Source organism: Nonomuraea zeae (assembly GCF_005889725.1).
Lineage (GTDB): Bacteria > Actinomycetota > Actinomycetes > Streptosporangiales > Streptosporangiaceae > Nonomuraea > Nonomuraea zeae.
Window position 1 is genome coordinate 1 of sequence record NZ_VCKX01000033.1, and the last position, 55,926, is coordinate 55,926.

The window sequence follows — 55,926 nt, forward strand, 5'->3', positions numbered from 1 at the left end:
GCATTGTGCCGGGCGGGGCCGTGGGGCCGAGGGACGCGGCGGAGCGGCAGGTGGTCCGCGTGCTCGCCGGGCTGCTCGGCCGCGAGCCGTCCGTCACCGAGATCGTCGCCGGACCTGTCGCAGGACCCGGCACCGAGCCCGCCGCAGGACCCGGCACCGAGTCCGCCATCGGACCCGGCACCGAGTCCGCCATCGGACCCGGCACCGAGTCCGCCGCCGGGCCTGGCGTCGAACGCTTCGCCGGGGAGGCAAGCACCGATGTGGTGCCTGTCGCGTTGGACCTGCTCGGGCGGGAGCTGGGCGTGCCGGTGCCGCCGCAGGCGCTCACCGCCGCACCCGCATCCGGATACGAGCCCGAGCCCAGGCACCAGCACCAGAACCAGCACCAGCACCAGCACCAGCACCAGATCAGCGTGGCGCGGATCGCGGATGCCGTCAGGTCGGTGGACGAGACGGCGGCCCGGCGCGGCATCGTCCGCCCGCTGAACGCCGTCACCGAAGGCACCCCGCTCTTCCTGGCGCATCCCGCGGGCGGCACCACCGGCGTCTACAGCCTGCTGGCCGCCCGCCTCCCCATCCCCGTCTTCGGCCTCGAACGCCTGGACGGCACCGCCGGAATCCCCGAGCGGGCCGAACGCTACGCCGAGGCCGTCAAGGACGTCTGGGAAGGCCCGTACCGGCTGGGCGGCTGGTCGTTCGGCGGCATCCTGGCCTTCGAGCTCGCGCACCGGCTGGACGGCGTGGAGCTGTTGGCGATGATCGACTCCGGGCTGCCCGACCGCGTGCCCGAGCCGGTGCGGCGGGAGGTCCACGCCCGCCGGTACGCGGACTTCGCGGCCTACCTTCGCGAGACCTACGGCGCCGCGGTCCGGCTGGAGGAGGCCGAGCTGGCCGGGCTGGGTGAGGAGGCCCAGCTCGACCTCGTACGCGCCCGGATCACGGAGTCGGGCGTCCTGAGCGAGCTGAGCCCGGCGATCGTCCGCCACCAGCTCGCCTCCCACGAGGACACCAGGGCCATCGAACGCTACGACCCGGCCCCGTACCACGGCAGGGTCGTGCTCTACCGGTCCACCGAGGCCACCCCCTGGGCGGTGGCGGATGCCCGCTACGCGCACGAGAACGACCCGGCCAGAGGCTTCGGGCCGTACAGCAGCCGTCTGGAGATCGTCGAGATCCCCGGATCGCATCACCTCAACCTGCTCGATCCCCCATACATCGAGGTCATCGCCGAGCACCTGAAGGGACTGCTATGACGCTGGCACAGGCCGTGGTGGCAGGCGCGGAACGCGCCGAGCTGGAGCACCTGGACGTGCCCTCGACCTACCGGGCCGCGCACCTCCGCAAGGAGGAGGTGGGGACGTTCGACCAGCACGACGCCGACAAGGACGTGCGCAGGACCATACACGTCGGCGAGGTGCCGATGCCGGAGCTGGCCGTGGACGAGGTGCTCGTCGCGGTGATGGCCAGCGCGATCAACTTCAACACGGTCTGGTCGGCGATGTTCGAGCCGATCCCGACGTTCGCGTTCCTGGAGCGGTTCGGGCGGGTGGATCCCCGGCACGACCTCCCGGCGCACGTGCTCGGCTCGGACGCCGCGGGCGTGATCGTCCGGACCGGAGCCGCGGTACGCAGGTGGCGGGTCGGCGACCGGGTGGTCACCAGCCCCGCCTACATCGACGGCGAGGATCCCGTGACCCAGCATGACGGCATGCTGGCGGCCGATCTGCGGGCCTGGGGCTTCGAGACGAACTTCGGCGGCCTGGCCGACTTCGCCGTGGTCAAGGCCACCCAGCTGCTCCCCAAGCCCAGGCACCTGAGCTGGGAGGAGGCGGCCTGCAACATGCTGTGCGCCTCGACGGCGTACCGGATGCTGGTCGGGGAGCGCGGCGCGCGGATGAAGCAGGGCGACGTGGTGCTGCTGTGGGGCGCGACGGGCGGCCTCGGCGGGTACGGCGTCCAGCTCGTCAAGAACGGCGGCGGCATCCCCGTCGGCGTCGTCAGCTCCCAGGACAAGGCCGAGCTGCTGCGCGAGATGGGCTGCGCGCACGTCGTGGACCGCTCGCAGTTCGACGACCTGACCGACGAGAAGTCCTGGCGCAGGCTGGGCGCCGAGGTGCGGCGGCAGGTGGGCGAGGACCCGGCCATCGTGTTCGAGCACACGGGCAGGGAGACGTTCGGCGCGTCGGTATATGTCGCCAAAAGGGGTGGCTCGGTGGTCACCTGCGGCTCATCCTCCGGGTACGCCCACGAGTACGACAACAGGCACCTGTGGATGAAGCTCAAGCGGATCATCGGCTCCCACGGTGCGAACTATCAGGAATGCCACGAGGTGAACCGCCTCATTTCGCTCGGCCTGGTCCACCCCACGCTCTCGACCGTTTACCCGCTGGCGCAGACGGGCGATGCGGCCCGGGCCGTGCAGCTCAACCAGCACGTCGGCAAGGTCGGAGTGCTGGCCCTGGCACCCGGGGAGCACCTCGGCATCGAGGACCACGAGCTGCGCGCGCGCATCGGGGAAGAGCGCCTCGGTCTCTTCCGCCCGCGATGAGGCACGCAGCGAAAGCGCGGTCCCGACCGGGGTGAGGGTCGGGTCGAGGTGAGGGCCCGGTCAGGGGTGAGGGTCGGGTCGAGATGAGGGTTGCGGGTTCGGATCAGGACAGGAGCCGCATTTCGATAGTTTGAGGGCGACCGACACCTGCGACAGAAGGGAACGGCACGTGTCCGACGATGCCGGCCTTCAGGCCCTCCGCGAAGCGGCGCGCCTATCCCCGGACAACCTCCCGCTCCGGCAGCACCTGGCCGGGCAGCTCCTGGCCAAGGGCTACCTGGCCGAAGCGGAGGCCGAATACCGGGCCGCGCTCATGCTCGCGCCCAAGGACCCCGGCATCACGGCGGGGCTGGCGGAGGCGTTCGTCCGGCAGAGCGCCTACGGTGCGGCGCTGGCGGCGCTCGAACCGCTTCTGGCCGAGCCCGGCTACCCGCCCGCGCTCGGCGTGCTGGCGGCTCGGGCGCTGCTCGGCGAGGGCGACATGGCGCGGGCGGGCTACCGCTACCACGAGGCGATCTCCCGCGACCCGTCCGTGGCCGACGCCGGCCTCGCCGCCCGCCTGTCGGCCCCGGCCGCACCCTCCTACGCCGCTCCTTCGTACGCGACTCCCGCCTACAACGCGCCCGCCGCGCCCGTGACGCAGTACGGCGCGCCGGGTCCCGTGGCCGCTGCGCCCGGGCACGGGAGCAGCGCCGAGGTGGAGCGCTCGAAGCTGTCCTTCGCGGACGTGGCCGGCATGGAGGCGGTCAAGGAGGCCCTGCGCATCAAGCTCCTGCTGCCGATCCAGCAGCCCGAGCTGTACGCCGCGTTCGGCAAGCGCGCGGGCGGCGGCGTCCTGCTGTACGGCCCCCCGGGAGCGGGCAAGACCCACCTGGCCAGGGCGGCGGCCGGCGAGCTCGGCGCGTCGTTCGTCAACGTGGGCCTGGCCGACATCCTCGACATGTACATCGGATCGAGCGAGCGCAACCTGCGCGCCACGTTCGACCTGGCCCGCCGCCACCGGCCGTGCGTGCTGTTCTTCGACGAGGTGGACGCGCTGGCCGCGCGCCGCTCCGACATGCGCCAGGCGCACACGCGGCAGCTGGTCAACCAGTTCCTGGCCGAGCTCGACGGCGTGGACCAGCACGCCAATGAGGGCGTGCTGGTGCTGGCCGCCACGAACGCCCCCTGGTACGTGGACGTCGCCTTCCGCCGCCCGGGACGGTTCGACCAGCCGGTGTTCGTACCGCCGCCCGACCCCGCGGCGCGGGCCGCCATCCTGCGCATCCTGTGCAGGGACAAGCCCCTGTCCGAGATGGACTTCGACGCGGTGGCCCGGATCACCGACCACTTCGTCGGCGCGGACCTCAAGGGCGTCGTGGACCGGGCGGTGGAGGCCAAGCTGCAGCAGTCGATCAGCGCGGGCCGCGCGATCCCGCTGTCCACCCCGGACCTGCTGGCCGCGGCCCAGAGCGTGCGGCCCACCGCCGTGCGCGAGTGGATGGCCACCGCGCGCAACTACGTCATGCACGCCAACGACTCCGGGGCGTGGGACGAGCTGCTGCCCTGGGTCAAGGGCAAATGGTGACCGTAGCCGACCCCGTGCAGCGGGCGCGGACGCTGCTGCAGCTGCGCCGGCCCGCCGAGGCCGAGCGGGAGTTGCGCGGCGTGCTCGTGCAGGAGCCCGAGCACACCACCGCGCACTCCTTCCTGGCCCTCGCCCTCGTCCAGCAGGGCAACGTGGCCGAGGCCGTCGCGGAGGCGCACGAGGCGGTACGGCTGGCGCCCGACCAGTGGTTCCCCCACTACGCGGCCGGCCAGGTGTACTACCGCGCCCGCCGCCCCGACGAGGCGATGGCCGCCATCGGCGCCTCGCTCCACCTCCAGCCCGAGTACGCGCCCACCTGGGAGCTGCTGGCCCGCGCGCACATGCTGAAGGGCGAATGGCACCGGATGGCCGACGCGGCGCGGCGCGGGCTGAGCATCGATCCGCAGGACTCCGACCTGGTGAGCCTGCTGGCCATGGCGCTGACCGAGCTCGGGGACGCCGGGCAGGCCCAGGCCGCCGCCGCGCACGCCGTACAGCTCGATCCGGAGAGCGCCACCGCGCACGTCGTCTACGGGCGGGCGGCGCTGGCCTTCGGCGACCCCCGGCGGGCCGCGGACGCCTTCCGCGAGGCGCTGCGCCTCGACCCCGGCTTCGGCCAGGCCAGGGATCTCCTCGTGGCGGCGCTGAAGCAGCGCAACCCGGTCCACCGCAGGCTCCTGCGGCTGCGGCGCGGCTATCGCGGGGGCTGGCGGCTGGTGTTCCTGCTGCCCGCGGTGCCGCCGCTCATCGTGGTCTTCGTCCTCATCGCGGTGCTGCACTGGGCGGCCTGGGTCGCCGAGGCGTGGACCACGCTCAGGCTGGCCAGGACCAAGGCCACCAGCCTGCTGTTCGAGGGCGTGGAGGCCCGCGTGGCCATGCTGTCCTGCGGGCTGGCGCTCGCGGGGGCGGCGGTGCTCGCGCTGGGCGTGGCGCTCGGGCAGGAGGCGCTCGGGACCGCGGGCGTGGCCGTCATGGCCCTGGTCACCGCCGTGCAGGAGGCCGCGCACACCGGCTCGGCCCGCGGGCGCGCGATCCTGTACGGCTGGGCGGTCCTGCTCGGCCTGGCCGCCGTCACGTCGGTGATCGTCGCGGTGCCGCCCGTGGCGCTGCTCAGCGTGTACGCCGGGCTGGCCACGATCTGGGTCGCGGCCGGCGTACGACGGCTCACCGGCACCCCGGCGTAGCGGCAGAGCGGCAGCGGCCGGTCGGACGCGCCAGGCGCGCTCAGACGTGCCGGCGTGAGCGGCCGGTCGGACGCGCCAGGCGCGCTCAGACGTGCCGGCGTGAGCGGCCGGTCAGAGCAGGGTGCCGCCCGTCACCTCGAACTTGGCCAGGGCCTCGTCGATCCTGGCCAGCGTGTCGGGGTGCAGGGTGAGGTCGGCGGCGGCCAGGTTCTCCTCGATGTGGGCGGGGGTGCGGCTGCCGGGGATGGCCACCACGTGCTCGTCCTGATGCAGGAGCCAGGCCAGGGCGAGCTGCGCGGGGGAGATGCCCAGCCGGGTGGCCAGGTCCCTGATCGGGGCATAGCGGTCGTTGTTGCTGGACAGGTTCTCCGCCGAGAAGCGCGGGGCGTTGTGGCGGAAGTCGCCGTCGGGCAGGCTCCGCACCGTGCCGGTCAGGAAGCCGTTGCCCAGCGGGCTCCACGCCACGAGGCCGACGCCAAGCTCGCGCGCGGCCGCCAGCAGCTCGGCGTCCACCGGCCGCCACATCGACCACTCGTTCTGCACGGCCGCCACGGGGTGGACGGCGTGTGCCGCCCGCAGCTGGGCGGCCGTCACGTTGGACAGGCCGATGTGCCTGACCAGGCCGTCGCGCACCAGCTCCGCCATGGCGCCGGCGGTGTCCTCGATCGGCACGCCGGGGTCGGGATAGTGGACGTAGTAGAGGTCGATCACGTCGGTGCCCAGGTTGCGCAGGCTGCGTTCCGCGTAGCGGCGGACCAGGCGGGGCTCGGCGTTCACGCGGAGCTCGTTGAAGGCGTAGCCGACCGGGTGCGACCTGCTCGGCTCTTCCTCGGGGATCGCCAGGCCGAACTTGGTCGCGACCACTACCTCGTCCCTGCGGCCCTTGATCGCACGGCCCACGAGGCGCTCGTTGTGCCCGTCCACCCCGTAGGCGTCACTGGTGTCGATGTGGGTCGCGCCCGCGTCCAGCGCCGTCTTGAGCGCCGCCTCCGCGCGGGTGTCGTCAATGTCGCCGTACACACCGGGTGAGAGCACCATGGCGCCGAAACCGATGGCCGGGACCTGCAAGCTGCCGAGATCGCGTGTCGTCATGGCGACGATCCTGCCGCCGGGGTGGTCCGGGCGTCCAAGACCCTTTGCTATAACCAGTGGCTATGGACGTTCATCTGCGGGAGCTGCGCTACTTCGTCGCGGTGGCCGACGAGCTCAACGTGACGCGCGCCGCCGAGCGGCTGTTCGTCTCCCAGCCCGCGCTGTCCAAGCAGCTCAGGGTGCTGGAGCGGCAGGTCGGGTTCCGGCTGTTCGAGCGGGTGCACAGCGGGGTGGCGCTCACCAGGCAGGGCGCGAAGCTGCTCCCGATCGCCCGCGACCTGCTCGAACGGTGGGGCGCCGGCGTGGAGGTGGCGCGCGCCGCGGTGCCGAAGGGGACGCTGGTGATCGGGATGCAGACCGCCGTGGGGCGCGGGCTGCAGCAGGCCGCCCTGCGCCGATTCCGGGCGAAGATGCCGGGGTGGGAGGTGTCGTTGCGGCTGGTCGGCTGGGACGATCCCAGCGGCGGGCTGAGCGACGGGACCTCCGACGTGGCGTTCATCTGGCTGCCGGTGCCGCCGGGGCTGCACACGTACGTGCTGGCCACCGAGAGCAGGGGAGTGGCCATGCCGGACGGCCATCCGCTGGCGGAGCTGGCGGAGGTGCCGTTCGAGGCGCTGCGCGACGAGCCGTTCATCGCCCTGCCGGCCTCGGCCGGGCCGTTGCGTGACTACTGGCTCGGGCGTGACGCCCGTGACGACGACCCGATCGTGGGAGTCACCGCCAACACGCCGGAGGAGGTGTTCGAGGCCGTGACCAGCGGGCTCGGCGTGGTGCTCGTCGCCGAGGGGAACGCCACGCTGTACAACAGGCCGGGAATGATCTATCGGCCCGTTACGGGGCTCCCTCCCGGGGAACTGGCCATTGCCTGGCGCGAAGGTGATGTAAGCCCACAAGTCGTGGCATTCATCGACGCGTTGCGACGAGTGACCACTAAGGTCTGACGCGATATCGGACCCAGCAGAAGGGCGACACATGAGCGACTACGCCATCACCTTCGACCTGATCGACGCCGACAAGGACGGCCGGATCTCCGCCGTCGAGCTCGTCCGGCTCATGGAGGTGCTCGGCCAGCCGGTGACGCTGGAGACCGCGCAGGAAGGGGTGCACAAGCTCGACAAGGACGGCGACGGTCTCATCGACATCGAGGAGTTGGCCGCCTTCCTCCAGAAGTGACAATAAACAAGCACTTGCTACACAATCTCTTGTTGCCTGGGTCACAATGGCGGCAGGAGGGACGATGGCCAACAAGAGTGAAAACAGCGAAAGCCGTACACCCGCGGACATCGTACGAACGCTCAGATCGGGCATCGGCCGGGTCTCGAAAGAGGTGATCGAGGAGATCCAGACCCGGATCCCCGAATACGCCCGTCCGTCGGACGAGCTCTACATCAAGGTCGTCAGGACCGCGGTCGAGCAGGCCATCGAGGGCTTCCTCGACCGCATCGAGCACCCGGGCGCCCCCTGGGACCCGGAGCCGTTCCGGATGATCGGCAAGGGCGAGGCGGCGGAGGGCCGCAACCTGGAGCCGCTCCAGACGGCGATGCGGCTCGGCGCCCGGGTCGGCTGGCGGCGGCTGACGGAGATCGCCGGCCCGCTCGGTCTGTGCCCGCAGTCCTTGTACGACCTGGGTGAGGCGATCTTCGTCTACCTCGACCAGCTCGCCGACGCGGCGGCCGAGGGCTTCGAGGAGGCCAGGGCGCACGCCGCGGGCGAGATGGAGCGCCGCCGCAACCGCCTGCTCGACCTGCTGCTCAGCCGACCGCCCGCCGGCGCCGAGGCCATCGCCGACCTGGCCAAGGCGGCCGGCTGGCGGCTGCCGAGGACCGTGGCGTGCGTGGCGCTGGACGACCAGCACGGCACCCGCCGCGCCCCCGCGCTGCCGCCCGACGTGCTCATGGGCATGGGGCGGCCCGCGCCCTGCCTGCTGGTGCCCGACCCGAACGGGCCCGGCCAGGGCCCGATGCTCGACCACGCCCTGCGCGGCTACCGCGCCGCCATCGGGCCCCCCGTGCCCCTGGCCGCGGCCGCGACCTCGCTGCGGTGGGCGTGCGAGGCGCTGGACCTGTCCGGGCGCGGCGTCCTGCCCCGGGGGCTGCTGCGGTGCGCGGACCATCTGGCGACGCTGGTGGTGTTCAAGGACGAGGAACTGGTCAGCGCGCTCGCCGAGGTCCGGCTCGCGCCGCTGTCCCACCTGCGGCCCACCCAGCAGGACCGGCTGGCGGAGACGCTGCTGGCCTGGTTGCGGCACGGGCGGGGGGCGGGCGAGGTGGCCGCCAGGCTGCACGTCCATCCGCAGACCGTGCGCTACCGGCTGCGGCAGCTCGAAGAGCTGTACGGCGACCAGCTCGCCGACCCGGACATCCGCTTCGAGCTGGAGATCGCCCTCAGAGCCAGGCAGGCGGCCGGCGCCGCCCTCCGAGCCTGAGCGGGTGTAGGAGCCGGGCCCGGCACCACGCCCGGCCGGCGGCCAGGATCGACCGGTGATCCGTAGCATGTGTGGACGAATCTTGACAGGAGGTCCCCCGTGCCGACCCCGATCATCCTGGACTGCGATCCGGGACACGACGACGTCTTCGCGATCTGGCTGGCCGCCGGGCACCCGGAGATCGACCTGCGGGCCATCACCACCGTCGGCGGCAACGGGCAGCTCGGCCAGACCACCTACAACGCCAGGGTGGTGACCGAGCTGGCCGGGATCACCGGGGTGCCAATCTCTCCCGGCGCCGACGGCCCGCTGCTGCGCGGGCTGACGCCGGCCGGCGGGGTCCACGGTGAGAACGCGCTCGGCGGCCCCGAGCTGCCCGTGCCGTCCCTGGCGGCCGACCCGCGGACCGCGATCGAGCTGATCAGGGACACGCTCGATCGGGCGGAGCAGGAGGTGACGATCGTCGCCACCGGGCCGCTGACGAACATCGCGATGTTCGTCCGGGCCCATCCCGACCGGCTGTCCCGGGTCAGGGAGGTCGTCTGGATGGGCGGGTCCACGGAGCGGGGCAACATCACGCCGTACGCCGAGTTCAATTCCTGGTCCGATCCCGAGGCGGCGGCCATCGTGCTCGCGTCCGGGCTGCCGTTCACGATGATCGGGCTGAACGTGACCCACCAGGCCCTCGCCACGCCCGACGTCCTGGCCCGGATCGGCGCGATCGGCAACCGGACGGCCGCCTTCGGGGTGGAGCTGCTGAGCTTCCTCAACGCGGCGTACGACAAGGACCAGGGCATGCCGGCGGGGCCGCTGCACGACCCGGTGGCGGTGGCCCTGGTCGCCGTGCCCGGCGTGGTGACGACCGTGCGGACCAGGCTCGACATCGAGCTGCACGGCACGGAGACCGCGGGCGCGACCAGCGTCGACCTGCTCGGCAACCTGAAGCGCCCGCCGAACGCGGACGTGGGCACCGGGATCGACGTCCCGGAGTTCTGGCGGATGATCGAGGCCGCCATCCGCACGCTGGCCTGACGGGCCCGCGCCTGAGGGGACGAATCCCGGGTAGCGGGGGCGGATGCGACTGACGTACACCTCCGACGTCTGGTACAAGAACGCCGTCGTCTATTGCCTCGACGTGGAAACCTTCAAGGACGGCAACGGTGACGGCGTAGGCGACTTCCGCGGGCTGACCCAGGAGATCGACTACCTTGCGGGGCTCGGGGTGACCTGCCTCTGGCTCATGCCGTTCTTCCCGACTCCCAACAAGGACGACGGATACGACATCACTGACTTCTACTCCATCGATCCGCGATTGGGGACGCTGGGCGACTTCGTGGAGTTCATGCGGACCGCCAGCGACCGGGGGCTCCGGGTGATCGCCGACCTGGTCGTCAACCACACCTCCGACCAGCACCCCTGGTTCAAGGAGTCGCGGTCGGGCCGCGACTCGCCGCGCCGCGACTGGTACGTCTGGTCCGACACCCCCGAGCCCGACGATCCCAAGCAGGTCGTCTTCCCCGACAAGGAGGACAGCGTCTGGGAGTACGACGAGGGCTCCGGCCAGTACTACCTGCACAGCTTCTACCGGCACCAGCCGGACCTGAACGTCGGCAACCCCGAGGTCAGGGACGAGATCGCGCGCATACTCGGCTTCTGGATGGAGCTGGGCCTGTCGGGGTTCCGGGTGGACGCGGTGCCGTTCCTCATCGAGAACGTCAACCCGCAACTGGCGAACCCGCACGAGTTCCTGGCCGACCTGCGGGCGTTCATGACGCGGCGCAAGGGCGGGTCGATCCTGCTCGGCGAGGTGAACCTCCCGTACAAGGACCTGGTGCGGTACTTCGGCGACGGCCTGGGCGACCAGATCACCATGTGCTTCGACTTCATCGGCATGCAGCGCGCGTGGCTGTCGATGGCCCGCAGCGACGCGGGCCCGCTCGCCTCCGCGCTGCGCGAGCGGCCCGAGCCGCCGAAGGACTGCCAGTGGGCCATGTTCCTGCGCAACCACGACGAGCTCACCCTCGACAAGCTCACGAAGGCCGAGCAGAAGGAGATCTTCGCGGCGTTCGGCCCGAGCAAGGACATGCAGATCTACGACCGGGGCCTGCGCCGCCGCCTGCCGAGCATGCTCGGCGGCGACCTGCGGCGGATCAAGATGGCCTACAGCCTGCTGTTCTCGCTGCCGGGCACGCCCGTGATCTTCTACGGCGAGGAGATCGGCATGGGCGAGAACCTCGACGAGGAGGGCCGCATGGCGGTCCGCATCCCGATGCAGTGGTCGAAGGACGGCGGGTTCAGCCAGGCCGAGCCGGTGCGCGAGGTCCCCGAGGGCTCCTTCGCCCCCGACCGGGTGAACGTCGCGGACCAGAAGCGGGACACGAGCTCGCTGCTGCGCTGGTTCCAGCTGCTGATCGAGCGGTACCGGGAGTGCCCTGAGCTGGCGTGGGGCGAGTACACGGTGCTGGACACCGGCCACCCGGCGGTCATCGCCCACCGCTCCGACGCCGACGGCGCCACGGTCGTGGTCGCGCACAACCTCTGCGACACGGCCCAGGACGTGGAGCTGAAGCTGGCGGGGCTGGAGCGCTACCGGCTCACGGACCTGCTGGTGGACGGCACGGTCGACGTGTCGGCTGACGGCGTGGTGCAGCTGCCGATGGGCCCGCACGGCTGCCGGTGGCTGCGCGCCGCGCCCCCGGAGATCGCCCCGGAGGACGCCTCGGTCAAGGCGCGGTAGCCGCACCGGCGGCGGACCCGGCCGCGGCCCCGGTTCCAAGCTCCGCGGCGGCGGGCGGCCAGGCGTGCATGGCCAGGGTGGCGATCTGGAGCAGCTCGCCGTAGCCGGCGCCGTCGCGAGACTGCGTCGACATGCCCTGGATCACCGAGGCGAAGAAGGCGGCCAGCCCCTCAGTGTCGGTGCCGGCCGCCAGCCGCCCGGCCGCGACGTCGTCGTCGATCCGCCGCTTGATCGCCGCCTTCGCCGCCAGCCTGAACCCGCGCAGCAGCTCTTCCACCTCGGCGGACTCGGGTCCGCAGTTCACCGCGGCCGTGATGATCAGGCAGCCGGGCGGGTGGTCGCCGTTGGCGTACTCGGCCGCCGACTCGCGCAGCACCCGTTCGACCGCCTGCCGGCCGGTGGGCTCCTCCGCGAGCGCCCGCGTGGTGAAGGCGCCGTAGGTCTCCTGGTAGAGGTGCACGGCCTCCTCGAACAGCCGCCGCTTGTCCCCGAACGCGGCGTACAGGCTGGGGGGCTTGATCCCCATCGCGGCGGTGAGCTCGGCGATCGAGGTCGTCTCGTAGCCGTGCCGCCAGAACGCCCGCAGCGCGCTCTCCAGCGCCGTGTCCCGGTCGAACGATCGCTGTCTGGCCATGCGCCCATTCTATAGCGATCGCTATGCTACTGTTTTCTGTATCGATCGCTAAAGAAAGGGCATCGAGATGAAGACAGCTCTTGTCACGGGTGCGAGCAGGGGGATCGGCCGCTCCATCGCGCTGCGCCTGGCCGGCGACGGCTTCCGGGTGGCCGTCAGCTACGCCAGGGACGAGGTCGCGGCCAAGGAGGTCGTGCGGCTCATCGAGGAGGGCGGCGGCAGCGCGTTCGCGATCCGGGCCGATCTGGGCGCGCAGGAGGACGTGCGCCGGCTGGCCGAGCGGATCGGCGATGAGACGGCCACGCTGGACGTGCTGGTGAACAACGCGGGCATCGGCATGTCGAAGCCCCTCGCGGAGGAGACGCAGGAGGGGTTCGACCGGATCTTCGCGGTCAACGTCAGAGGGCTGTTCTTCCTCACCCAGCAGGTGCTGCCGCTGATCCCGGACGGCGGCAGGATCGTCAACATCACCTCCGGCGTGGCCCGCATCGCCTTCCCCGAAGGCATCGCGTACGCGATGACCAAGGGCGCCGTGCAGGTGTTCACCCTGGCGCTGGCCAAGGAGCTGGGCCCGCGCGGCATCACGGTCAACAACGTCGCCCCGGGGATCATCGACACCGACGTCAACGCGGCCTGGCTGCGCGACCCCGGCGCGGCGGCGTACGCGGCCAGCAGGCACGCGCTCAACCGCATCGGCCACGTGGACGAGATCGCCGCCGCGGTCGCGTTCACCGCCTCGCCCGGCGCGAGCTTCATCACCGGCACCACCATCGACGCCACCGGCGGCGGCAACCTCTAGGAGCACTGAGACATGCCCACGGTCACCCACGGCACGGGCGCCGTCCACTACCACCGGGCGGGCAGCGGCCCCGGCCTGGTCATGGTGCACGGCACCGGCGGCGACGCCGTCACCAACTACGCCCACATCGTGCCCGGTCTCGCCGACCTCCGCACCGTCATCACCCCCGACTACGCTGGCAGCGGCCTGAGCGCCGACCCCGGCGGTGACCTCACGCTCGACCTGCTCGCCGGCCAGGTCGCGGCCACCTTCGACGGCCCGTCCGACCTCGTCGGCTTCTCCCTGGGCGCGGCCGTGGCCGTGGCGATCGCCGCCGAGCGCCCCGAGCTGGTCAGGCGCCTGGTCCTGATCGGCGGCTGGACGCACGCCGAGGACAGCCGGCTGCTGCTCGGCCTGCGGACCTGGGCCAGGCTGGCGGCCACCGACCCGGAGAGCTTCGCCGCGTACGGGCCGCTGGTGGCGTTCAGTCCGGGATTCGTGAGCGCGGCGGGGACCGAGGCCCTGATGGCCGGCGACCCGCCGCCCGGCACGCTGCGCCAGATCGAGCTGGACCTGCGGGTCGATCTCCGGGACCTGCTGCCCAAGGTCACCGCGCCCACGCTGGTCGTCGGCAGCACCCAGGACTACCTGATCCCCGTCGAGCACTCCCGGGCCCTGCACGCGGCGCTGCCGGGCAGCGAGTACGCCGAGATCGACAGCGGCCACGTGGTCCTGCACGAACGCCCGGCCGAGATCACGGCGCTGATCCGGGACTTCATCAGCAGGGGAGATTCGTAATCAACGAGTAATTTGTCCCGATTACCCTCCTGGCTCATGCAGACCAAGAAGCTCGCACTCACCGGGGCAGCCGCGCTGTGCGCGCTGGCCCTGGTGGCGCCCCCCGCGCAGGCCGGTGCCGGATCGGTCGCCGCACCGGCCCCCAAGCCGGTCACCGTCACGGTCATGGGCACGTCCGACCTGCACAGCAACGCCCTGAACTGGGACTACTTCAAGGACACCGCCTACGCCGACAGCGCGGGCAACAGCGTCGGCCTGGCCAAGGTGTCCTCGCTGGTCAGCCAGATCAGGGCGGAGCGCGGGGCGGATCACACGCTGCTGTTCGACTCGGGTGACACCATCCAGGGCACCCCGCTGGCCTACTACTACGCCAAGGTGGAGCCGATCACCCAGACCGGGCAGATCCACCCGATGGCCAAGGCCATGAACGCCATCGGATACGACGCCGTGACCCTGGGCAACCACGAGTTCAACTACGGTCTGCCGCTGCTGGCCACCTGGATCAAGCAGATGAAGGCGCCGGTGCTCGGCGCGAACGCGGTCCACGCCAGGACCGGGCTGCCCGCGTACAAGCCGTTCGTGATCAAGACCATGAAGGTCAAGGGCGACAAGCCGATCAGGGTCGGCGTGCTCGGGCTGACCAACCCGGGCGTGGCCATCTGGGACAAGGCGAACGTCGAGGGCAAGCTGCGCTTCACCGACCTGGTCGAGTCGGCCAGGCGGTGGGTGCCGGTCATCCGCGCGCTCGGCGCCGACGTGGTCGTGGTGACCGCGCACGCGGGCGACAACGGCATGTCCTCCTACGGCGGCGACCTGCCGGTAGAGAACGCCTCCGCGATGGTGGCCGAGCAGGTGCCGGGCATCGACGCGGTGCTGTTCGGGCACGCGCACAACGACGTGCCGCAGCGCTTCGTCACGAACAAGACCACCGGGCAGCAGGTGCTGCTGAGCGAGCCGGGCAAGTGGGGCCAGCGCCTGTCGAAGCTGGACTTCCAGCTCACCAAGCAGCGCGGCAGGTGGACGGTCACCGCCAAGTCCGCCACCACGATCAACACGAACACGGTCGCGGAGGACCCGAAGATCGTCGAGCTGCTCAAGCCGCAGCACGACACCACGGTCGGCTACGTGAACAAGGTCGTGGCCAAGTCGGCGCAGGAGCTCTCGGCGGCCGAGTCGCCGTACAAGGACACGCCGATCCTCGACTACATCCAGAAGGTGCAGGTGGAGACGGTCAAGCAGGCGCTGCCGGACAACACGCTGCCGGTGCTGTCGATCGCGGCGCCGTTCAGCCGCACCGCCGTCTTCCCCGCCGGTGACGTGCGGGTCAGGGACGTGGCGGGCCTGTACGTCTACGACAACACGCTGCTGGCGATCAAGCTGACGGGCGCGCAGATCAAGGACTATCTGGAGTATTCGGCCAAGTACTTCAACCAGCTCGCGCCCGGGGACCCGGTGGACGTCACCAAGCTGACCAACGCCGGCAACACCCCCGACTACAACTACGACCAGCTCTCCGGGGTCTCGTACGACATCGACGTGGCCAAGCCGGTCGGGCAGCGGATCGCGAACCTGACCTTCGACGGCGCGCCGGTCCCGGCGGACAAGGAGTTCCTGGTCGCGATCAACAACTACCGGCAGTCGGGCGGCGGCGGGTTCCCGCACGCCACCGGGGCCGAGGTGCTCTACAACGCGCAGGTGGAGATCCGGCAGGCGCTGATCGAGTACGCCACCGCCAAGGGCACGATCGACCCGTCCGACTTCGCCGCCGCCAACTGGAAGCTGACCAGGGACGGTGTGCCGCTCTTCTGACCAAACGAGTCACCCGCCGCTCTTCTGGCCAGGTGACCCGCCCGCCGTGCGCACGTGACGGCCACCGTCACGCGCGCACGGGCCGGGTCCACCTGGCTCACAGGTAGGACGGGCCGCTGACCCGGTGCCTGAACGTCCACCACACCCACGCCTGCGCCGACACCAGCAGCGGGATCAGCACCAGGATGACCGGCACCAGCACGGCCCCCGACGTACCGGGATGCAGCGGCAGCCGGAGCCCGGCCAGCACCCCCACGATCGCCAGGGCCACGGCGGTCAGCGCGTACGTGCGGAGCTCCCCGGCCCCGCCCGACAGCACCCCGGCCCGCTCCCGCAGCACCCCGCGCAGCCGCAGCGCCGCGAAGGTCAGCCCGTGCGTGGCGAACAGCGCGGCCAGCACCAGCGCGGGCAGGAGCGCGGCCGGCCCCTGGATGCCGAGCAGCACGTGGCTGAGCAGCAGCCCCCAGCTCAGCGCCAGCCCCCAGCTGCCGGCCACGACCGCGCCGTCCCAGAACGCCTGCCAGCGCGCCCCCGGCACCCGCCCCCGCAGCCAGAGGCCCATGTCGCGGACCACCCACGCCAGCAGCAGCGTCACGACGAGCGTGTAGTTCCCGGCCAGCAGCTCGCCCTCCAGCTCGGGGAAGAGCCCGGCCAGCACGCCGGCCGTGGCCACCAGCCACACCTCGTTGCCCAGGAAGAACGGCGCGATCGCGGCGATCACCTCGCGCCGCTCGGCCGCCGACCGGCCCAGGTACGGCAGCGCCATGCCGACCCCGATGTCGGCGCCGGCCAGCACGAGATAGCCGAGCGCGAAGAAGGCCAGGATGAAGATCTCCATGACGGCTCCTCAGAACGAAGGGACGGGGACGGGGGCCTCGATCGGCCGGTCGCCCAGCGCCACGGCGCCGGGCCCGCGCCGGGCGCTCCTGGCCAGCAGCCAGTAGTTGACCGCGATCAGCACCGCGAACACCGTGACGAACGCCGCCAGGGAGAAGCGCATCTGCGCCCCGCTCACAGGTGACATCGCGTCGGCCGTGGTCAGCAGCCCGTACACGGCCCAGGGCTGGCGGCCCATCTCGCGGAAGATCCAGCCGGCGATCATGGTCAGGAAGGGGACGGGAATCATGATCGTCAGCAGCCAGTGCCACAGCCTGAACCCGCGTACGACCGGCCGGAAGGACATCAGCAGGCAGCTCAGCCCGGCCACGATCATCAGCACCGCGAACAGCGTGAGCATCGTGAGGGCGCCCGCCTGCACCCAGCCCACGGACGGCAGCCAGTCGCCGGGACCGTGCCGCTCGACCATCGCCGCCTGGGCCTCGGCCAGCCGGTCCGCGGATCCGACCCAGGCCGCGACCTTGGTCGGCTGCAGGGTCTGGAACCCGATCCCGCCGAACGTCGCGGTGAAGAACACCGCCGGCAGCGCCACGCCGATCCCGATGCGCAGCGACTTGCGGAAGAATTCCTGCTCGGCGGTGCGCCTGCGCAGGTGGTACGCGCTCACCCCGGCCATGAAGAACCCGCCGACGACCAGCGCGCCGCCCATGATGTGCCAGAACGCCACCTGCGCGGCCGGATTGGCCACCATCGCGCCGAGATCCGCCAGCCGCAGCACGCCGCCGTCGACCACGTGACCCACGGGGTTCTGCAGGAAGCCGTTCGCCACCATGATCCAGAACGCCGACGCGTAGGCCGTCAGCGTCACGATCCAGATCAGCGCCAGGTGGGCCCACCGGTTCAGCTTGTTCCAGCCGAAGATCCACAGGCCCAGGAACGTGGACTCCACGAAGAACGCCACCAGCGTCTCGATCGCCAGCGCCGAGCCGAAGACGTTGCCCGCGTACTCGGTCAGGCCGCTCCACGAGAGCCCGAGCTGGAACTCCATCACGAGCCCGGTGACGATGCCCATGGCGTAGTTGATGATGTAGAGCTGGCCCCAGAACCGGGTCATCCGCTGGTGCACCGGGCTCCGGCCGAACGTCGCCCTGGTCTGGATGACGGCCACCAGGGTCGCCAGGCCCAGGGTCAGCGCGACGAAGAGGAAGTGCGCGCCCGCGGTGAGGGCGAACTGCAGGCGGGCGAGCTCCACGGTTTCCATGCTTGAGAGCATCCGGGTACGGCTTCGCCCGCCGCGTCATGCCCGGGCGGGCACCTGGCGTACATCCCGGGTCGCAAGGGGCGGCCCGCCGTACATCTCAGGGTGTAAGCCAGCCTGGCGTGATCATGCCGGCCTCGTACGCGATCACCACCAGCTGCGCCCTGTCGCGCACGGACAGCTTCGTCATGATCCGGCTCACGTGCGTCTTCGCCGTGGCCGGGCTGAGCACGAGCCGGGCCGCGATCTCGTCGTTCGACAGGCCGCTCGCGACCAGCGCCATGACCTCGCGCTCGCGTTCGGTGAGCGCGTTCAGCTCGGGGCCGGGCTCGGGGCGCTTGACCCGGCCGGCGAACTCCGCGATGAGCCGCCGGGTGATCGCCGGCGCTATCAGCGCGTCGCCCCTGGCCACGACCCTGACCGCGTGGATCAGCTCGGCGGGCTCGGTGTCCTTGACCAGGAAGCCGCCCGCGCCGGCGCGCAGGGCGCCGTAGACGTAGTCGTCCAGGTCGAACGTGGTCAGGATGATCACCCTGACCTCGGCGAGGCGCGGGTCGCCGGCGATCTGGCGGGTGGCCTCCAAGCCGTCGAGCTCCGGCATGCGGATGTCCATGAGCACCACGTCGGGCCGCAGCTCGCGGGCCTTGGCTACGGCCACCGCGCCGTTGGGCGCCTCGCCGACGACCTCGATGTCGTCCTCGTCGCTCAGGATGGACCGGAACCCGGCCCGTACCAGGGTCTGGTCGTCGGCGAGCAGTACGCGGATCATCGAGCTCCGTTCAGCGGCAGTCGGGCGGTGACGCGGAAGCCGCCTTCGGGGCGCGGGCCGGCCTCCAGGGTGCCGCCGAGCGCGGTGGCGCGCTCGCGCATGCCCTGCAGGCCGAAGCCGGTGCCGCCGTCGTACGTGGCACCGGGTCCCTCATCTTCCACGGAGATCAGGATATTTCCCGACGTGTTGGTGATGGTGAGCGTGGCCTGGGTCGTGCCCGAATGGCGGGAGACGTTCTTGAGCGACTCCATGACGATGCGGGTGGCGGCCAGGTCCACCTCGGTCGGCACGGCGTCCAGGGGCCCGGACAGCTCCGTACGCACCTCCAGCCCCGACGCCGCGACCAGCTCGGTCACCCGCGCCAGGCTGGCGGCGGGAGCGGTCGGCGCGTCCTCGTCCACCTGGCGCAGCACGCCCAGCGTGGTCCGCAGCTCGCGCAGCGTCTCCTTGCTGGTGTCCTTGATCGTCCTCAGCGCCGCCTCGGCGTCCTCGGGCCGCTTCTTCAGCCCGTGCAGCGCCGCGGCGGCCTGCACGTTGATCATGGAGATGTTGTGGCCGAGCACGTCGTGCAGCTCTCTGGCGATCCGCAGGCGCTCCTCGCTCTCCCTGCGCCTGGCCTCCTCCTCCTTGCTGTGCTCGGCGTCGTGCGCGCGCCGCTGGGCCTCCAGCAGGTAGGCGCGGCGGTTGCGGGTGACACCGCCGAACGCGATGGCCGCGACCACCCAGCCGGCGATCATCATGAACATGCTGTCGTCCACGTGCCTGACCCCGCCGGCCTCGCCGAACCCCATGGCCAGCAGCAGGGCCGCTCCCGTGGCGATGGCCGCGGTGAGGTGCCCCTTGTCGGCGGCGGTGTAGAGGGCGACGAACGGCAGCACGATGAGCGGCCCGTCGAGACCGGCCCACGGGTAGTAGGCGGTGACCGACGCGGCCACGACGACCAGCGCGGCGATGGGATGGCGCTGCCGCAACAGCAGCCCGCAGGAGGCCACGACCGGGAGGATCAGGTCCAGCGCGTTCGGGTTCCTGCCCGTCCTGAACATGAAGGTGAGCAGCGTGGCGATGAGCACGGCGGCGATCACCACGAGTGACGCGATCGTGCTCTTCGAGGGCCTCCGCATGCCCCCATTCTGTACGTCTGCGCATATGGCCGGGTAATCGGCGGTCCGCATGTGGGTAGAGCCCGTGAATGAGCACTAAGGACGAACTACAGCAGGTCGAAGCAGACCTGAAGCGGTTGAGAGCGGAAAACAGGGAGATTCGCGACCAGGTCGGGGAGATCGGCGCGACCGACCAGGTGGAGATCTCAGCCATGATCAGCCAGGCGGACGAGCAGGAGGAGCTGATCGCCGACCTCGAACGCCGCCGGGACGCCCTGCGTCAGCGATTGGAAGGCGAGGGGTGAGGGGGCGCACGGGCGCCCCCCGGTCATGTGGGGGGATTCAGCGTGGTCCGGGTGCTCAGCGGAGGTCGGCGCCGACCTCGTGCAGATGCCGCAGCGCTTGGCCGTACGACTCGATCAGCCCGGTCTGCAGGTAGCTGACGCCGATCTCCGCGCAGTACTTCTCGACCATGGGCTGGGCCTTGCGCAGGTTCGGGGCCGGCATGTTGGGGAACAGGTGGTGCTCGATCTGGTAGTTGAGCTGGCCGAGCGCCACGTCGGTGAGCCAGCCGCCCCTGACGTTGCGAGAGGTCAGCACCTGCTTGCGCAAGAAGTCGAGCTTGTCCTCCTTGGTCAGCACGGGCATGCCCTTGTGGTTGGGCGCGAACGAGCATCCGAGATAGATCCCGAACAGCCCCTGGTGGATGACCAGGAACAGCAGCGCCTTGCCGACCGGCAGGATGGTGAAGACCAGGCCGAGGTAGAGCGCGAAATGCACGAGCAGCAGCGTCAGCTCCAGGCCGCGCCGCTTGGCCGAGGGCTGGAACAGGGATTTGACGCTGGCCACGTGGAGATGCCAGGCCTCCAGCGTGAGCAGCGGAAAAAACCAGAACGCCTGATACTTGGCGAAAAATCGCGGGATGCCGGTGCTGCGGGCCACCTGGTCCTCCGACCAGACGATCACCGCCGGCGAGACGTCGGGGTCGTGATCCTCATGGTTCGGGTTGGCGTGGTGGCGGTTGTGCTTGGCGGTCCACCATCCCCACCCGAGCCCGACGCCGAGATTGCCGATCAGCAGGCCCGCGATGTCGCTCGGCCGCCGGGTCCGGAAGACCTGGCGGTGGCCGAGATCGTGGGCCACGAACCCCAATTGCGTGAAGACCACGGCCATGGCGACCGCGACCAGCATCTGCAGCCACGAGTCGCCCAGCCAGACGAACAGGGTCCAGCCGGCCGCGTACAGGGCCACGACGATGGTCAGTCTCACTGCGTAATAAAAGGGACGCCGGTCTAGGAGTCCGGCGTCCGTGATCTTTCGGGCTAGTTGGGCGAAATCGCTGCCCCTGGTGTCGAGCGAGCCAGGACTGGCCACAGGTCTCCTCACTTCACGATGAAGGTAGCCCTAACCTTGGCGCATCCGAGGCAAAACGAAAAGATTCCACGGCGCACAAGTCGCCGATCGTATGGTGGCCGGTGTGATTTACACGCAGACGCCCCTGACCTCGGCAATCCGTGAGGCGGTGGCTTCGACCTGGGGCGTCACCGGAGACGGCGAGCGGCTGCACGGCGGCGAGGAATCGGCGGCCTACCGCCTCGGCGGCCACGTCGTCCGCGTCGGCCCGGTGGGGCGCCCCGCGGCCGAGTCGGAGTGGTGCCACGCGATCGCCCACCACGCCGCCGCAGGGCTGCCGGAGGCCGTCGCGCCGCTGCGGGCGCCCGGCGGCACCACGGTCGTGACGGTGGAGGGCCGCCCGATCTCCTGCTGGCCGTACGTCGAAGGGTCCTGGCCGGACTCCGACGTGCCCGAGCAGCGCGCGGCGGGCGCACGCCTGCTGGCCGGCCTGCACGAGGCCCTGGTCAGGTGCCGGCCGGGCCCGCGCCCGGCGATCGCCTTCCAGGAGCACGGCCTGTACGGCGACCCGCCCGGCGACGCCGCCGAGCTCGCCGACCCCGAGCTGGACCGCTGGCTGGCCGCCTTCCACGCCACGCACCCGGTGCGCCACCCGCTGCACGGCGACTTCTACACCGGCAACACCCTGGCCAGAGACGGCAGGATCGTGGCGGTGCTCGACTGGGACGAGACCTTCGTCGGCGCCCCGGAGATCGAGCTGGCCGCGGCGGCGCTGGAGTGGGGCGACGACGAGCTCGGGCCCAGCAACGAGTTCGTCACCGCCTACCACGAGGCGGGCGGCACGGCGGGCCACCTCGACGAGGAGTCGCTGGTCCAGCTCGTCCGGCACAAGCTGCGCAGGGAGTACGCCTACTTCCGCAAGGCCGTCAGGGCCGGGGTCCGGCACGACGCCGAAGACCTCGAATACCACCGGGCCAGGACCGAGCTCTTCCACCGCCTGCGCCCCTGACCGTCAGGCGGCCGTGACCGGGCCCAGCGCGTACGTCTCGGGGTCCGGCATCGCCGCGCCCCGCGCGAGCGCGGCGCGGTAGGCGTCCGGGCCCAGGGCGGCCAGGCACCGCCGCTCCAGCTCGCCGACGAAGGGGTCGGCGGACCCGGCGATCCCGCGCAACGCCCGTGCCGCGCCGACCAGCTCGGCCGCGACCACCGGCGCCAGATGCCCGGCCACGCCTTCGAGCACGGTCGCCCGCGCGGTCCGGTCGGAGCAGCCGGCCATCAGCTCCAGGGCCGCGCGCAGCGGCCCGCCCGGCTCGTCGCTCACCCGGGCCAGCTCGACGTTCATGAACGCCCTGAACTGGGCGGGCACGTCGATGTCGAACGCCAGCGCCGCCCCGAGCAGCCGCGCCGCCTCGACGGGGTCGCCGCTCCGCCGGGCCAGCTCGGCCTGCGCGTGCATGACCCGCGCGACCATCGTCTGGTCGTCGGAGCGCACGGCCGCCGCCCAGGCCTGCTCCAGCGCCTCGGCGGCCCCGGCGTGGTCGCCCGCCCGGCTCTTGAGCTGCCCCACCCGCAGCAGGAACGTCATGGGCCCCAGCGGGGTGTCGAGCCCGGACAGCTCGGCCGCGAGCCGCTCCGGCTCCTCGGCCAGCGCGACGGCGGCGCGGAAGTCCCCGCGGTTCTCCGCCACGAGGGAGAGCCAGTAGAGCCCCGCCCACTGCCCCCACCGGTCACCGGTGGCCCTGAACCCGGCCAGCGCCGGCTCCAGCAGGTCCTCGGCCCCCGCCACCGCGCCGTACTCGAACCTGACGATGCCCCCGACCAGCAACGCCGCCGACCTGGTCCAGAGATCGGGATGATCGCGCAGCCGCGCCACGCACCGCTCCGTCATCCGCACCACGTCGTCGGGCGGCCCGATCGAGCCGCCCAGGGCCCAGGCGTTGAGCGCGGCCGGATGGTCGGACTCGCGCAGCGCCTCGTTCGGCCCGGCGCCCAGGAGCACCTGGCAGAGCCCGTAGGCCAGCTCTCGCCCCGGCGGGGCCGTGTCGCCCACCCTGCGCAGCACCGAGGCGGCCTGCTCGCTCATCTCACGCTGACGGCCGCGCATGATCCAGGGCCAGATCCTGGGCAGGAGGGTCCTGAGCGGGTCGTCGGAGTGCCGCAGCGCCGCGTCCAGGTTGCCCTGCTCGGCGTCCAGCATCGCCAGCCAGGCGAGCTGCGCGCCGGTCCGCAGGTGCGGCTCGGCGGCCTCGGCCAGCTCGGTGTAGTAGCGGGCGTGCGCCTGGCGCAGGCCGGGGAGGTCGGCGGCGGCGTACTGCCTGATGGTCTCCAGCATCGCGTAGCGGTCGCCGGTGACCGAGATGAGGGACTTGTCCACCAGCGAGGAGAGCAGGTCGAGGTCGCCGCCGCACACCTGGGAGATGGCCGCGTACGTGGCCCCGCCCGAGAACACCGTCAGCCCGCGCAGCAGCTCGCGCTCGCGCTCGGACAGCAGGTTCCAGCTCCAGTCGATGACCGCGCGCAGCGTGCGGTGCCGTGGCTCCGACGTGCGCCCGCCGCGGAAGGCCAGCCGGTCGCCGAGCTGCTCGACCAGCACGGACACCGGCATCGTGCGCAACCGCGCGGCGGTCAGCTCGATGGCCAGCGGGATGCCGTCGAGCTCGCGGCAGATCCGCACCACCCGCTCCCGCTCCACCACCAGGTCGGGCGCGAGGTCCGGCCGGGCGGCGGTGGCCCGATCCGTGAAGAGCTCGGCCGCCGGGCCTTCGGGCAGCGGACGCACCGGGTGCAGGCTCTCGCCCGGTATGTCGAGCGGCTCCCTGCTGGTGGCGAGGATCCGCAGCCCGGGGATCTCGGACAGCAGCCACCGCGCCACCCGGGCGGCCTCCTCGATCACGTGCTCGCAGTTGTCCAGCACGATCAGCGGGGACGTGCCGCGCAGGGCGGTCACCAGGTCGGTCGCCCTGAGCGTGCTCTCCACCGCGGCCCGCACCTCGCCGTGGGTGGCGGAGGCCAGCTCGACCAGCCACACGCCGTCGGGCACGTCGAGCCCCGCGGCCACCTCGACCGCCAGCCGCGTCTTGCCCGCCCCGCCGAACCCGACCAGCGTCACCAGCCTGACCCCGCCGGGCCCGGTGGCGAGCAGGCCGCGGAGCCGCGAGATGTCCTCCGACCGGCCGACGAAGGTGGTCAGCCGGGCGGGCAGGTTCGTGCGCGGCGCCGGCTCCGTGTCCCGTAGTGCCGCCAGATGCGCTTCCCGCAGCTCGGGCCCGGGATCGACGCCCAGCTCCGCCACCAGCCCCGCCTTGACCCGCTCGAAGACCTCCAGCGCCTCGCCGCGCCGGCCCTGCGCGACCAGCGCCCGCATCAGCAGCGCGTGGAACTGCTCCCGCGACGGATGCGCCGCGGTCAGCTCCTCCAACTCGGCCACCAGCCCGGCCGGCGTGGCCGGTCCGGGCGCTCCGGGCGGCCCGGTGCGCCCGGTGTGCGGGCTCGCCTCGTGGGCGGCGAGGTCGGCCGCGATCCTGGTGGCCAGCGCGGTGAGCCTCAGCTCCGCCAGCCGCGCGGCGGGGGCGGCGGCGAAGGGCAGGTCGGCGGCGTCCGCCAGCGCCGGGCCGCGCCACAGCGCCAGGGCCCGGCGCACGTCACCGTCCCGCACCAGCCGCTCGAACGCCCACCCGTCCACGTCGCCCGGCGGCACGTCGAGCAGGTATCCGGCCGGATGCGACCCGATCACCCCGGGCGCCTCCCTGCGGGCCCTGGACACCAGCGACTGCAACGCGGCCATCGGATGGGCGGGCGGCTCGTCCGGCCAGAGGTCGTCGATCAGCCGATCTGCGGTCACCACGCGCCCGGGATCGAGGGCCAGGCGCACCAGCAGCGCCCGCACCCGGGCCCCGCCGATCGCGGCCCCGCTCACCTGCAGCGGCCCCAGAATCCCGACCCGCATCCACCCTCCACGATCGCGCGCCGCCTCCACAGTACGCACCTCGCGACCCCGGACCGCCATCGGAGCAGCCGCTCGCCGGGCACCCGGCCGCCCCGCTCACGGGCCGAGACGCTCCCGCAGCAGATCCACGGCCCCGCTCACGGTCCGAGACGCTCCCGCAGCAGATCCACGGGCAGGTGCGGCACCGCCGCCTCGCTGAACTCCGGCAGCCCGACCACCAGGCTCTCGTCCTCCGCGACCCGCAACCCCGCCCCCGCGCAGTAGCCCCTGACGAAGCGCGGCTCGAAGTTGTACAAGCTCCCCGTCCCGTAGTCGATCCGCACGCTCTCCAGCGCCGGCCGCGCGCTGGCCAGGCACGCGCCCATCGGCAGCCCCAGGTCGGTCGGGGAGGTCCTGGCATGGGCGTTGCCCGCGACGACGAGCATCGGCTCGGCGTGCACCTCCAGCAGCCGCCGTGCCATGTTCGCGTCCCGCTGCGACCAGTCCCCGGTGAACATCCCCCCGTCGAACAACGTGACCCGCACCCCCGCCATCGCCTTGAGCACCGCGAGGTGCCCGGCGGTCACCCGCCCGTCGCCGAGCCACCACAGCGCATGATCGAGCTCGCCGCCCCGGGTGAGGTAGAGGTCGAGCTGCGGCGCGAGGTCCTCCGGCCACTCCAGGGCCAGGCTCCCGAGCTCCAGCACGCGCATGAGGCCGAGGACGACCAGCGGATTCTCCCTGATCCCGTGCACCTCGCCGAGCAGCAGCAGCCCGGACTCGTCGATCGAGCGCCTGGCCCGTTCGAGCGCCGCCGCCGTCACGGTCAGCTCGAACCCGTCGGTATCGAACTCGGCCACGGCCCGCATCAGGCCGTCCATCGTGTCGATGCCTGGCATGCCTCCACACTGTGCGCGCGGATCCGCCCGCGCAACAGGCGCGGCTATGCGAACACCTTGGCCTTCAGTGCGGGAAAGCGCTGGACCAGGCGCAGGAAGGTCTTGAACCCCATCCGGGCCACCCTGCTGTCACCGACGAACTGCTCGGCCGCGCGCAGCGACCCGCGGACGGCGGCGAAGCCGTACTCGCGCATCTGCGCCTCGTAGCCGGCGATGGCCGCGACCGGGTCGCCGCCACTGGTGAGCGCGGCGCGGAGCAGGCGGGCGTCGCGCAGGGCGGTGTTCGCGCCGATGCCGCGCATCGGGGTCATGCTGTGGATGGCGTCGCCGAGCAGGGTGATGTTCGTGGCCGGCCAGGGCTCGATCGGGATCGAGGTACGGATCGGCAGCAGCGAGACGGTGTCGGGGTGCGACAGGTCGATCAGCGTGCGCAGGTCCGGATGCCAGGTTCTGATCATCTTCGCGACGGTGGCCTTGAGCTGGTCGCCGGACATTTCGGAAATGTCGGTTGGGAACCGTCCGCTCGCCGCGCCGAACGCCCAGAGCAGGTAGCTGCCGGTGTTGTCCATCAGCGCGCCCTCCTGCTCCGTCACCCCGATCCCGCGAGCCGCCGCCCCGCCGCTCGCGGCGGTCCCGAGCCCGGCACCGGCGCGGCTCCGGGCGGGGTCGCCGAGGTCGTGCGGCGCGGTGAACAGGCCCATGCCCCTGGGCGGGATGACGTTGTTCGGCCCGTCGACCAGCCGGGGTGCCAGCAGCCTCCTGGTCTCGTCCGTCAGCGGGAACTTGCCGGCCACCGTGACGACGCCCGTGTCCACCCGCTCGGCGTGCGGCAGGTACTGCTCGCGCACCCGCGAGTTCCCGCCGTCCGCGGCGACCACGATGTCGGCGCTCTCGCGCGTGCCGTCCGCGAACGACAGCTCCACCCGGCCGTCCGGCAGCAGCCGGTAGCTCTCGTACGTCTTGCCGAACCGTACGACGTCGTCGAGCCCCGACAGCAGCACTTGCCTGAGCGTGATGCGGCTGACCGAATGGTGGTCGCCGGCGGGGTCGGCCGCCTTGGGGGTCTCCAGCACCGCCAGCGTCCTGAGCCGCTCGGTGACGAAGCCGAAGTCCTGGCCGCCGTGCCCGGTCGTGTCGAGGAAGGACTGCCACAGGTGCGGCGGCAGGCAGTCGTGCAGCGCCCGGGCGCCGTCCGGGTCGATGTGCACCCGGTAGCCCTGCAGGCGGTCGGCGGGCGTGCGATCCCGCTGAGACGAGCACCGGAGGAGAGGCAGCGCGATCCCGAGCGTTCGAAGGCCCGCATCCTGCAGGCGGCGCTGGAGGAGTTCGCGGCGAAGGGGTTCGCCGGGGCGCGGGTCAGCGAGATCGCCGCCAGAGCCGGAGTCAACAAGCAGCTCATCTCTTACTATTTCGGCGGCAAGGAGGGCCTCTACCAGGCGCTGAACACGCGCTGGCAGGCCGAGGAGAGCGCCTTCGCCGACCGCTTGGCCACGCTCGGCGCGCTGGCCGCCGGCTACGTCCGGGCCAACTCCTCCCGGCGCGAATACGGCAGGCTGATGCTCTGGCAGGGCCTGACCGACGACGGCCCGCCCGACCCGGCCTTCGCCGAGGACGTCCGCCGCGACGTGGAGCTCCTGCGCCGGCGCCAGGAGGAGGGCGAGCTGCCCGCGGACCTCGACCCCGGCGCGGTGCTGGTGGCGCTGTTCGCCATGGCCGCGGCCGGCACCTCCTTCCCCCAGCTCGTCCGGGCCGTATGGGGCCAGGATCCGTCGTCGCCGGAGTTCGCCGAGCACTACGCGAGCCAGATCGAGAAGCTGCTGGGCTACCTGCGCCCGGAGGGAGGCGTTTCCGCTTCGTAAGGTCCGCGGGGCGCGGGCCGGTGTTGGATCGGCGGCATGCGCGTACTGCTCACCGGCTCGGCCGGCTTCGTCGGCGGCCACGTCGCGGAAGCGCTCGGCCAGGAGGCGCCCGGTCACGAGGTGATCGCCGCCGACCTGCGCACGGGCGTGGACGTGCGCGACCCTGCCGCACTCGACCGTATCCTGCCCGGCGTTGACGCCGTGATCCACCAGGCCGCCAAGGTCGGCCTCGGCGTCGACGTGGCCGACCTGCCGGGCTACGCCTCGGCCAACGTGTACGGCACGGCGACCCTGCTGGCCGCCATGGCCAGGCACGGCGTGCGCCGGCTGGTGCTGGCCTCCTCCATGGTCGTCTACGGCGAGGGCGCCTACGACTGCCCGCGCCACGACCGCGTCCGCCCCGGTCCGAGACGGGTGGAGGACCTGGCGCGGGGCGTGTTCGACCCCAGGTGCCCGCACTGCGACAGCGTCCTGTCCCCGTCGGTCATCGGCGAGGACGCCCCGCCCGACCCCCGCAACGCGTACGCCACCACCAAGCTGGCCCAGGAGCACCTGGCCGCCGGCTGGGCGCGCGAGACGTCCGGCACCGCCGTGGCCCTGCGCTACCACAACGTCTACGGTCCCCGGATGCCACGGGACACCCCCTACGCCGGGGTCGCGGCCATCTTCCTGTCGGCGCTGCGGTCCGGCCGGGCGCCGGCGGTCTTCGAGGACGGGGGACAGCGCCGCGACTTCGTCCACGTGCGCGACGTGGCCAGGGCCAACGTCCTGGCGCTGGGCGCGGGGACGGCCGGGGCGCTGAGGGCGTACAACATCGCCTGCGGGGTCCCGCGCACGGTGGGGGAGCTAGCGGCGGCGCTGGCGGCGCGGACGGGCGGGCCCGAGCCGGTGACGACGGGCGACTACCGGCTGGGCGACGTGCGCCACATCGTCGCCTCGCCCGCCAGAGCCGCGGCCGAGCTGGGCTTCACGGCCGCGATCGCCTTCGAGGACGGGCTCGAGGAGCTCGCCGCGCAGTTCGAGAGGAACGGTTGACCATGATCGATGTCGTGCTGCCCTGCCTGGACGAGGCCGGGGCGCTGCCCTGGGTGCTGACCCGGATGCCGGCCGGCTACCGGCCCATCGTGGTCGACAACGGCTCGGCCGACGGCTCGGACCGGGTGGCCGCCGCACACGGGGCGCTGGTCGTGCGCGAGCCGGTGCGCGGGTTCGGCGCGGCCTGCCACGCCGGGCTGCTGGCCGCCTCCAGCGCGGTCGTGTGCTTCATGGACGCCGACGCCTCGCTCGACCCCCGCCAGCTCCCGCTGGTCGCCGATCCCGTGCTCGCGGGGGAGTCGGACCTGGTGCTCGGGCGGCGGGTGCCGGCGGCGGCCGGAGCCTGGCCGGCCCACGCACGCCTGGCGAACGCCGTGCTCGCGCGCCGGCTGCGGCGCGGCGCCGGGCTCCCGCTGCGCGATCTCGGCCCGATGCGGGCGGGCCGCCGCGCCGCGCTGCTCGGCCTGGACCTGGCCGACCGCCGCTTCGGCTATCCGCTGGAGATGGTGCTGCGGGCCGCCGCCGCCGGATGGCGCGTCACCGAGACCGACGTGCGCTACCTGCCCCGCGCCGGGCGCTCCAAGGTCACCGGCACCGTACGCGGGACGCTGCGGGCCATCGCCGACATGCGGGCCGTGCTGGCCGCGCACGGCGGTCAAGGGCAGCGGACGACCATCCCCGCGTAGGACAGGTTGCCCCCGAACCCGAACAGCAGCATCGGCGCGCCCTTCCGCACCTCGCCCCGGTCGAGGAGCTTCGACAGCGCCAGCGGCACGCTCGCGGCCGAGGTGTTCCCCGACTCGACCACGTCACGCGCGATGATCGCGTTGACCGCGCCGAGCTTGGCGGCGATGGGCTCGATGATGCGCAGGTTCGCCTGGTGCAGGACCACCGCGGCCAGATCCTCGGGGCGGACGCCGCCGCGCTCGCACGCCTGACGGGCGATGGCGGGCAGCTGGGTGGTGGCCCACCGGTAGACGCTCTGCCCGTCCTGGGAGAAGCGCGCCGGGGTGCCCTCGATCCGTACGGCGCTGCCCAGTTCCGGCGCCGAACCCCACACGACAGGGCCGATCTCCGCCTCCGGGGCCGCGCTGAGCACGGCCGCCCCGGCCCCGTCGCCGGTCAGCACGCAGGTGGTCCGGTCGGTCCAGTCCGTGACGGCGCTCATCCTGTCGGCGCCCACGACCAGGGCGTTCGTGGCCGCGCCCGCGCGGATCGTGTGGTCGGCCAGGGCCAGGGCGTGCGTGAAACCGGAGCACGAGACGCCCACGTCCATCAGCGCCGCGCCGGGCACGCCGAGCCTGGCCGCGACGCGGGAGGCCACGTTGGGGGCGCGCTCGGTCTGCGTGCAGGTGGCGATCAGCAGCAGGTCGATGTCGGAGGCGTCCAGGCCGCTCGCGGCAAGGGCCTTGGCGGCGGCGTGCCCGGCCAGGTCCGCCACGCTCTCATCGGGCCCGGCCACATGCCTGGTACGGATGCCGACCCGCTTGCTGATCCACTCGTCGCTGGTGTCCACCATCGTCGCCAAGTCATCGTTCGTCAGAACTTTTGCAGGTTGGTAGTGCCCTGTCGCGACAAGTCGTGATCCGCTCATGGCGTCGCACTATAGCAAGCGAACGTTCGGACGCTAAAGGGGCCGGGCGGGCGCTAAAGTGACCGCATGAGCCCGCGCAAGTCCGCCGCCGAAGCCCTCGGCACCCGCTCCGCCATCCTCGACCGCTCGGTCGCGATCGCCTCGGCCGAGGGGCTCGAAGGGCTCACCATCGGCCGCCTCGCCGGCGAGCTGGGCATGAGCAAGTCGGGCGTGCTCGGGCACTTCGGCACCAAGGAGTCGCTGCAGCTCGCGGTGCTCGACCGGGCGGGGGAGATCTTCCGCGCCGAGGTCTGGGCGCACGCCGTGCCCGCCGCGCCCGGCCTGACCAGGCTCAGGGTGCTGTGCGAAGCGTGGGTCTCCTACCTCGAACGCGGGGTCTTCCCTGGCGGCTGCTTCTTCGTCGCGGCGGCGCACGAGTTCGACGGGCGGAAGGGGCCGGTGCGGGACGCGGTCGAGGCCCGGTTCGACGACTGGCGCGCGCGGCTGCGCAAGGAGGCGGGGCGCGCCGCGGACGCCGGCGACCTGCCGGCGGGGACCGATCCCGACCAGCTGGTGTTCGAGCTGCTGGGGCTGGTGATGGCGCTCAACCACGCCATCCAGCTCCATCGCGACACGCGGGCGCCGGCGCGCGCCCGCCACGCCATCCGATCCCGCCTCGGCGACGGTTCGTAGCTCGCCGGAGCCCGCGGGAGCCAGATCGGAGCAGACCCGCCGGAGCCCGCCGGTCTCTAGCTCGCGGCGAGACGGTCGAAGAGCTCCAGCGCCGCGTGCCGCACCTCTTCGGGAGAGAGCCCGTCAAGGGTGTTCCTGGCGTCGGTGATGTCACGCGTAGTGGCCAGCGTGATGGCCACGGACGAGGCGGCGGCGCGGTCGATCGATCCCGTCGGTGCGGCGTCGGCCAGCTGCTGGGCGCTCGCGGCGAGGTCGAGGTTGTCTCTCAACGGATCTCCTCGGGTGAAGACGGCTCGGCCCATTGCATCACTTTGCGTCGTGCCGCATCCACCATTCGGTGAATTCCCGGCATCTCCCGTCGGGCACGAACCGTATCACCCACAGGTTGCTGTATGTCTTGTCGGGATAGGTGGTGACGCCCTGAATGACGCTCACGTCATCGGTCACGGACACCGGGTGCCACTCGAACGTGGCTTCGCCCGGTTTGTCCTGCCGGCCGAGCCACTGGGAGACGATCTCGTCGCATCCTTGCCAGGGCGAGCTGTACGGCTCGGTGTAGTACACCGCGTTCTCGGTGAACAGGGCGGAGATGTCGTCGGGATCGTTGGAGTTCCACGCGCGTACGTAGCCCTCGATCCACGGTCGTGGCTCGACCATCGGTCTCTATCCTCTCAGCGGGTCATGACCCACGGACATGAGCTCATGCCGAGACTCGTCGTCCGTCCTGTCGCCCATCGTCTCCACGAGGTCCATGACCTGCCGCATCACCTCGACGTCCACCTTGGTGAGGTCGCCTTTACGCTTGCCGAGGATGTGCAGCACGGCCCGTCCCAGCTCGTCGATGCCCAGGTCCGGGTCGGGTGGGAAACCCTCCTCGTCGGAGGCGTCGGCGAGCAGGAATGCGCGCAGCTCCTCGGAGTTCATGTTGACCACCCGGTGGAACTCATCCCACAGCAGGTCGTTGTCGAAACCCTCCGTCATATCGCCCGCCTACCCCCGAGCCCTCTCGCTACGCCCCGCAAACCCCCAGGCCGGGGCAGCACTGGCCGCTATCCGTGGATCCGGAAGAACTCCGCGAAGCGCGCGAGCAGCCGTTCGTTCCCGGCGAGTTTCACCAGCCCGGCCTCGACGGCCCCGTCCGGCGTGATCTCGCCCGCCATGAGCGCCTTGACCACCCCGGGACCGCCCTCGATCGCCAGGTCGGCTCCCGGCAGCGTCCCTTCGGCCGCCAGCAGCATGCCGTCGTCCACCCAGGCGTGCACCACGACCTCGTCCACGCGCAACTCGAACCCCGCGCGGGCGCCCGCGGCGGCCTCCGGCTCGAAGGCGGAGCGCAGGGCCATGACCAGGGAGTCGGCGGTGACGATCTCGTCGGGCCGCGGCTCGCCCAGCGACTCGGCGCCCCATCGCCCGAGGGCGAGCACCACGTCCTCCAGGGCGTAGCCGTGCTCGGTCAGCTCGTAGACCACGGCCCCCGACGGCCGGGGCAGGACCCGCCGGCCGACCAGCCCGTTCCGCTCCAGCTCTCTCAGCCGGGCGGCGAGGATGTTCGTGGGGATCTTGGGCAGGCCGTTGCGCAGGTCGGTGTATCGCTTGGGGCTGACGAGGAGGTCGCGGACGATGAGCAGCGCCCACCTCTCGCCGACCATCTCCAGGGCTCGGGCGATCCCGCAGAACTGGCCGTAGGCCCGGTTGGTCATGGGCGCGAGCTTAGCTCCCCGCACTCTGCTTGCGAAAGGCAAGCGTCACTGGGCCACTCCGGCGGCCAGCTTGGCGACCGTGTCGGCCACCCGCCGCTGCCTGGTCTCGGGCTTCTTGGCCGCCTCGACCGCCAGCACCCAGCGCCGCCTGCGCGAGTAGGACAGGCTCTCGAAGAACGCCTTGGCCTCGGGAACGAGGTCGAGCGCGGCGGCCAGGTCGCCGGGCACCTCGATCTCGCGCGGCGCGGTGTCCAGCTCGACGTCCACCTCGACCGCGTCGCCCGCGGCCACCCCGGCACCCTCGCGGTTCTCGGCGCTCAGCGGCAGCATGAACCGGCCGCCCATGGGCGCCACGGTGCTGCGGTAGGTGTAGGAGCCGATGGTGACGGTCACGGCCGGCCGCTTGCCGCTGCCGAGCCCCTCGACCACCTCGGCGGGGACCTCGAAGCCCGTGGCGGTCTTGCCGCCCAGCTCGATCGTGCTGCGGAATCTCATCGGAAGAAGCCCTCCAGTACGGGCGCCAGCGCGGCCGGCTTGACGATGTGGGTCTGGCCTTCGAGCGTGCGGTGCTCGGCGTTGGGCAGCAGGCCGGCCAGCGACCTGGCCGCGTTGCGGATCCACGGCTGGCTCTTTCCGCCGTCCATGACCAGCGTGGGCGCCTTCACCGAGGACCAGTGGCCCTCCGGGTAGGGGACGCCCCGCTCGTACGGGGCCACCAGAGCCGCATCGTACGGCAGCGTGTGCGCCACGGCCTTGAGCGTGGACCAGGCGGGCATGAACCGCATCATGGCCACCACCGGGGCCGGCAGCCCGACGCCCCTGCGCATGAAGTAGCGCACCATGTCGGCACGGCGACCGGCGGCGGCCAGCTCGTCGAGCCTGGCCAGGTAGTCGGCGGGGATGGCCGGGCGGGTGTCGTCCACGATGAACGGCGGCTCGTACAGCGCCAGCCTCTCCACCGGCAGCCCGTTCTCCACCGCGGCCAGCGCGAGCGCGGCTCCCGACGACGTGCCGTACAGCCGCACCGGGCCGCCGGCCTCCGCCGCGATCGCGGCCAGGTCCTCGATCTCGCGCTCGGGAGTGGACGGCGGGGTCTCGCCGCTCTCGCCCCGCCCGCGCCGGTCGTAGGTGTAGACGGTGAAGTGCCCGGCCAGTGCCGTGGCCAGGTCGGTGTTGATGCTCTGCGCACGGAAGCTGAGCGCGCCGTCCACCAGGATCACCGCCGGGCCCTGGCCTGCGCGGGTGTAGGCGATCGACGTGCCGTCCGCGGATGTGACCTTGCTCATGGTTGCTCTCCGTTCCCTGTGTGGTTAGAGAGTAGGCTCCGACAAAAAAATTTGTCAAGGCTGGAACAGCGAAAGGAGGGCTCGTGTGCCCCATGAAGGTGGCCTGGGATGCTGATTCGCCAGAAAATGCAGTTTTTTCGGGTATGGAGGTACTCCGGCGGGCCCTTCCGCGCTCTTACATGCCGGGAGTCGCCTCGTGCGGGGGACGTCGAGGCGACTCCTGAAGCGTGCCGCGATGGAGGGGACGGCACGTGCCGGGGCCCCGGCGAGCGGTCTGCCAGCCGCCCGCCCACCGTCCCCGGCACGTGCCGGTGGCGCCGGGAGTCAGCCGAGATGCGCGGGGCCGGTGCTGCCGCGCGGCGTCAGGATGGCCGCCTGGTCCTCGAACGGCGGCACGCTCTCGCCGGAGATCAGGGCCAGCAGCCGCTGGGCGGCGTGCGCGCCGTAGGCCGGGATGTCGCGGGTGAGCGCGGTCAGCGGCGGCCGGACGACCTGGGCCAGCGGCGAGTCGTCCCAGGCCACGATGGACAGGTCGCGCGGCACCTCGACCCGCATCTCCTGGGCCACGGACAGGCCCGCCACGGCCATGATGTCGTTGTCGTAGACGATCGCCGTGGGCCGGTCGGGCGAGCTGAGCAGCCGCCTGGTGGCCCGGGCGCCCTCCTCGCCGGTGTAGTCGGTGTGCACGACGACGTGCTCGGCCACGCCCTCGCAGGCGGCGGCGAACGCCTGGTCGCGCACGGTCGTGTGGACCAGCTCGGGCAGCCCGGCCACCCGCGCGATGCGGCGGTGGCCGAGCGCCACCAGATAGCCGACGGTCTCGCGGACGGCCTCGCCGTCGTCGGACCAGATGGCCGAGAGCGTGCCCGACTCGGAGGGGTGACCGATGACCACGACCGGCATGCCGAGCCGCTCCAGCTCGGCCACGCGGGCGTCCGAATAGTGCAGGTCGACGAGGAAGACGCCGTCGATTCGGCTCTCGCCCCACCAGTGGCGGTAGACCTCGCTCTCCTGCTGGTGGCTGGTGACGACCTGGAGCAGCAGCCCGTAGGAGCGGTCGGCGAGCACGCCCTCGATGCCGCTGATCAGCTCCATGAAGAACGGCTCGACGCCGAGGATGCGCGCGGGCCGGCAGAGCGCGAGGCCGATGCAGTTGGCCCGGGCGCCGTTGAGCGCGCGCGCCGCGCTGTTGGGCCGCCAGCCGATCTCGTCGGCGATGGCGATGATCCTGGCCCGCGTCGCCTCCGACACTCCCGGCTGCCCGTTGAGCGCGTAGGAGACCGCCACCTTGGACACTCCCGCCCGGCTGGCGATGTCGGCGATCGTCGGTCGCTTCACGGACTCCCTCTCTGAACCGGATAACCATCCCTACTTTAGGACATGCCGGTCGGCTGTCGGCGGGTCCATCCGGTAACGGCTGTTAACCGCTTAAGCCACGTGCCACGGCCTGGACTCCTGCGTCTCCTGGACGGGCGCGTCACCCGGGTCCGCCACGCGCAGCGCGTACGTGGCCCGCTCCGCACCTTCGACCGGGCCCAGGTAGGTGTGCCCGGTCAGGTGGCACCACGCGGGCAGGTCCACGGGGGCGGCCGGATCGGAGGCGATCAGGTGGATCACGGCGCCAGGCCCGGCCTGGCGCACCTGAGCGCGCAGCTCGATGAGCAGTTGCACGCACAGCTTGTCGCCGCCGTCCACAACGAGATCAGGCATGCGTATAGGAAACCACTCCCCGGGACCCGCGCGTGCCCGAGTGTCAGGAGATGCCGGGCGGAGAGGTGGAGTCCCTGATGACGAGCTGGCAGGGCATCTTGTGCACGCCGGGCGTGGCCTTGCCGTCGATGGCCGCGAACAGGTGCTGGGCGGCGGTCCTGCCGAGCAGCTCCAGGTTCATGTCCACGGTCGTCAGCGCGGGCCGGGTCTCGGTGGACAGCACCTCCCAGTTGTCGTAGCCCACCACCGCGATGTCGTCGGGCACCCGCCGCCCGCGCTCCCTGGCCGCCTCCACGAACCCGGCCGCGATCTGGTCGCTGCCGCAGAAGACCGCGTCGATCTCGGGCTCGGCCATCAGCAGCATCTCGGCCGCGTGCCGCCCCCACCGCTGCGACCACGCGCCGGACAGCGTCTGCCCGGCCTGCGGCAGGCCCGCCTCGCCGAGCGCGGAGCGCAGCCCCTCCTCGCGATCGCGGGCCGCCTTGTAGTGCGTGGGGCCCGTGACGTGCGCGATCCTGCGGCGGCCCATGGCCAGCAGGTGGTTGACGGCCATGGCCGCGGCGCCCACGTCGTCGGGCACGAACGACACGTCGGACGAGTCCTCCGACGGGCCGTAGGCGTAGACGACGGGGATCGGCAGGTCCTTGCTCACCGACGGGCGCGGGTTGGTGCTCTCGCCCACCACGATCAGCCCGTCCACCCGGCGTGACAGCAGGGCCCGCAGGTGGTGCTGCTCCCGGATCGCGTCGCCCCGCGCGTCGCAGAGCAGCACGGCCATCTCGCCCGCGCCGAACGCGTCCTCCGCGCCGAGCAGCACCGGGATACCGAAGCGGCCGACGCTGTCGGAGGTGAGCAGCCCGACCGTGCGCGTCTGTCCGGACAGCAGCCCCCTGGCCAGGGCGTTCGGCTGGAAGGAGAGCTCCGCCGCGGCGGCGAGCACGCGCTCGCGCGTCGCCGGGCGCACGTCCTGGCGCCCGTTCAGCGCCTTGGACGCCGTGGCGATCGATACCCCCGCCAGCGAGGCCACATCGTTGATGGTCGCCCGCTTACTCGCCATGTTTCGAAACCCTTTTCGGTCATTTGTGAACTGCATAGCACCCTAGCACCCATTGACATGGACTCTTGTTTCTTCTACGTTTCCGAAAACCTTTAAGTCCAGGAGCACATCATGAGACAAAGGCTGGCCGGGATCTCCCTACTCGGTGTGTTAGCGCTCACAGCGGCGGCCTGCGGCAGCGGCGGCGGCAGCGGGGGCGAGACGCAGCCGGCGAGCGGTCCCGTGACGATCACCATGTGGACCCGCGCGGCCACCCAGACGCAGAGCGAGCGGCTGGTCCAGGCCTACAACAGCAGTCACAAGAACCAGGTCAAGCTCACCGTCATCCCGACCGACAACTACCAGCCGCGCATCGCCGCGGCGGCCGGCGCCAAGCAGCTCCCCGACGTGTTCGCGGCCGACGTCATCTTTGTCCCGAACTACACCTCCCAGGGTCTGTTCATGGACGTCAGCGACCGGATCGCGGCGCTGCCGTACAAGGACAAGCTCGCACCCTCGCACATGAAGCTGGGCACGCTCGACGGCCGGCAGTACACCCTCCCGCACACGCTGGACCTGTCGGTCTGGTTCTGGAACAAGGACCTCTACACCAAGGCCGGCCTGGACCCCGAGAAGGGGCCGAAGACGCTGAAGGAGTTCGCCGAGCAGGCCACCACGATCCAGGAGAAGCTCGGCAAGGACGGCAAGGTGCACGGCACCTTCTTCGGCGGCAACTGCGGCGGCTGCTACGTCTTCACCTTCTGGCCGTCGGTCTGGGCCGCGGGCGCGCAGGTCATGAACGCCGAAGGCACCACCTCGCTCAACGACCAGGCCGCGATGACCGACGTGTTCAAGATCTACCGCGACCTGTACGAGAAGAAGGCCACGGGCCCGACGGCCAAGGAGGAGCAGGGCCCGACCTGGACCGGCTTCTTCCCCAAGGGCGAGATCGGCGTCATGCCGATGCCCTCCACCACCCTCGGCCTGATGCCCAAGGACATGAAGATCGGCGTCACCCCGATCGCCGGCCCCGACGGCGGCGAGTCGACCTTCGTCGGCGGCGACTCCGTCGGCATCTCGGCCACCTCCAAGAACGCGGACGCGGCCTGGGAGTTCCTGTCCTGGACCGTCTCCGACGACGCCCAGGTGGAGGTCATGGCCAAGAACAAGGACGTGCTCGCGCGCACCGACCTGTCCAACAACAAGTACTCCGCGGAGGACCCGCGCGTGGTCCTGATCAACTCGCTGGTGGCCAAGGGCCAGACGCCGTACGCGCTGCGCTTCGGACAGACCTTCAACGACCCGCAGGGCCCGTGGCTGCGCCTGGCCCGCGAGGCCGTCTTCGGTGACGCCGCGAAGGTTCCCCAGCTCAACGCCGAAATCACGAAGTCACTGCAGCAATGACCCTGACGATCACGCGATCCGGGCGGCGGCCGGCGCACTCCGCGCCGTCCGCCCGGTGGCGGAGCAGAAAGGTCCAGGGCTGGTTGTACGCGGCCCCGACGGCCGTCATCGTGGGCGTGCTGTTCATCGCGCCCCTGGTGCTGGTCGGCTGGATGTCGCTGAACCGCTGGCCGCTGCTCGGCCCGGCCGCCTTCAACGCCCCCGCCAACTATCTCAAGATCGCTGACAACCCGCTCTTCATCGACGCGGTCCTGTTCACGCTCAAGTACACCGCCATCACCACCGTCCTGCTGTCCGGCGTCGCGCTCGGCCTGGCCCTGCTGGTGCAGGATCGCGGCCGGGGCATCGGCTTCTTCAGGACCGCGTTCTTCCTGCCCGGCGCCGTCGGCTTCGCCGCCGCCGGGCTGCTGTTCTACGGGATGCTGAACAACGACTTCGGCCCCATCGACCCCATGCTGCAGTCGCTGGGCATCACCAGCGAGCCGGTCAAGTGGATCGGCACGCCGAACATGGCGCTGTTCTCCACGATCACGCTGGTGCTCTGGCGCTTCGCCGGCTTCAACATGCTCATCCTGCTGACCGGCCTGCAGGCGATACCGACCGAGGTGTACGAGGCGGCCAAGAGCGACGGCGCGAACCGCTGGCAGATCTTCACCAAGATCACGCTGCCGCTGCTGCGCCCGACGCTGGCGCTGATGCTCATCCTCAGCGTCACGGGCTCGCTGCTGGCCTTCGACCAGTTCTTCGTCTTCACCAACGGCGGCCCGGACAACAGCACGGTCTCGATGGTCATGGTCGTCTACCGTGACGCGTTCTTCCGCTTCGACCTCGGCGGCGCGGCGGCGCTCTCGGTCGTGCTGCTCGTGGCCCTCGTCGGGCTCAACACGCTGATGATGCGGAGGCTGCGGTGAAGCGTTACGTCACGCTTTCTGCCCTGGCGGTGCTGTTCCTGTTCCCGCTGGTGTGGAGCGGTTACGCCTCGCTGGAGGAGCCGTCCAACTACCTGGAGATGGCCAGTTTCGGCGAGGGCGTCGGCACGTACGCGACCAACAGCGTGCTGGTGTCGGCGATGACGGTGGCGGGCACGCTGATCGTCTCCGCGCTCGGCGGCTACGGCTTCGCCCGCTTCGACTTCCCGGGCAAGAACCTGCTGTTCCTGGCCACGCTGGCGATCCTCATGGTGCCGTACGCGACGATCCTGATCCCGCTCTACGTCCTGCTGGGCTACCTCGGCCTGCAGAACTCCCTGCTCGGGCTGTCGCTGGTGTTCGTGATGTTCCAGCTCCCGTTCGCGCTGTTCATGATGCGCAACGCGTTCGAGGCGATCCCGCGCGAGCTGGAGGAGGCCGCGCTGGTCGACGGGTGCGGCACGTTCCGGGCGTTCTCCAGGATCCTGCTGCACGCGGTGCGGCCCGCGCTGATCACGGTGGGGCTGTTCGCGTTCCTCGCCTCGTGGAACGACTTCTTCGCGCCGCTCATCCTGCTCAACGACGGTGCCTCGTTCACCCTGCCGGTCGCCGTGGTCAGCATGACGCAGCACACGTTCGGGGCGATCGACTACGGCATGCTCCAGTCCGGCGTCATGGTCATGGCCATCCCCTGTCTCATCCTCTTCATCGTGTTGCAGCGCCACTACGTGCGCGGATTCATGTCAGGAGCTCTGCGTGGCTAATCCTGTCCTGCCCTCATCGGGCGTCCTGTCCCCCCTCGGCCTCGACGCGGTACGCCTCTCACCCGGTTTCTGGGGCGACCGGATGGCGCTCAACCACGAGGTCACGATCGCCCACTGCCAGGAGTGGGAAGAGCGAGAAGGCTGGATCGGCAACTTCCGGGGCGAGCGGCCACGGAGGGGACGGGAGTTCAGCGACTCGGAGATCTACAAGCTGCTGGAGGCCATGGCCTGGGCCGGTCACCCGGGGCTGACCCCGCTGGCCGAGACCGTGGCCAAGGCCCAGGAGGGCGACGGCTACCTCAACACCCGCTGGTCCGGCAGCCGCTACACCGACTTCGAGTGGGGGCACGAGCTCTACTGCTACGGCCACCTCATCCAGGCCGGGGTCGCCCGGCTGCGCATGCACGGCGAGGACGTGCTCACCCAGGTCGCGGTCAAGGCCGCCGACCACGTCTGCCGCCGGTTCATGGAGGGCACCGAGACCTGCGGGCACCCCGTGGTCGAGATGGCCCTCGTCGAGCTCTACCGCGTCACCGGGACCGAGCGCTACCTGGAGATGGCCCGCCGCTTCGTCGAGAGGCGCGGCCTGCCCGCGCTCGCCGACATCCCCTTCGGCCGCGCCTACTACCAGGACGACTTGCCGGTCAGGCAGGCGCAGGTGTTCCGCGGGCACGCGGTGCGCGCGCTCTACCTGGCCTCCGGCGTCGTGGACGTGGCGGTCGAGACCGGCGACGAGGAGCTGCTGAAGGCGGTCGAGTCCCAGTGGGAGCGGACCGTGGCCCGGCGTACCCACCTGACCGGCGGCATGGGCTCGAGGCATGCCGACGAGTCGTACGGCGAGGACTACGAGCTGCCGCCGGACCGGGCCTACAACGAGACCTGCGCGAGCATCGCCTCCATCATGCTCGCGCACCGGCTGCTGCTGGCCACCGGCGACGTCCGGTACGCCGACCTGACCGAGCGCACCCTCTACAACATGCTGGCCACGGGGGTGGCGCTGGACGGACGCTCGTTCTTCTACGCCAACCCGCTGCAGGTACGCGTGCCCGCGGTGCCGCTCGACGGCGTCAACCACGCCGCGGAGGGCGGCCTGCGCTCGCCCTGGTTCGACGTGTCCTGCTGCCCGAACAACATCGCCCGCACGCTCGCCTCCCTGCCCGCCTACGTGGCCGCCGCGACGGGGGACGGGATCCTCATCCACCACTTCACGCCCTCCCAGCTGCGCCACCAGGGCCTCGCGGTGCGGGTGGAGACCGGTTACCCGTGGACCGGCTCGGTCAGCGTGCGCGTGCTGGCCGACGGGGAGGGCCGCATCGGCCTGCGCGTCCCCGCCTGGGCCACGGACGCGACGCTGGCGCACGTTCCGGTCTCATCCCCGGACGCGCCGCTGCCCGACGGCCCCGTCATCCGGCCGGTGAGCCCCGGCTACGCGCACGTCGACGGGCCGTGGCGGGCCGGTGACGAGATCCGGCTGGAGCTGCCGATGAGGCCGCGGTGGACGTTCCCCGACCGGCGCATCGACGCGCTGCGCAGCACCGCCGCGGTCGAGCGCGGGCCGCTCGTCTACTGCGCGGAGTCGGTGGCCGAGGAGCCGCCGCTCGGCGCGGTGACCGCGCGGGTCGAGCCGCCGGTGGAGCGCGAGGTGGACGGCGTCGTCGTGCTGGAGGTGCCGGCCTCGATCGGCGCCGAGCCCGACGGCGGGTGGCCGTACGCGTCCGTCGAAGCGGACCGCGAGGACGGCACGGACGCCACGCTGCGGCTCGTCCCCTATCACCGCTGGGGCAACCGCGGCCCCGCGACCATGCGTGTCTGGATACCGATCTAGGAGACGTACGTGCGTAAACCGCTGTTGTGCTTAGCCGTGTTAGCGCTCACAGCCTCCCTGGCCGTGACGCCTTCGTACGCGGCGCAGGACGACCTCGGCCTGCCGGTGTTCACCGGCGCCGATCCGGTGCCCGCCGAGCCCGTCGGATACCACCCGCGCCGGATGATGGCGGAGATCTACCGGAAGGAGAAGGGCGGCGACTCGTACTGGATCGACCGCATGCTGGCCAGGCCGGGCGACGACCCGGCGGGCACGTGGCTGATGTCGCGCGGGCGGGCGCTGTTCATGAAGGAGCACGACCCGTCGGTCATCGGGTTCGGCGGGAGCGTGGCCTACTGGGAGAGCATCGACAACAGGGACGCGTACGAGATCTCGCTCGGCACCGCGCTCACCGAGGACGTCTCCAAGCGGCTGCAGATGCCCAGCCACTGGACCGGCCGCTATGCGGGCGGCGGCCTCGCGGTCGGGGTGAAGAAGTTCATCACCCACGAGAACACGGCCGTGACGATCCTGGAGATCACCAACACGGGGTCGTCCGCCGCGGCCGTGCCGATCACCGTGACCTCGCCGTACGCGAGGACGGCCGACGGGGACCGCGAGCTGACCGGCGTGGTGGCCGCCAAGAACAAGCTGACCACGCTCTTCCCCCGGCTCAGCGGCGACGGGCTGAAGGTCGCGGAAGGCGCGCTGAAGGGCTCGGTGACGGTCCAGCCGGGCCGGACCGTGCGGGCCAAGGTGCAGATGGGCTTCGTCACCGAGGAGCTGGCGGGCTCGCGCCCCGAGTACGACGGCTACAAGGGACGCTCGCCCGAGCAGGCGCTGCGGCGGCAGCTGCAGGACTACAACGCCTGGTGGGCCGCGAACCTGCCCTACGTCGACGTGCCGGACGAGAACATCAAGAAGTTCGTGTACTACCGCTGGTGGCTCATGCGCTTCAACTTCCTGGACGCCGACATCCCGGGCAACGACTACCAGTTCCCCACCTCGGTGGAGGGGGCATTGGGCTACAACAACGCGATCGTGCTGACCGTGCCGATGTTCGTGCAGGACCTGAAGTACCTGCGCGACCCGATCTACTCGTACGGGCCGTGGGTGTCGGCGGGGGAGGTGTCGCGCAACTCGAAGTACACCGACAACCCGGGCGACCCGGAGAACTGGTCGAACAGCTACACCCAGTACATCTCGGCCGCGGCCCTGGAGAGCTACCAGATCCACGGCGGCCAGCCGTCGATCCTGCGCAACCTGGCCCGCTACGCGGAGAAGGACGTGTACGGGCAGCTGGCCGCCTACGACTCGAACGGCAACGGCGTCATCGAGTACGACTGGGAGGCGATGACCGGCAACGACGCCGACGCGGTGTCGTTCCACTACTACGACCGGGCCAACGAGCGGCTCGAAGGCGCCTACGTCTACGCCAACGCGGCCGCGGCGGCGCAGGCGTACGAGCTGGCGGGTGACGCGGCCAAGGCCGCCGAGCTGCGCGGCGTGGCGGACAAGGTGAAGAACGGCATACTCACCCTGCTCTGGGACGAGCAGAACAAGCTGTTCAAGCACCGCGACCTCCAGACGGGCAACCTGATCCCCTGGAAGGAGTCGAACAACTACATCCCGTACGCCACCGGCCTGGTGCCGGCGGACGACCCGAAGTACCGGGAGGCGCTGCGCCTCTGGGCCGACCCGGCTGAATATCCGATATTTCCGGCCTACACCGCCAACCAGAAGGACAAGGCAGAGGCCGCGGCGGCCGGCCAGCCCGGCTCGAACAACTTCTCGCAGATCAACTCGACCAGGAACTTCGCGCTGTTCTCCAAGGCGCTGCGCCAGTACGCCTCGCCGTACATCACCGCCGAGCAGTACAAGCAGCTCCTGTACTGGAACGCCTGGTCGCAGTTCGTCGGCGGCGACACCCGCTATCCCGACGCCAACGAGTTCTGGGCCAACTGGAACCCGGCGACCAAGACCATCGACTACCGCTCCTGGATCCACCACACGATCCTGGGCAGCAGCAACTGGACGGTGATCGAGGACGTCATGGGCCTGCGCCCGCGCTCGGACGGCAAGGTCGAGCTGTGGCCGGTGGACATCGGCTGGGACCACTTCAGCGTCAACGGCGTCGACTACCGGGGCGACGACCTGACCATCGTCTGGGACAAGCCGGGCGACGGGACCAGGCACTACGCCGGGGTGCCCGAGGGCTACTCGATCCTGATCGACGGCAAGCGCAGGGTCACCCTGTCCGGGCTGGCGCACGCCGTCTGGGACCCGGCGACGGGCAGGGTCGAGGGCGGTCAGGTCGTGCACGCGGAGGCGGCCAGGTCGCTGAAGGCGCCCGCCGAGGTGAAGCTGAGCGGCGACCGCGTCGAGGACCTCTTCCAGAAGGCCGGGGTCGATCTCCGCTCCACCCGCCAGAACCTGGTCTCCGCCGCCACCGCCTCCCACGGCGACGCGGCGGGCGCGGCCGACGGGTTCACGATCAACGAGCCGTACTGGGGGAGCAAGGGGTCGGGCAAGCCGCAGGACTGGCTGGAGGTGGATCTCGGCTCGGCCCGGCCGGTGGACCGGCTCAACCTGTACTTCTACAACGACCGCAAGGCGGCCGGATACAGCGAGCCCGCGTTCTACTCGGTGCAGTATCTCGACGGCGGCGCCTGGAAGGACGTGCCCGGGCAGGCCAGGGAGCCGGTCTATCCCCGGGCGAACCTCAACGAGGTGCGCTTCCCGGCCGTCACCGCGCAGAAGCTGCGGGTGCTGGTCACCCACCGGCCCGGCTACGCGACGGGGCTGAAGGAGGTCCAGGCGTACTCGACCGGGGCCAGGCCGCCGTCCGCGGCCAACCGGGCACCGTACGTGCTGGCCGTGCCCGACCCCGCGTTCAGCCGCCCGGGGCAGGCGCGCGTCGACGCCGTGGTCAAGGACGACGGGCTGCCGTCGGGCCGGCTCACCACCCAGTGGGCCAAGGTGGACGGGCCGGGCGAGGCGTTCTTCACCGATCCGACCGGCACGAGCACGGTGGTCGCGTTCAGCGAGCCGGGGACGTACCGGCTGCGGCTGACCGCCTCGGACGGCGCGCGCAGCACCGCCGCCACCGTGTCCGTCACCGCGGGCGCCCAGGGCGAGCAGGCGAACGTGGCGCCCTACGCCACGGCCACCGCCTCCTACACCTCGCCGTGGGAGAAGGTCACCGCCGTCAACGACGGCATCGACCCGCCGCGCTCGAACGACGGCGCCAACCCGCGCTGGGGCACCTGGCCGCAGCAGGGCACGCAGTGGGTCCAGCTCGACTGGGCCGCTCCCGTGCGGGTCAACAAGGCCGACGTGTACTTCTTCGACGACGGGGGCGGCGTCCGCGTCCCCGCGTCGTGGAAGATCCAGCAGTGGGACGGCGACTCGTTCGAGGACGTCGGCGGCGTCGCCGATTACCCGAAGGCGGTGGACGCCTACAACACCGTCTCGTTCGACACCGTCACGACCTCGAAGCTGCGGATCCAGCTGGAGTCCGGCGGGGCGTCGGTCGGGCTGCTGGAGTGGAAGGCGTACGCGGTGCCGCCGGACTCGGTGCGTCCCGTGCACGTTCCCACCCTGGCCGGCACGCTGCCCAAGCTGCCCGCCACCGTCGAGACCCGCTACGCGGACGGCACCCGGGGCGCGGCCGCCGTGACCTGGCAGCAGGTGACCGCGGACCAGGTCGCGACCGGCGGCACCAGCTTCACCGTCGCCGGGCTCGCCGAAGGCGTCCGCACGCCTGCCCAGGCGACCGTGTACGTCCGGACCACCGCGGCCGTGACCATCACCTCGATCGCCGAGGAGCCGGTCACGACGCGGGCCGGGGTCGCCCCCTCGCTGCCGGGGACGGTCGTGGCGACGTACAACGACGGGTCCAAGGACAGCGCGGTGCCGGTCACGTGGGACGCGGTCAGTCCTGATCAGTACGCGCGGCCCGGTACGTTCTCGGTGAGCGGGCACGTAACGGGCACGACCGTCGTGGCCAGGGCCACGGTCACCGTCGAGTGACGCGGAAGCCCCTTGCCCCCGGTCTCGTCGCCGGGGCAGGGGGCTTTTCGCCGGTGCGGCGGTAACGTCCCGGACACGATGAACGGATTTATCCCGATAGACGGGTCATAATCCTCTTCATCGGGAGGCGTGCCGGGGGCGGAGAGGCGGAGAGAGCACGATGGCTGGATTCGCCGAGAACGCCGGAACCGTCGGAAACGCCGGGAACGCCGGGAACCGCAAACTATCAGGGAAACTGTCGCCCGCGCGGATCACCTCCGTGCTCATGGCGGTGGTCTCACCGATCCTGGGCCTGGCCGCGATCCTGATCTGGGCCGGGCTGCCCGCCGAATGGACCCCCGACAGGACGGTGACCCCCCAGTCCGCCGTCATCTTCACCTTCCCCGCGGTCGGCGCGTTCCTCATCCACCACCGGCCCCGGCTCAACATGGCCTGGCTCATGTGCGTGGGCGGGCTGGCCGCGGGCGTCAGCGACCTGGCCGGCGCGCTGATGTTCCGCGCCGCCGCCGACGGGGAGCTCGCGCTCGCGGGGTGGATGCGGACGCCGTCCCATCTCGGGTGGGCGGTATGCGGCCTGACGCTGACGATGCTGCTGCCGCTGTACTCGCCGGACGGCCGCCTGCCCTCCCGCCGCTGGCGGCCTGCCCTGCTGCTGGGCTGCGCCGCGATCACGGCCGGGGCGGTGAACTACCTGTTCAGGGTGCCTCCTCCCCGCGAGGGGTACCCATACCCGGAGGTCATCCCCAACCCGCTGCAGATCACGGCGATGGCGCCGTACATGCAGGTCCTGTCGACCATCAGCTGGGTGGGCATCTACACCGCGATGGCGCTGGCCGCGCTGTCCATGGCGGTGCGGATGCGGCGGGCCGACCCGGTCGGGCGGCGGCAGATCGGCTGGCCGCTGTTCGCCTTCTCCGGGTACATCGTGTTCCTGGTCGCGGCCTCGATCTGGCCCGGTCTGCTGTGGCCGGCCATCGCCTGGGCTGCCGCCATCCCGTTCGCGGTGGCGTTCTCCGTGATGCGTTACCGGCTCTACGGGATCGACACCGTGATCAGCCGGGCGTTCGTGGCGGCCGGCGTGGTCGTCGTGGTCAGCGCCGTCTACTTCGGCGCCGGCACCCTGTCCAGCCTGCTGGTCTCCGGCTACGACCAGGTCGCGGGCGTGGCCGCCGCGCTGTTCGCCGGAGCGTTCTTCCAGCCGCTGCGGCGCGCGTTGCAGCGGGCCGTGGACCGCCTCCTGTACGGGGCCGTCGGCGACCCCGGCGTCCTCGCCGAGCGCCTGACCCAGGCGGTCCGCCGCGGCGACCCGGCCAAGGCGCTGACCTCGGTCGTGAGCGTGCTGCGCGACGGGCTGGCGGTCGAGGGCGTGGCGGTCGAGGTGGCCGACGGCGAGCCCCGCTACGTCGAGAACGGCCGCGTGGGCGCCGAGCCGCGCGAGGTGCCGCTGATCTGGCACGGCGAGCGGGTCGGCCGACTGCTCGTCGGGGCCCCCGGCCCGCGCCGCTTCCCCGCCGCGCACAACGAGCGGGTGCTGGCCACCCTCACGCCGTACGCGGCCGACGTGGCGCACGCGGTGCGGATGGCCGCCGACCTGCAGCGCTCCAGGGAACGCATCCTTACCACCAGGGAGGAAGAACGCCGCCGCCTGCGCAGGGACCTGCACGACGGGCTCGGCCAGACCCTGTCGGCCATGGCGATGACGATCAACATGGCCCGCATCAGGCTGAAGAACTCGCCCGAGACGGCCGACGCGCTGCTGCGCGAGCTGCACGCGGGCATGAGCACCGTCACGGGGGACATCCGCGAGCTCGTGTACGGCCTGCGCCCGCCCGCGCTCGACGACCTCGGCCTCGCCCGTGCCGTCCGCGAGCTGGCCGGCCAGTCGTCACCGGACACGGAGGTCCAGGTGGAGGTGGAGGGCAGCCTGTCGGAGCTGCCCGCGGCCGTCGAGGTGGCGGTCTACCGGATCGTCCAGGAGGCGCTCACCAACATCCGGCGGCACGCCGCCGCCTCCTCCGCCAGGATCGTCGTCCAGCGGGAGCGGTCGGTGCTGCGCGTGCTCGTCGCCGACGACGGCAAGGGGCTGCCCGAGGCGCACCGCCCCGGCGTGGGCCTCGGGTCGATGCGCGAGCGGGCGGCGGAGCTGGGCGGGATCTGCGTGGTGAGCGGCGAGCCGGGAGCGGGCACCCGGGTCGAGGTCATGCTCCCCCTCCTGACCGCCCTCCCCGCGGACACCGCGACCGCCGACCTGTCGGACCGCTGGGACGCCGAGCCGGTGGACCGCTGAGGAAGCCCCCTGGCCCGCCGGGTCCGCCCGGTCCTTCCGCGTCGCCGGTCGCCGGGGATGGCCGGCGGGGTCAGGGGCGGGCCAGCAGGGCGTTGAGCTCGGCGTAGTCGATCGCGCCCGCCACCGAGTCATACGTGCCCGCGCCGAGTAGCTCGGCCGTCGCGCGCCGGGCCACGGCGTAGGCCGCCTGCGCGACGGAGGACCCCAGGCTGACCCGCGCGACCCCCGCCCCGGCCAGGGCCGCCACGTCGGGGGCGCCCGGTCCGGCGAGGATGTTCACCGGCGCCCGAACCTTGCCCACGACCGCCGCGATCGACGCCAGATCGGTGAGCCCCGGCACGAAAACCCCGTCCGCGCCCGCCTCCACGTAGGCGGCGGCCCGGTCCAGCGTCTCCCCGAGATCTCCCGAGCCGCCGAGATGGACGTCGATCCGCGCGTTGACGAACAGCGAGATCCCGCTCTCGTCCGCCGCCGCACGGGCCGCGGCCAGCCGGGCGACCTGGTCGGCCACGGTCCGCAGCGGAGCGGGCCCGCCACGGTCGGCGTCCTCCAGGTTGACCCCGACGGCCCCGGCGCCGAGCACGCCGCGCACGGTTGCGGCGACCCCTTCGGGATCGCCGGCGTACCCGCTCTCGACGTCCGCGCTCACCGGCGCGTCCACGGCCGCCACCACGCGGGCGACCAGCGCGAGGGCGGCCTCCCGGCCGAGCAGGTCGCCGTCCGGCGAGCCCAGGCTCCAGGCCACCCCGGCGCTCGTGGTGGCGATCGCGGCCGCCCCGGCGTGCTCGGCGACGCGCGCGCTGGCGGCGTCCCAGGCGTTGGGAAGCAGCAGGGGCCGGCCCGGCACGTGCATCGAACGGAACTGCAGGGCTTTGTCCTGGTGTGTGGTCATGAAGGCATCCCACCAGGCGCGCCCCTTGCCTGGCTGGCCGTATTCGGACATGAGCGATCGCTCATGCCGGTGGAGCGGTCAGGCATTGGCGCTCGGGTCCGGGCCGCCCGCATAGTGGGCGCATGAACCGTTCGCTGAACGTCGCGGTGGTCGGCGACTACGACAAGGCGTTCGCGCCGCACGTGGCCACGGACGACGCGCTGCGGCACGCCGCCGAGCACCTGGGCGTCGGGGTGGAGATCCGGTGGCTGGCCACCGAGCCGCTCGAAGCCGACCTGTCCGGCGTACGCGCCGCCGACGTGCTGTGGTGCGCGCCGGGCAGCCCGTACCGGAGCCTGACCGGCGCGCTCGCTGCCCTCCGGCACGGCCGGGAGCAGGGCGTCCCCACCCTGGGGACGTGCGGCGGCTGCCAGCACATGGTGATCGAGTACGCCCGGCACGTGCTCGGGTTCGAGGACGCCCGGCACGCCGAGTACGACCCGTACGCGTCGAACCTGTTCATCTCGGAGCTGTCCTGCTCGCTCGCGGGCAGGACCATGCCCGTCGCCCTCACTCCCGGCTCCCGGGCGGCCACCCTGTACGGCCGGACCCAGACCGAGGAGCGGTACTACTGCAACTTCGGCATCGAGCCCGCCCACCAGCGCACCCTGCACGAGGGCGGCCTGCTCGTGACCGGCGTGGACGCCGACGGGGAGGCCAGGGTGCTGGAGCTGCCCGGCCACCCGTTCTACCTGGCCACGCTGTACGTCCCGCAGGCGCGATCGGCGCCCGGCCGCCCGCACCCGCTGGTCGTGGGCTTGCTGCGCGCGGCGCTATGACGTTCACCCAGCTCAGGATCCTGCACGCGGTGGCGCGGGCGGGGAACATGACGCGGGCCGCCGAGGAACTGGCCACCTCGCAGTCGGCGGTCAGCCACGCGTTGCGGGCGCTGGAGAGCGAGCTCGGGCTCACGCTGCTCGTCAGGGGCAACCACGGGGTGCGCCTGACCGCCGCCGGGCAGGCCGTGTACCGGCGTGCGGTTCTCATCCTGGCCCAGGTGGAGGCGCTGGAGCAGGAGGTGGCCGAGGCGCGCGGGGAGCGGGCCGGGAGCCTGCGGATCGGTGCCATCCCCAGCGCCAACGCCCGGCTGCTGCCGCGGATCCTGCGGGCGTTCGGTGCGGCGCATCCGCGGGTGCGGCTCACCGTGATCGAGGGCTCGGACGATGAGGTCCTCGAATGGCTCACCACCGGCGCCGTCGACCTCGCCACCGTGACCGCCCCGCCGGTCGGCCTGGGGTTGGTGGCCTTGCCGCTGGCCAGGGACCGGATGCTGGGCGTCGTGCCCAGCGGACACGATCTGGCCGTCCATCCGGCCGTGCCGATCACGGAGCTGGCCCGCCATCCGTTCATCATGTCGACGGGTGGCTGCGAGCCGCTGATCGCGGCGCTGGCGCGGGCGGCCGGGGTGAGCCTGCGCTGCCACTACCGGGTCCGCGACACCGGCAGCATCCTGGCCATGGTCGCGGAAGGGCTCGGCGTGAGCGTCATGCCGGAGCTGTCGTTGCCCGCCCACCACGCGGGTGTCGCCGCGATCCCGCTGGACCCGGTGGCGGAGCGGGCCGTCCTGCTCGCCCTGCCCGCGGATCCGCTCCCCGCCGCCACCCTCTTCGCCGACCTGGCCACCAAGCTGACCGCCGCCCCGGCCACCGAGGCGACCGGCCCCTTGGCCACCGAGGCGACCGCCGCCCCGGCCACCGGGGTGGTCGGGGCTGCGGCCGGCGAAGAGAGCGCGGGTCAGGAGGCGGCGCAGGTGTAGGAGCCGGCGGTGGCCGTGTCGCCGCTCGGCCGGCCGGCCTGGAAGCCGAAGCCCGCCGAGGCGCCCGACGCGAGCGTGCCGTTGTAGCCCAGGCTCCGCGCCGTCACCGTCTGCCCGCTGGTGGTCAGCGTGGCGTTCCACGAGCCGGTGATCGTGTGCCCGGCGGGCAGGGTGAAGGTGACCGTCCACCCCGTGGTCGCCGACGAGCCGGTGTTGGTGACGGTGACCGGCTGCACGACGTAGCCGCCGCTCCACTGGTTCTGCACGGTGCCGGCGGCCGTGCAGCCGCCGCCCCCGCCGCCGCCCGACGTGGTGGTGAAGGTGGTGGTGGCCGAGTTGCCCGACAGGTTGTTCGCGCCGTCGCGGGCGCGGACGTAGACCTGGTACTGGGTGGAGGCGCTCAGCCCGGTGAGCGTGATGGAGTTGGTGGTGCTCTGGCCGAGCAGCGGGTCGGTGGCACCCTGCTCGCGGTAGACGTTGTAGCCGGCCAGTCCTGACCCGCCGGAGTCGGTGGAGGCCGACCAGGTCAGCGTGGCGCCGGACGAGGTCACGCCGGCGGCCGACGGCGTGCCGGGGGTGGTGGGCGCGGTGGTGTCGGTGCTTCCGCCGCCGAAGAACGTCGCCTCGCGCGAGGTCTGCGCGATGCCGTTGGCGCCGTTGAAGATCCGCTGCCCCCACGACGTCAGGCTGGCGGCGTTGAAGTTGGTGACCATGTCGAGATATTCGACGCCGCCGCCGTTGCCGCTCCACGACCAGCCGATGTACCCGACGCCCCGGGACTGCGCCTGGGCCATGATCGTGTCCTCGTCGGGGTTCCCGTCGGAGTGGTTGTGGCCGAACTCCCCGATCACCAGCGGCAGCCCGGCCGTCTGGAACGCGCCGAGGTAGGCGGTGATCTCCGCGGCCGTGTCGAAGACCCCGTACATGTGGATGGAGAAGACCGTGTTGCGCTGCGTGTCCGCGTTGAACACCGCCTGGGCGTTGTCGCGCATGGTGAACTGCCAGTCCTGGCCCCAGTTGGGCGCGTCCACCATGAGCAGGTGCTGGAAGCCCAGGCCGCGCATCCGGCTGATCGCGCTCGTCGTCGCGCTGGTCCAGGCGGAGACCGAGTTGTTGCCGTACGGCTCGTTGCCGATGTTGATGACGATGAAGTCCTCGGTGCCGGTGAGCGCGCTCCTGACGCTGCTCCAGTAGGTGACCGCCTGATCGAGCGTGTACGCCCCGCTCTGCTCGCCGTATCCGGTGGTGTCGTGGTTTTCGAGCACGCATATTAACCGGTTCTGCCGGCAGAGCGAGACGACGTTGGCCACGTCCGAGGCGCCGTTGGCCGGCCACCTGCCGCCGCTGAGCACCACGCGCACCGTGTTGGCGCGCAGGGACTTGATGGCGGAGAAGGAGCCGGTCTGGCTGGTGTACCAGGTGTGCGCGTGGCTGACGCCGCGCATGACGAACGCGTTCCCGTTGGCTTCCACGATCCTGGTGCCGCTGACGCGGAGCCCGACCGCGGCGTGCGCGGGCGCGGCCGCGATGAGCATCGGGACGAGGAGCGACAGGAGCGCCGCCGCCACCAACCCGAGTCGCTTTCTCATGGCATGACCTTCCTGAAACGAGGCGATTAACCGGTTATGCACACCGGCATGCTCTTCGGATTCGGGCGGCGTGTACAGAGGGGCGCGAGTGGCTGCGAGCGCGCCGGGCCCCGGGCGGGCCGGGCTGGTCCGGGTTCACGTGGGAAGACGCCTGCCGCGCGGCGGGTCGCGCGGGTGCGGGTCAGGTCATGATCGGGGTGAAAGTTTCACTCCTGCGGCGGCCGGATCGCGGGCAGGCCGGCGGCGAGCGCCCTGAGCGTGCGTACGAGCGTGGGCAGGAACTGCGGGCAGGCGGCGGCGAGGTCGGGGTCCTGGGCGTAGACCTCGGCGAGCGCCGCGGACGGGTGGGCGATCGGGTAGAGCAGGGCGGCCAGGCCGGTCGCGGCGGTGACCAGCTCGTGGCCCTCGGCCTCGGTCAGCTCCGTGGCCCGTGCGACCTGCGTGCCCACCCCGGCCAGCACCTCGTGGATGCCGCGCTTGAACGTGCGGGCCGCCTCGACCGACACGTTGTGCTCCAGGCTGGTCGTCGTGTTGCTGAGCAGGTCGCAGAACAGTTGCCGGTCGGCGAGCGTCTCGGACAGGGCCAGCACCACCTCGTCCGTGCCGGTGCGGCCGCGCAGGCGAGCGCTCGTCGCCTCCCCCCACTGCTGCCACTCCTCGGCCGCGAGGATGAGGTAGATCTCCTCGCGAGTGCCGAAATAGCGCACGATGTTGGACTTCGCCAGCCCGACGGCGTCGGCGACCGCGCCGAGGCTGACGTTGCGCACGCCGGAGGTGAGGGCGAGCTCACGGGCGGCGGCGAGGATCGCCTCGCGCCGCTGCTGCTTGTGCTCCGGCCTTCTGGCCCGGACAAATGCCGACCGAGTCATGTCGCCCCAGCATACCGGCGAAGGATAACGAAACACCGTTCTCTTGTTAAGGGAACGCTGTTCTGTTAGCGTCGCCCACGAGAGATGGAATCCGCTGGGGAGGAAAGCGCGTGACCGAGATACGGATGCGGGTGAACGGCGTCGTCGAGTCTCTCGACGTCGAGCCGTGGGTCAGCCTGCTCGACGCCCTGCGCGACCGCCTCGGGCTGATGGGTCCGAAGAAGGGCTGCGACCAGGGTGCCTGCGGCGCGTGCACGGTGATCGCCGGAGGCGTGCGGATCAACGCCTGCCTGGCCCTGGCCGTCCAGTACGCGGGCAAGGAGATCACCACGATCGAGGGGATCGCGCAGGACGGGGACCTGCACCCCCTGCAGGCGGCGTTCGTCCGCCATGACGGGTTCCAGTGCGGCTACTGCACCTCGGGCCAGATCTGCTCGGCGGTCGCCATGCTGGCCGAGCACGCCGCCGGCATGCCCAGCGCCGTGACCGGGCACCCGAGGGACGCTGCCGCCGCCGCCGAGCTGAGCGACGAGGAGATCAGGGAGCGGATGAGCGGAAACCTGTGCCGCTGCGGCGCCTACAACGGCATCGTCGACGCCATCAAGGACGTCGCGGGGCAGGAGGCACGATGAGGCCGTTCGCGTACGTCAAGCCCGCCGACGTCGGCGAGGCCGTCCGCGCGGTGGCCACCGAGCCGGGCGCGAAGTTCCTCGGCGGCGGCACCAACCTGGTCGACCTGATGCGCGAGGGCATCGAGTGCCCCGACACCGTCGTGGACGTCGGCGACCTGCCGCTCACCGGCGTGGACGAGCTGCCCGGCGGCGGCCTGCGGATCGGCGCGCTGGTGCGCAACAGCGTCCTGGCCGCCGACCGGCGCGTGCGCACCCGCTACCCGCTGCTGTCGCAGGCCATCCTGGCCGGCGCCTCGGCCCAGCTGCGCAACATGGCCACCGTCGGCGGCAACCTGCTGCAGCGCACCCGCTGCCCCTACTTCTACGACCAGGCGGCGGCCTGCAACAAGCGCGAGCCGGGCGGCGGCTGCGACGCGCTCGGCGGGTTCAACCGCTCGCACGCCATCCTGGGCGTGAGCGACAGCTGCATCGCCACGCATCCCTCCGACATGTGCGTGGCGCTGGCCGCCCTGGACGCCGTCGTCGAGGTGGAGAGCGTACGCGGCACGCGGCGGATCCCGCTGGCCGACTTCCACCGGCTGCCGGGCGACACCCCCGAGATCGAGACCACGCTGGCCGCCGACGAGCTGGTCACGGCGGTCGAGCTGCCGCCCGAGCCGGCGGGGGCCAATTCCCGCTACCGCAAGGTGCGCGACCGCGCGTCGTACGCGTTCGCCCTGGTCTCGGTGGCGGCGGTGCTGGAGGTGCGCGACGGCGTCGTGACGCGGGCCCGCCTGGCGCTGGGCGGCGTCGCGGCCAAGCCGTGGCGGGCGGTGGAGGCGGAGCGGATCCTGACCGGCGGGCCCGCGACAGAGGAGTCCTTCGATGAGGCGGCGCGGGCCGAGCTGGCGCCGGCGGCCGTCCGGCCGGGCAACGCGTTCAAGGTCCGGCTGGCGCGCACCACGATCGTGGCCACGCTGCGCGAGCTGAACGGCGGAGGGGAGACGGCATGACCACCAAGTACGCCGAGACCGAGCAGCAGACCGGCGCCAAGTACGTCGGCCGGCCGGTCGACCGGCTCGACGGCCGGGCCAAGACCACGGGCGAGGCCCGCTTCGCGGCCGAGCACCGCTATCCGGGGCTCGCCCACGCCGCGCTGGTCCACGCCACGATCGCCAGGGGCCGCATCACCGGGGTGGACACGGAGGCGGCCAGAGCCGTGCCCGGCGTGATCGAGGTGCTCACCCACGAGAACGCCCCCGCGATGAAGCCGGCGCCCGCCGTCAGCCTGCTCAACCTGAGCTCGCTGGCCAGCGGGACGTCGGTCAACTACCTGGCCACGGACGAGGTCCACTGGAACGGCCAGCCGGTGGCGGTCACGGTCGCCGAGACCCCGGAGGCCGCGCGGCACGCCGCGAGCCTGGTGCGGCTGACGTACGAGGAACTGCCCGCCGCGGTCGACTTCGCGGCCGAGGAGCCGAACGCCGCCCCGCAGAAGGGCAACGCGCTGCAGCCGGGCGGGGCCGCGAAGGGAGACGCGGAGGCGGCGCTGGCCGCCGCGCCGGTGTCGGTGGACCTGCGCTTCACCACGCCGCCCTACCACCACAACGCGATCGAGCCGCACGCCACGACCGCCGTGTGGGACGGCGACCGGCTGACCGTGCACGAGGGCACGCAGAGCATCGCCTGGCTGCGCAAGCACCTCGCCCTGCGCTTCGGCGTGCCCGAGCAGGGGATCAGGGTGCTGGCCCCCTTCGTGGGCGGCGGGTTCGGCGGTAAGGGGTCGGTCTGGGCGGGCACGCTGCTCACCGTGCTGGCCGCCCGGGCGACCGCCCGGCCGGTACGCCTGGCGCTCACCCGCGAGGGCGTCTACCACACGGTCGGAGGCCGGACCCCGTCCACGCAGCGGGTCGCGCTCGGCGCGGACGCCGACGGGCGGATGTCGGCGCTGATCCACACCAGCGTGGCCAGGACGGGCCGGATCGGCGGCAACCCCGAGCAGATCACCTCCGCCTCCGGCCACCTCTACGACGCCCGGAACATCCTGCTGCGCCAGAGCCTCGTCCAGCTCGACCTGCTCGCCAACACCGCCATGCGGGCCCCTGGGGAGTCGATCGGCACGTTCGCCCTGGAGTCGGCCGTGGACGAGCTGGCCTGCGAGCTCGGCATCGACCCGATCGAGCTGCGGATGCGCAACGAGCCCGCGCGCAACCCGCTGGACGGCAAGCGGTTCGCGCACCGGATGCTGCGCGAGACGTACGCGGTGGGGGCCGAGCGGTTCGGCTGGCGGGAGCGCGATCCGCGGCCGGGGTCCATGCGGGACGGGCGCTGGCTGGTCGGCATGGGCGTGGCCACGGCGTACCACC

52 protein-coding genes (1 of these 52 only partly in view) are annotated in these 55,926 nt (G+C 71.9%); 29 read left to right on the plus strand and 23 right to left on the minus strand.

What is annotated here, in order from left to right; genetic code table 11:
• From ETD85_RS66820 to ETD85_RS13550, 4 genes are all read left to right on the plus strand, one after another.
• A partial coding sequence (locus ETD85_RS66820) for a thioesterase domain-containing protein (protein ID WP_276617224.1) occupies positions 1 to 1,253 on the plus strand: 1,253 nt, incomplete at its 5' end.
• Positions 1,250 to 2,548, plus strand: a complete 1,299-nt coding sequence (gene ccrA, locus ETD85_RS13540; protein WP_138690030.1) for a crotonyl-CoA carboxylase/reductase — start codon at positions 1,250 to 1,252, stop codon at positions 2,546 to 2,548. The genes ETD85_RS66820 and ccrA, both read left to right, overlap by 4 nt.
• Before the next feature lie 169 nt (positions 2,549 to 2,717).
• Entirely contained in the window at positions 2,718 to 4,115 is a 1,398-nt protein-coding gene (locus tag ETD85_RS13545) for an ATP-binding protein (protein ID WP_138690031.1), read from the plus strand.
• On the plus strand, positions 4,109 to 5,299 hold the full coding sequence (locus ETD85_RS13550) for a tetratricopeptide repeat protein (protein ID WP_138690032.1): 1,191 nt from the start codon (positions 4,109 to 4,111) through the stop codon (positions 5,297 to 5,299). The genes ETD85_RS13545 and ETD85_RS13550 overlap by 7 nt, the downstream gene beginning before the upstream one ends.
• Positions 5,300 to 5,410: 111 nt before the next feature.
• Here ETD85_RS13550 and ETD85_RS13555 read toward each other — a convergent pair whose 3' ends face one another.
• Complete coding sequence (locus ETD85_RS13555) at positions 5,411 to 6,391, minus strand: aldo/keto reductase (RefSeq protein WP_138690033.1); 981 nt, start codon at positions 6,389 to 6,391, stop codon at positions 5,411 to 5,413.
• A gap of 62 nt (positions 6,392 to 6,453) precedes the next feature.
• On the opposite strand from ETD85_RS13555, the gene ETD85_RS13560 reads away from it, so the two are divergent.
• From ETD85_RS13560 to ETD85_RS13580, 5 genes are all read left to right on the plus strand, one after another.
• A complete protein-coding gene (locus tag ETD85_RS13560; protein ID WP_138690034.1) occupies positions 6,454 to 7,332 on the plus strand; it encodes a LysR family transcriptional regulator in 879 nt (292 codons plus the stop codon).
• A 31-nt stretch (positions 7,333 to 7,363) separates the two neighbouring features.
• A complete protein-coding gene (locus ETD85_RS13565; RefSeq protein ID WP_138690035.1) occupies positions 7,364 to 7,564 on the plus strand; it encodes an EF-hand domain-containing protein in 201 nt (66 codons plus the stop codon).
• A gap of 64 nt (positions 7,565 to 7,628) precedes the next feature.
• Positions 7,629 to 8,816 carry a PucR family transcriptional regulator gene (locus tag ETD85_RS13570; protein WP_240779135.1) on the plus strand — a complete coding sequence of 396 codons (1,188 nt, stop codon included), beginning with the start codon at positions 7,629 to 7,631 and terminating at the stop codon, positions 8,814 to 8,816.
• Positions 8,817 to 8,915: 99 nt separating this feature from the next.
• Positions 8,916 to 9,848 carry a nucleoside hydrolase gene (locus tag ETD85_RS13575; protein ID WP_138690036.1) on the plus strand — a complete coding sequence of 311 codons (933 nt, stop codon included), beginning with the start codon at positions 8,916 to 8,918 and terminating at the stop codon, positions 9,846 to 9,848.
• 43 nt (positions 9,849 to 9,891) lie between these two features.
• Positions 9,892 to 11,553 carry an alpha-amylase family protein gene (locus tag ETD85_RS13580; RefSeq protein WP_138690037.1) on the plus strand — a complete coding sequence of 554 codons (1,662 nt, stop codon included), beginning with the start codon at positions 9,892 to 9,894 and terminating at the stop codon, positions 11,551 to 11,553.
• Here the strand turns inward: ETD85_RS13580 and ETD85_RS13585 are convergent.
• Complete coding sequence (locus tag ETD85_RS13585; RefSeq protein ID WP_138690038.1) at positions 11,540 to 12,187, minus strand: TetR/AcrR family transcriptional regulator; 648 nt, start codon at positions 12,185 to 12,187, stop codon at positions 11,540 to 11,542. The genes ETD85_RS13580 and ETD85_RS13585 overlap by 14 nt on opposite strands.
• 67 nt (positions 12,188 to 12,254) lie before the next feature.
• On the opposite strand from ETD85_RS13585, the gene ETD85_RS13590 reads away from it, so the two are divergent.
• The 3 genes from ETD85_RS13590 to ETD85_RS13600 are packed head-to-tail and all read left to right on the plus strand — an operon-like array spanning position 12,255 to position 15,572.
• Positions 12,255 to 12,986 (plus strand): SDR family NAD(P)-dependent oxidoreductase, encoded by a 732-nt coding sequence (locus ETD85_RS13590; protein WP_138690039.1) that lies wholly within the window; start codon positions 12,255 to 12,257, stop codon positions 12,984 to 12,986.
• A 12-nt stretch (positions 12,987 to 12,998) separates the two neighbouring features.
• Complete coding sequence (locus ETD85_RS13595) at positions 12,999 to 13,763, plus strand: alpha/beta fold hydrolase (RefSeq protein WP_138690040.1); 765 nt, start codon at positions 12,999 to 13,001, stop codon at positions 13,761 to 13,763.
• Between the two features lie 36 nt (positions 13,764 to 13,799).
• The gene (locus ETD85_RS13600; RefSeq protein WP_138690041.1) at positions 13,800 to 15,572 is read left to right on the plus strand and encodes a bifunctional metallophosphatase/5'-nucleotidase; all 1,773 of its coding nucleotides are present in this window, start codon (positions 13,800 to 13,802) and stop codon (positions 15,570 to 15,572) included.
• 97 nt (positions 15,573 to 15,669) lie between these two features.
• Here ETD85_RS13600 and ETD85_RS13605 read toward each other — a convergent pair whose 3' ends face one another.
• The 4 genes from ETD85_RS13605 to ETD85_RS13620 form a co-directional block, all read right to left on the minus strand.
• Positions 15,670 to 16,410, minus strand: coding sequence for a cytochrome d ubiquinol oxidase subunit II (locus tag ETD85_RS13605; protein ID WP_138690042.1), 741 nt, complete (start codon positions 16,408 to 16,410; stop codon positions 15,670 to 15,672).
• A gap of 9 nt (positions 16,411 to 16,419) precedes the next feature.
• Complete coding sequence (locus tag ETD85_RS13610) at positions 16,420 to 17,670, minus strand: cytochrome ubiquinol oxidase subunit I (protein ID WP_138690043.1); 1,251 nt, start codon at positions 17,668 to 17,670, stop codon at positions 16,420 to 16,422.
• Positions 17,671 to 17,767: 97 nt separating this feature from the next.
• Positions 17,768 to 18,436, minus strand: a complete 669-nt coding sequence (locus ETD85_RS13615) for a response regulator (RefSeq protein ID WP_138690044.1) — start codon at positions 18,434 to 18,436, stop codon at positions 17,768 to 17,770.
• Entirely contained in the window at positions 18,433 to 19,557 is a 1,125-nt protein-coding gene (locus ETD85_RS13620) for a sensor histidine kinase (RefSeq protein ID WP_138690045.1), read from the minus strand. The genes ETD85_RS13615 and ETD85_RS13620 overlap by 4 nt, the downstream gene beginning before the upstream one ends.
• Before the next feature lie 68 nt (positions 19,558 to 19,625).
• On the opposite strand from ETD85_RS13620, the gene ETD85_RS13625 reads away from it, so the two are divergent.
• On the plus strand, positions 19,626 to 19,841 hold the full coding sequence (locus ETD85_RS13625) for a hypothetical protein (RefSeq protein WP_138690046.1): 216 nt from the start codon (positions 19,626 to 19,628) through the stop codon (positions 19,839 to 19,841).
• A gap of 55 nt (positions 19,842 to 19,896) precedes the next feature.
• Here the strand turns inward: ETD85_RS13625 and ETD85_RS13630 are convergent, their stop codons facing one another.
• Entirely contained in the window at positions 19,897 to 20,805 is a 909-nt protein-coding gene (locus tag ETD85_RS13630; protein ID WP_379507687.1) for a fatty acid desaturase family protein, read from the minus strand.
• Positions 20,806 to 21,013: 208 nt separating this feature from the next.
• Here ETD85_RS13630 and ETD85_RS13635 point away from each other — a divergent pair, with 208 nt between their 5' ends.
• Positions 21,014 to 21,898, plus strand: a complete 885-nt coding sequence (locus ETD85_RS13635) for a phosphotransferase enzyme family protein (protein WP_138690047.1) — start codon at positions 21,014 to 21,016, stop codon at positions 21,896 to 21,898.
• Positions 21,899 to 21,901: 3 nt separating this feature from the next.
• Here the strand turns inward: ETD85_RS13635 and ETD85_RS63060 are convergent, their stop codons facing one another.
• The 3 genes from ETD85_RS63060 to ETD85_RS13655 form a co-directional block, all read right to left on the minus strand.
• Positions 21,902 to 24,835, minus strand: coding sequence for an AfsR/SARP family transcriptional regulator (locus ETD85_RS63060; protein ID WP_170246655.1), 2,934 nt, complete (start codon positions 24,833 to 24,835; stop codon positions 21,902 to 21,904).
• A gap of 137 nt (positions 24,836 to 24,972) precedes the next feature.
• Complete coding sequence (locus ETD85_RS13650) at positions 24,973 to 25,713, minus strand: hypothetical protein (RefSeq protein WP_138690048.1); 741 nt, start codon at positions 25,711 to 25,713, stop codon at positions 24,973 to 24,975.
• A 44-nt stretch (positions 25,714 to 25,757) separates the two neighbouring features.
• Positions 25,758 to 26,921 (minus strand): FAD-dependent oxidoreductase, encoded by a 1,164-nt coding sequence (locus ETD85_RS13655; protein ID WP_240779136.1) that lies wholly within the window; start codon positions 26,919 to 26,921, stop codon positions 25,758 to 25,760.
• Here ETD85_RS13655 and ETD85_RS13660 point away from each other — a divergent pair.
• Genes ETD85_RS13660 through ETD85_RS13670 form a run of 3 tightly spaced genes read left to right on the plus strand, consistent with a single transcriptional unit; the run spans position 26,868 to position 29,293 of the window.
• Positions 26,868 to 27,572: a TetR/AcrR family transcriptional regulator gene (locus ETD85_RS13660; RefSeq protein ID WP_240779137.1), complete on the plus strand. Its 705-nt coding sequence runs from the start codon at positions 26,868 to 26,870 to the stop codon at positions 27,570 to 27,572. The genes ETD85_RS13655 and ETD85_RS13660 overlap by 54 nt on opposite strands.
• A 36-nt stretch (positions 27,573 to 27,608) precedes the next feature.
• Positions 27,609 to 28,607, plus strand: coding sequence for an NAD-dependent epimerase/dehydratase family protein (locus tag ETD85_RS13665; protein ID WP_138690051.1), 999 nt, complete (start codon positions 27,609 to 27,611; stop codon positions 28,605 to 28,607).
• A gap of 2 nt (positions 28,608 to 28,609) precedes the next feature.
• Positions 28,610 to 29,293, plus strand: a complete 684-nt coding sequence (locus ETD85_RS13670; protein ID WP_138690052.1) for a glycosyltransferase family 2 protein — start codon at positions 28,610 to 28,612, stop codon at positions 29,291 to 29,293.
• Here the strand turns inward: ETD85_RS13670 and ETD85_RS13675 are convergent.
• The gene (locus ETD85_RS13675; protein ID WP_138690053.1) at positions 29,263 to 30,201 is read right to left on the minus strand and encodes a beta-ketoacyl-ACP synthase III; all 939 of its coding nucleotides are present in this window, start codon (positions 30,199 to 30,201) and stop codon (positions 29,263 to 29,265) included. The genes ETD85_RS13670 and ETD85_RS13675 overlap by 31 nt on opposite strands.
• 66 nt (positions 30,202 to 30,267) lie before the next feature.
• On the opposite strand from ETD85_RS13675, the gene ETD85_RS13680 reads away from it, so the two are divergent.
• Positions 30,268 to 30,873, plus strand: a complete 606-nt coding sequence (locus tag ETD85_RS13680) for a TetR/AcrR family transcriptional regulator (RefSeq protein WP_138690054.1) — start codon at positions 30,268 to 30,270, stop codon at positions 30,871 to 30,873.
• A gap of 56 nt (positions 30,874 to 30,929) precedes the next feature.
• Here ETD85_RS13680 and ETD85_RS13685 read toward each other — a convergent pair whose 3' ends face one another.
• The 9 genes from ETD85_RS13685 to ETD85_RS13725 all read right to left on the minus strand — a co-directional run bounded on the left by ETD85_RS13685 (position 30,930) and on the right by ETD85_RS13725 (position 36,626).
• Complete coding sequence (locus tag ETD85_RS13685; RefSeq protein ID WP_138690055.1) at positions 30,930 to 31,142, minus strand: hypothetical protein; 213 nt, start codon at positions 31,140 to 31,142, stop codon at positions 30,930 to 30,932.
• 37 nt (positions 31,143 to 31,179) lie between these two features.
• Positions 31,180 to 31,530 carry a nuclear transport factor 2 family protein gene (locus ETD85_RS13690; RefSeq protein WP_138690056.1) on the minus strand — a complete coding sequence of 117 codons (351 nt, stop codon included), beginning with the start codon at positions 31,528 to 31,530 and terminating at the stop codon, positions 31,180 to 31,182.
• A gap of 6 nt (positions 31,531 to 31,536) precedes the next feature.
• A complete protein-coding gene (locus ETD85_RS13695; protein ID WP_138690057.1) occupies positions 31,537 to 31,854 on the minus strand; it encodes a DUF3140 domain-containing protein in 318 nt (105 codons plus the stop codon).
• A 68-nt stretch (positions 31,855 to 31,922) separates the two neighbouring features.
• A complete protein-coding gene (locus tag ETD85_RS13700) occupies positions 31,923 to 32,573 on the minus strand; it encodes a winged helix-turn-helix transcriptional regulator (RefSeq protein WP_138690058.1) in 651 nt (216 codons plus the stop codon).
• A gap of 45 nt (positions 32,574 to 32,618) precedes the next feature.
• The gene (locus ETD85_RS13705) at positions 32,619 to 33,068 is read right to left on the minus strand and encodes a YdeI/OmpD-associated family protein (RefSeq protein ID WP_138690059.1); all 450 of its coding nucleotides are present in this window, start codon (positions 33,066 to 33,068) and stop codon (positions 32,619 to 32,621) included.
• On the minus strand, positions 33,065 to 33,859 hold the full coding sequence (locus ETD85_RS13710) for an alpha/beta fold hydrolase (RefSeq protein WP_138690060.1): 795 nt from the start codon (positions 33,857 to 33,859) through the stop codon (positions 33,065 to 33,067). The genes ETD85_RS13705 and ETD85_RS13710 overlap by 4 nt, the downstream gene beginning before the upstream one ends.
• Before the next feature lie 324 nt (positions 33,860 to 34,183).
• On the minus strand, positions 34,184 to 35,197 hold the full coding sequence (locus ETD85_RS13715) for a LacI family DNA-binding transcriptional regulator (RefSeq protein WP_138690061.1): 1,014 nt from the start codon (positions 35,195 to 35,197) through the stop codon (positions 34,184 to 34,186).
• Positions 35,198 to 35,287: 90 nt separating this feature from the next.
• Positions 35,288 to 35,569 (minus strand): sulfurtransferase TusA family protein, encoded by a 282-nt coding sequence (locus tag ETD85_RS13720; protein ID WP_138690062.1) that lies wholly within the window; start codon positions 35,567 to 35,569, stop codon positions 35,288 to 35,290.
• A 43-nt stretch (positions 35,570 to 35,612) separates the two neighbouring features.
• Positions 35,613 to 36,626 (minus strand): LacI family DNA-binding transcriptional regulator, encoded by a 1,014-nt coding sequence (locus tag ETD85_RS13725; RefSeq protein ID WP_138690063.1) that lies wholly within the window; start codon positions 36,624 to 36,626, stop codon positions 35,613 to 35,615.
• A 111-nt stretch (positions 36,627 to 36,737) separates the two neighbouring features.
• Between ETD85_RS13725 and ETD85_RS13730 the strand changes: the two genes are divergently transcribed.
• The 6 genes from ETD85_RS13730 to ETD85_RS13755 all read left to right on the plus strand — a co-directional run bounded on the left by ETD85_RS13730 (position 36,738) and on the right by ETD85_RS13755 (position 47,804).
• Positions 36,738 to 38,009 carry an ABC transporter substrate-binding protein gene (locus ETD85_RS13730; RefSeq protein WP_138690064.1) on the plus strand — a complete coding sequence of 424 codons (1,272 nt, stop codon included), beginning with the start codon at positions 36,738 to 36,740 and terminating at the stop codon, positions 38,007 to 38,009.
• Positions 38,006 to 38,920, plus strand: a complete 915-nt coding sequence (locus tag ETD85_RS13735) for a carbohydrate ABC transporter permease (protein WP_138690065.1) — start codon at positions 38,006 to 38,008, stop codon at positions 38,918 to 38,920. Before ETD85_RS13730 ends, ETD85_RS13735 begins: the two co-directional genes overlap by 4 nt.
• A complete protein-coding gene (locus ETD85_RS13740; RefSeq protein WP_138690066.1) occupies positions 38,917 to 39,681 on the plus strand; it encodes a carbohydrate ABC transporter permease in 765 nt (254 codons plus the stop codon). The genes ETD85_RS13735 and ETD85_RS13740 overlap by 4 nt, the downstream gene beginning before the upstream one ends.
• Positions 39,674 to 41,506 (plus strand): glycoside hydrolase family 127 protein, encoded by a 1,833-nt coding sequence (locus tag ETD85_RS13745; protein ID WP_138690067.1) that lies wholly within the window; start codon positions 39,674 to 39,676, stop codon positions 41,504 to 41,506. Before ETD85_RS13740 ends, ETD85_RS13745 begins: the two co-directional genes overlap by 8 nt.
• Before the next feature lie 36 nt (positions 41,507 to 41,542).
• The gene (locus tag ETD85_RS13750; protein ID WP_206058289.1) at positions 41,543 to 45,517 is read left to right on the plus strand and encodes an Ig-like domain-containing protein; all 3,975 of its coding nucleotides are present in this window, start codon (positions 41,543 to 41,545) and stop codon (positions 45,515 to 45,517) included.
• A 160-nt stretch (positions 45,518 to 45,677) separates the two neighbouring features.
• Positions 45,678 to 47,804 carry a sensor histidine kinase gene (locus ETD85_RS13755; RefSeq protein ID WP_138690069.1) on the plus strand — a complete coding sequence of 709 codons (2,127 nt, stop codon included), beginning with the start codon at positions 45,678 to 45,680 and terminating at the stop codon, positions 47,802 to 47,804.
• Between the two features lie 70 nt (positions 47,805 to 47,874).
• Here the strand turns inward: ETD85_RS13755 and ETD85_RS13760 are convergent, their stop codons facing one another.
• A complete protein-coding gene (locus ETD85_RS13760) occupies positions 47,875 to 48,696 on the minus strand; it encodes an isocitrate lyase/PEP mutase family protein (protein WP_138690070.1) in 822 nt (273 codons plus the stop codon).
• 122 nt (positions 48,697 to 48,818) lie between these two features.
• Here ETD85_RS13760 and ETD85_RS13765 point away from each other — a divergent pair, with 122 nt between their 5' ends.
• Together ETD85_RS13765 and ETD85_RS13770 are read left to right on the plus strand one after the other, a co-directional pair.
• Entirely contained in the window at positions 48,819 to 49,514 is a 696-nt protein-coding gene (locus tag ETD85_RS13765; RefSeq protein ID WP_138690071.1) for a CTP synthase C-terminal region-related (seleno)protein, read from the plus strand.
• On the plus strand, positions 49,511 to 50,491 hold the full coding sequence (locus tag ETD85_RS13770; protein ID WP_138690072.1) for a LysR family transcriptional regulator: 981 nt from the start codon (positions 49,511 to 49,513) through the stop codon (positions 50,489 to 50,491). The genes ETD85_RS13765 and ETD85_RS13770 overlap by 4 nt, the downstream gene beginning before the upstream one ends.
• On the opposite strand, the gene ETD85_RS13775 is transcribed toward ETD85_RS13770, so the two are convergent.
• On the minus strand, positions 50,470 to 52,080 hold the full coding sequence (locus ETD85_RS13775) for a cellulase family glycosylhydrolase (RefSeq protein WP_138690073.1): 1,611 nt from the start codon (positions 52,078 to 52,080) through the stop codon (positions 50,470 to 50,472). The two genes, ETD85_RS13770 and ETD85_RS13775, sit on opposite strands and share 22 nt — an antisense overlap.
• 206 nt (positions 52,081 to 52,286) lie before the next feature.
• Entirely contained in the window at positions 52,287 to 52,949 is a 663-nt protein-coding gene (locus ETD85_RS13780; protein ID WP_138690074.1) for a TetR/AcrR family transcriptional regulator, read from the minus strand.
• A gap of 125 nt (positions 52,950 to 53,074) precedes the next feature.
• Here ETD85_RS13780 and ETD85_RS13785 point away from each other — a divergent pair, with 125 nt between their 5' ends.
• The 3 genes in view from ETD85_RS13785 to ETD85_RS13795 are tightly spaced (each overlapping or abutting the next) and all read left to right on the plus strand, a layout consistent with a single transcriptional unit that may run on beyond the window.
• A complete protein-coding gene (locus tag ETD85_RS13785) occupies positions 53,075 to 53,581 on the plus strand; it encodes a 2Fe-2S iron-sulfur cluster-binding protein (protein WP_206058294.1) in 507 nt (168 codons plus the stop codon).
• Positions 53,578 to 54,573, plus strand: coding sequence for an FAD binding domain-containing protein (locus tag ETD85_RS13790; RefSeq protein WP_138690076.1), 996 nt, complete (start codon positions 53,578 to 53,580; stop codon positions 54,571 to 54,573). The genes ETD85_RS13785 and ETD85_RS13790 overlap by 4 nt, the downstream gene beginning before the upstream one ends.
• Positions 54,570 to 55,926 carry the 5' portion of a xanthine dehydrogenase family protein molybdopterin-binding subunit gene (locus ETD85_RS13795; protein ID WP_138690077.1) on the plus strand. It continues 917 nt past the right edge of the window, so the window shows 1,357 of its 2,274 coding nt (coding positions 1-1,357); it begins with the start codon at positions 54,570 to 54,572; the stop codon falls past the right edge of the window. The genes ETD85_RS13790 and ETD85_RS13795 overlap by 4 nt, the downstream gene beginning before the upstream one ends.

Excerpts from the sequence above, each read along its gene's own strand:
- ETD85_RS13670 (WP_138690052.1), top strand. The coding sequence starts at position 28,610 with ATGATCGATGTCGTGCTGCCCTGCCTGGACGAGGCCGGGGCGCTGCCC.
- ETD85_RS13705 (WP_138690059.1), bottom strand. The coding sequence starts at position 33,068 with ATGAGATTCCGCAGCACGATCGAGCTGGGCGGCAAGACCGCCACGGGC.
- ETD85_RS13765 (WP_138690071.1), top strand. The coding sequence starts at position 48,819 with ATGAACCGTTCGCTGAACGTCGCGGTGGTCGGCGACTACGACAAGGCG.
- ETD85_RS63060 (WP_170246655.1), bottom strand. The coding sequence starts at position 24,835 with ATGCGGGTCGGGATTCTGGGGCCGCTGCAGGTGAGCGGGGCCGCGATC.
- ETD85_RS13710 (WP_138690060.1), bottom strand. The coding sequence starts at position 33,859 with ATGAGCAAGGTCACATCCGCGGACGGCACGTCGATCGCCTACACCCGC.
- ETD85_RS13690 (WP_138690056.1), bottom strand. The coding sequence starts at position 31,530 with ATGGTCGAGCCACGACCGTGGATCGAGGGCTACGTACGCGCGTGGAAC.
- ccrA (WP_138690030.1), top strand. The coding sequence starts at position 1,250 with ATGACGCTGGCACAGGCCGTGGTGGCAGGCGCGGAACGCGCCGAGCTG.
- ETD85_RS13565 (WP_138690035.1), top strand. The coding sequence starts at position 7,364 with ATGAGCGACTACGCCATCACCTTCGACCTGATCGACGCCGACAAGGAC.
- ETD85_RS13760 (WP_138690070.1), bottom strand. The coding sequence starts at position 48,696 with ATGACCACACACCAGGACAAAGCCCTGCAGTTCCGTTCGATGCACGTG.
- ETD85_RS13770 (WP_138690072.1), top strand. The coding sequence starts at position 49,511 with ATGACGTTCACCCAGCTCAGGATCCTGCACGCGGTGGCGCGGGCGGGG.
- ETD85_RS13755 (WP_138690069.1), top strand. The coding sequence starts at position 45,678 with ATGGCTGGATTCGCCGAGAACGCCGGAACCGTCGGAAACGCCGGGAAC.
- ETD85_RS13590 (WP_138690039.1), top strand. The coding sequence starts at position 12,255 with ATGAAGACAGCTCTTGTCACGGGTGCGAGCAGGGGGATCGGCCGCTCC.
- ETD85_RS13585 (WP_138690038.1), bottom strand. The coding sequence starts at position 12,187 with ATGGCCAGACAGCGATCGTTCGACCGGGACACGGCGCTGGAGAGCGCG.
- ETD85_RS13720 (WP_138690062.1), bottom strand. The coding sequence starts at position 35,569 with ATGCCTGATCTCGTTGTGGACGGCGGCGACAAGCTGTGCGTGCAACTG.
- ETD85_RS13610 (WP_138690043.1), bottom strand. The coding sequence starts at position 17,670 with ATGGAAACCGTGGAGCTCGCCCGCCTGCAGTTCGCCCTCACCGCGGGC.
- ETD85_RS13780 (WP_138690074.1), bottom strand. The coding sequence starts at position 52,949 with ATGACTCGGTCGGCATTTGTCCGGGCCAGAAGGCCGGAGCACAAGCAG.
- ETD85_RS13625 (WP_138690046.1), top strand. The coding sequence starts at position 19,626 with ATGAGCACTAAGGACGAACTACAGCAGGTCGAAGCAGACCTGAAGCGG.
- ETD85_RS13555 (WP_138690033.1), bottom strand. The coding sequence starts at position 6,391 with ATGACGACACGCGATCTCGGCAGCTTGCAGGTCCCGGCCATCGGTTTC.
- ETD85_RS13730 (WP_138690064.1), top strand. The coding sequence starts at position 36,738 with ATGAGACAAAGGCTGGCCGGGATCTCCCTACTCGGTGTGTTAGCGCTC.
- ETD85_RS13550 (WP_138690032.1), top strand. The coding sequence starts at position 4,109 with ATGGTGACCGTAGCCGACCCCGTGCAGCGGGCGCGGACGCTGCTGCAG.
- ETD85_RS13620 (WP_138690045.1), bottom strand. The coding sequence starts at position 19,557 with ATGCGGAGGCCCTCGAAGAGCACGATCGCGTCACTCGTGGTGATCGCC.
- ETD85_RS13600 (WP_138690041.1), top strand. The coding sequence starts at position 13,800 with ATGCAGACCAAGAAGCTCGCACTCACCGGGGCAGCCGCGCTGTGCGCG.
- ETD85_RS13775 (WP_138690073.1), bottom strand. The coding sequence starts at position 52,080 with ATGAGAAAGCGACTCGGGTTGGTGGCGGCGGCGCTCCTGTCGCTCCTC.
- ETD85_RS13700 (WP_138690058.1), bottom strand. The coding sequence starts at position 32,573 with ATGACCAACCGGGCCTACGGCCAGTTCTGCGGGATCGCCCGAGCCCTG.
- ETD85_RS13785 (WP_206058294.1), top strand. The coding sequence starts at position 53,075 with ATGCGGGTGAACGGCGTCGTCGAGTCTCTCGACGTCGAGCCGTGGGTC.
- ETD85_RS13735 (WP_138690065.1), top strand. The coding sequence starts at position 38,006 with ATGACCCTGACGATCACGCGATCCGGGCGGCGGCCGGCGCACTCCGCG.
- ETD85_RS13790 (WP_138690076.1), top strand. The coding sequence starts at position 53,578 with ATGAGGCCGTTCGCGTACGTCAAGCCCGCCGACGTCGGCGAGGCCGTC.
- ETD85_RS13695 (WP_138690057.1), bottom strand. The coding sequence starts at position 31,854 with ATGACGGAGGGTTTCGACAACGACCTGCTGTGGGATGAGTTCCACCGG.
- ETD85_RS13680 (WP_138690054.1), top strand. The coding sequence starts at position 30,268 with ATGAGCCCGCGCAAGTCCGCCGCCGAAGCCCTCGGCACCCGCTCCGCC.
- ETD85_RS13615 (WP_138690044.1), bottom strand. The coding sequence starts at position 18,436 with ATGATCCGCGTACTGCTCGCCGACGACCAGACCCTGGTACGGGCCGGG.
- ETD85_RS13570 (WP_240779135.1), top strand. The coding sequence starts at position 7,629 with ATGGCCAACAAGAGTGAAAACAGCGAAAGCCGTACACCCGCGGACATC.
- ETD85_RS13650 (WP_138690048.1), bottom strand. The coding sequence starts at position 25,713 with ATGCCAGGCATCGACACGATGGACGGCCTGATGCGGGCCGTGGCCGAG.
- ETD85_RS13665 (WP_138690051.1), top strand. The coding sequence starts at position 27,609 with ATGCGCGTACTGCTCACCGGCTCGGCCGGCTTCGTCGGCGGCCACGTC.
- ETD85_RS13580 (WP_138690037.1), top strand. The coding sequence starts at position 9,892 with ATGCGACTGACGTACACCTCCGACGTCTGGTACAAGAACGCCGTCGTC.
- ETD85_RS13595 (WP_138690040.1), top strand. The coding sequence starts at position 12,999 with ATGCCCACGGTCACCCACGGCACGGGCGCCGTCCACTACCACCGGGCG.
- ETD85_RS13675 (WP_138690053.1), bottom strand. The coding sequence starts at position 30,201 with ATGAGCGGATCACGACTTGTCGCGACAGGGCACTACCAACCTGCAAAA.
- ETD85_RS13560 (WP_138690034.1), top strand. The coding sequence starts at position 6,454 with ATGGACGTTCATCTGCGGGAGCTGCGCTACTTCGTCGCGGTGGCCGAC.
- ETD85_RS13605 (WP_138690042.1), bottom strand. The coding sequence starts at position 16,410 with ATGGAGATCTTCATCCTGGCCTTCTTCGCGCTCGGCTATCTCGTGCTG.
- ETD85_RS13725 (WP_138690063.1), bottom strand. The coding sequence starts at position 36,626 with ATGGCGAGTAAGCGGGCGACCATCAACGATGTGGCCTCGCTGGCGGGG.